The following is a 54,291-nucleotide window of genomic DNA, read 5'->3' as shown; positions in this document are numbered from 1 at the left end:
TCGCTGATCCACGATCCCCGCCGCGCCGTCAGCCCCGCCGCCCGCCGCGCCGCGACCGAAGCCTTCCGCGACGCCACCGGCATCGCGGCGGATCGGCTGGACGCCCAGATCGCCGTCACCTCCGCCCAGCGCGCGCTGCGCATCCTCGGCGTCTTCGCCCGGCTCTGCCTGCGCGACGGCAAGACGCGCTATCCGGAGTTCATCCCCGCCACCTGGCAGGTCCTGCAAGACGACCTGCGCCACCCCGTCCTCGCCCCCCTGCGCGAGATCTGCGCCGCGCTCCCCGCGCCCGACGCGGCCCGGCTCGACGCGATCCGCGCGCGGGCGGGCCGGCTCGCCGGGCGGAGCGACGCGGCATGATCGCGGCCATGGTCTTCGCCGCGGGGCTGGGCACGCGGATGCGCCCGCTGACCGACGCGATGCCCAAGGCGATGGTCCGCGTCGCGGGCCGGCCGCTGATCGACCACGCCTTGGAGCAGGTCGCAGGCGCCGCACCGCTGGCCGTCAACGCCCATCACCACGCGGGCCAGCTGCAGGCCCATCTCGCGGGCCGGGACCTGACGGTGCTGGTCGAGGATCCGCTGCTGGAGACCGGCGGCGGGCTGCGCAACGCGATGGGCGTGCTGGGTGACGGCCCGGTCCTGACGATGAACGCCGACGCCGCCTGGACCGGGCCGCGCGCGATCGAGACGCTGGCCGCCGCCTGGGATCCGACGCGCATGGACGGGCTCCTGCTGCTGGTCGACCCGGCGCGGACCGCCGGGCCCTGCGGCGCCGATTTCGGCATCGCCGCGGATGGCGCGCTGACGAGGGCGGCCCGGCCCCTGGGCTATACCGGCGCCGGCATCGTCAAGACCGAGGCGCTGGCGCGGGTTCCCGACCGGGTCTTCTCGCTCTGGGAGCTCTGGCGCCCGATGCTCGCGGCCGGCCGGCTCCACGGCACGCGGCATCCCGGCGGCTGGGCCGATGTCGGCACGCCCGAGGGCATCGCCCGGGCCGAGGCGATGCTGGCGGCGGCGGCGTGATCCGCGGCGTCTTCCACGAGCCGCCCGGCGTCGATTTCAGCCGTGCCGTCGTCGCGGGCCTGACCGCGCGGCTCGCGGACGCGCCGCCCGAGGCGCTGGCCCGGGTCACGCTGCTGGTGAACACCCATCGCATGGCCCGCCGGGTCGAGGCCGCCTTCGCCCAGCGCGGCGCGACGCTGCTGCCGCGGATCGGGCTCGTCTCGGACCTCGCCGCGCTCCTGCCGCCCGGCGCGGCGCCCCGGGCGACGATCGCCCCCCTGGCCCTGCGCCTGCGGCTGACGCGCCTGGTCGAGCGGCTGCTGGCCGCGCGCCCCGACCTCGCGCCGCCCGCCGCCGCCTTCGACCTCGCCGGCACGCTCGCCACGCTGCTGGCCGAGATGCAGGAGGAGGGCACGGGGCTCGAGGCGCTGGAGGCGATCGAGACGGGCGAGCTCTCCGATCACTGGCGCCGCAATCTCGACTTCCTGCGCATCGTGCTGCCCTGGCTCGACGGCACGGGCGAGGTCACGCCCGCCGCCGCCCAGCGCGCCGCGCTCGACATCCTGCTCGGGCGCTGGCGCGCCGCACCCCCGGCGATCCCGTCATCGTCGCGGGCTCCACCGCCTCGCGGGCCCCGACCCGCGCGCTGATCACCGCGGTGACGGCGCTGCCGCAAGGCGCGGTAATCCTGCCGGGCCTCGACCGCGACATGCCCGAGCCCGCCTGGACCGGCCTGCTGGGCGACGGCCACGGCCCGGCCGGCGCGCAGGACCATCCGCAATACCGCCACGCCGCGCTGCTGGCGGATCTGGGCCTCGCCCGCGATGACGTGCCGCGCTGGGACGGGACCGCCCCCGCCGCGCCGGCGCGCAACCGGCTGCTGTCGCTGGCGCTGCGCCCGGCCCCCGCGACCGATGCTTGGCGCGAGGAGGGGCCGCACCTCGCCGACGTGGCGGCGGCCTGCGCGGGCATCACCCTGCTCGAGGCGCCCACCCCGGGGGCCGAGGCCACGACCGTCGCGCTGGGCCTGCGCGCCGCGCTGGCCGAGGGGCGCCGCGCGGCGCTGATCACCCCCGACCGCCAGCTGTCGCGGCAGGTGGCGGCGCAGCTCGACCGCTGGGGGATCGAGCCCGACGACTCCGCCGGCATCCCGCTCGGCCAGTCGCTGCCGGGGCGGCTTCTGCTGATGGTGGCCGATCTGCGGGCGCCGGTTCTCGACAGCGAGGCGCTGGTCGCGTTGCTGAAACACCCGCTGACCGCCAGCGGCTGGGACCGGCCCGCGCATCTGGCCCGGGTGCGCGCGCTTGAGCTGGACCTTTTGCGCCGCGCGCCGATCGCCTTCCCCGACCGCCGCGCGGTGGCCGATTGGGCCGGGGCGGAGGCCGATGAATGGACGGCGTGGCTTTGCGATCTACTCGACCGGCTGGCCCCGTCCGCCGGGGCGGCGACGCTGGCGGAGCACGCGGCCGACCATCTCGAGATCGCGGAACACGCGGCGCGCGGCCCGGCGGCGGACGGGGCGGAGGACGCGGTGGAGAACGGTGCGGGCGATCTGTGGAAAGGCGTCGCGGGCGCCTGCGCGCGCGGCGTGCTCCGCGACCTCTGTGCCTGCGCCGGCGAGCGCGGCGGCGCGCCGCTTCCGCCCGCCGACCACGCGCGCATCCTGCACGGGCTGATCGCGGCCGAGGAGGTACGCGAGGCCGTCGGCCCGCATCCCGACGTGATGATCTGGGGCGCGCTGGAAGCCCGGGTCCGCACCGCCGACCGGGTGATCCTGGGCGGGCTGGTCGACGGCATTTGGCCCGACCATCCCGGCGCCGATCCCTGGCTCAACCGCGCCATGCGCGCGCAGGCCGGGCTGCGCCTGCCGGATCGCACCGTGGGCCTGTCGGCGCATGACTTCCAGCAGGCCGCGGCCGGGGCCGAGATCTGGCTGAGCCGGGCGCTGCGCGACGACGAGGCCGAGACCGTGCCCTCGCGCTGGCTCAACCGCCTGACCGGGCTCTTGGACGGGCTGGGCGGCGAGGCGGCGGCGGCGCTGGAGGCGATGCGGGCGCGGGGCGACGGCTGGCTGGCGCAGGCCGCGCGCCTGTCCGAACCCGACGCCCGCCACCCCGCCACGCTGGCCCCGCGCCCCGCCCCGAAACCGCCCACAGCCCATCGCCCGACCCGCCTGTCGGTCACCGCAGTCGAGACGCTGATCCGCGATCCCTACGCCATCTATGCCCGCGCCATCCTGGGCCTGCGCGCGCTCGACCCGTTGCGGCAGGGGCCCGACGCGCGGCTGCGCGGCTCGGCCATCCACGACGCGATGGAGCGCTTCGCCCGGGAAGTGCCGGGCGAGATCGACGCCGCCGCCGCCGATCGCCTGCGCGCCGCGTTGGAGCAGACGCTGGCGTCGCAGGCCCCCTGGCCGGGCTTCCGCCGGCTCTGGCTTGGCAAGTTCGACCGCATGCTGCCCGATTTCCTGCGCGCCGAGGCCGCGCGCCGCGCGGCGGGGCGGCCGATCGCGATCGAGCGGGGCGCCGAGTTGGCCTTCGACGACCCGCCCTTCACCCTGACCGCCCGCGCCGATCGCATGGATCATCGCGGCGACGCGGTGGCGATCTACGACTACAAGACCGGCAAGCCGCCCACGGCGAAGCAGCAGGAGGCCTTCGCCAAGCAGCTTCTGCTGGAGGCGCTGATGGTGACCCGCGGCGCCTTCGGGGACCTGCCTCCCCGCGTCGCGGAGGTGGCCTATCTGGGCGTCGGCGCCAGCTACAAGGAGGAGACGGTCGCGGTCGATGCCGCGATCCTGGCCGAGACCGACCGCGAATTCCGCGACCTGGTAGGCGCCTACGCCGAGGGGCGGCCCTATATCGCCCGCCTCGCCCCCGACGTGCTGACCTTCGCCTCCGATTACGATCAGCTGTCGCGCTTCGGCGAATGGGACGACACGCAGGACGCGACCACGATCCCGGTGGGCCGCGCATGATGGACGACCTGCCCCCGCCCGACGACGCCACCCGCGCCCAGATCCGAGCCGCCGACCCCTCGGGCTCGGTCTGGCTGTCGGCAAATGCGGGATCGGGCAAAACGCGGGTCCTGACCGACCGCGTGGCCTGGCTCCTGCTGGAGGGCACGCCACCCGAGCGCATCCTCTGCCTGACCTTCACCAAGGCCGCGGCGGGCGAGATGCAGAACCGCCTGTTCAAGCGGCTGGGCGAATGGACCATGCTCGGGGACGACGCGCTGCGCATCCGGCTGCAGCAGCTCGGCGTGGAGCGCGGACGGGTCGACACGGACGCGCTGCGCCGCGCGCGCACGCTGTTTGCCCGCGCGATCGAGGCGCCGGGCGGGCTGAAGATCCAGACGATCCACGCCTTCTGCGCGGGGCTCCTACGACGCTTCCCGCTGGAGGCCGGCGTCACCCCCGCCTTCACCGAGATGGACGAGATCACCGCCGCGCGGCTTCACGCCGACATCCTCGACGGCATGGCCGCCGACCCGACGACTCGGCCCCTGGTCGACGCGGTGGCCGCGAAGCTGAGCGACGGCGATCCCGGCGCCTTCCTCGCCGCGGTGCTGAAGCATCGCGACGGGCTGGGCGGCTGGGACGAGGCCGGGCTGCGGGCAGCGTTGGGGATCGCGGACGCGTCGGCCGCCGAGGTTCGGGGCGCGGCGGTGACGCCCGCCGACCTCGACCTGCTGGAGGTCGTCCGCGACGCCGCGGGGCGGGCGGACGGCAAGACCATGTCGGACCTGTCGACCCGGCTGGCGGAGGCCTATCTCGCGGATCCGCCGGATCGCTTCGACCTGCTCTGCACTGCCTTCCTGAAGAAGGACGGCGACCCGCGGGCCAACCTCGTGACGAAACCCGTCGCGGCCGAGATCGGCGAGGCCGCGCTGGACGATCTGCGCGACCTGGCCTGCCGGCTCACCGACGCGCAGGCCCGCCTCGCCGCGCTGGAAGGCTTCGGCCATACCCGCGCGCTGCACGCGTTCGGCCCGGTCTTCGCCGAACGGGTCGAGGCGGCGAAGCGCGCGCGCGGCTGGCTCGATTTCGACGACCAGATCCGCCGCGCCCGGGCGCTCCTGTCGACGCGGGACATGGCGCAATGGGTGCTCTTCAAGCTCGATGGCGGGATCGACCACATCCTGGTGGACGAGGCGCAGGATACCTCGCCCGCGCAATGGGACGTGATCGCCGCGCTGAGCCAGGAATTCGGCGCCGGCATCGGCGCGCGGCCCGAGCTGGTCCGCACGCTCTTTGTGGTGGGCGACCGCAAGCAGTCGATCTACCGCTTCCAAGGCGCCGATCCGGGGGCCTTCGACCGGATGCGCGCGGTGTTCGGCGACCGGCTGACCGACCCGCCGCTGACCGATCATGCGCTGCTTCATTCCTTCCGCTCCGCGCCGGTGATCCTCGACCTCGTGGACGCGGTGTTCGAGACCGGCGGCGGGGTGGGCGACGCCCCGCAACACATCGCCTTCAACAGGGATCTGCCCGGCCGCGTCGATCTCTGGCCGCCGATCCCGAAAGCCGAGCCCGACCTTTCCGACCGCCGCTGGTACGATCCCGTCGACCGGCCCGCGCCGAACGATGCCGATGTGCGGCTGGCCCGCCGCGTGGCGGAGGCGATCCGCGCCATGGTCGACGCGCGCGCGCCGATCGTCCACCGAGGCGTCCGTCGCGCCGTCGACCAGGGCGACATACTGGTTCTGTTCCAGCGCCGCGACAGGCTGTTCTTCCACGTCATCCGCGCCTGCAAGGCGGCGGGGCTGAACCTCGCCGGGGCGGATCGGCTGGTGCTGACCCGGGACATGGCCGTCCGCGACCTGCTGGCGCTGCTGCGCTGGCTCGATGCGCCGGGGGACGACCTGTCGCTCGCCACCGTCCTGCGCTCGCCGCTGGGCGGGATGGACGAGGCCGGGCTCTACGATCTTGCGCATGGCCGCGCCGGGCGGCTCTGGGACCGGCTGCGCGACGAAGGACCGCGCGCGACGGTCGCGATGCTGCGCGACCTGCTCGCGCGCGCCGACCGGCTGCGCCCCTTCGAGCTTCTGCAGCGCATGCTGATCCGCCATGACGGCCGCCGTCTTCTGCTGGCGCGGCTGGGCGCTGGGTCCGGCGAGGCCATCGACGCGTTGCTCGCGCAGGCGCTGGCCTACGAGGCGGCGCAGGTGCCCAGCCTGGCGGGCTTCCTCGGCTGGCTCGACAGCGCCGCGCCGGAGGTCAAGCGCCGCCCCGGCGCAGGCGCGATCCGGGTGATGACGGTGCATGGCGCCAAGGGGCTGGAAGCGCCGGTCGTGATCCTGCCCGAGACGATGAAGCGCGACCTCAAGACTCCCCAGGGCGTGCAGCGCCTGCCCGGCGACGGGCCCGCGATCTGGATGCCGCCCAAGGCGCAATGGTCGCCGGCCGCCCGCGACCTGGCCGAGGCGACGCAGGCCGCCGATGCCGCCGAGCGCGAGCGGCTGCTCTATGTCGCGCTGACCCGGGCCGAAAGCTGGCTGATCGCCGGGGCGGCGGGCGAGGTGGGCGACGCGCCCGGCGACAGCTGGTGGCGCCGGATCGAGGCGGGGCTGCGCGCGCGCGGCGCCGGTCCCCTGCCCACGCCGGAGGGCGACGGGCTGCGGCTCGAGGCGGGCGACTGGACGCCGCTGCCGGCGGCCGACGCCCCGGACCCCACCGCGCCCCGCGACGCGCCGCTGCCCTTCCTCGAGACGCCGCCCCAGCCGCCCGCGCGGCCCGCCGGGCGGCTCACCCCGTCCGACCTGCCGGGGGCCAAGACGCTGCCGGGCGAGAGCGCGGGCCGCCCCGATGCGCTCGACCGCGGCACGGCGATCCACGCGCTGCTCGAACACCTGCCCGCCCTGCCCCCGGCCGACCGCGCCGCCGCCGCCGAGGCGATCCTCGCCGATCTGCCCGGACGCGCGGCGATCCTGGCCGAGGCGGAGGCCGTTCTCGACGCCCCGGACCTCGCGCATCTCTTCGCCCCCGGCACCCTGGCCGAGCTGGCTTTCGCCCTGCCCGCCGAGGGCACGCGCCCGCCGGTCTTCGGCACGATGGACCGCGTCATCCTCGCACCCGACCGGGTGACGATCGTCGACTACAAGACCAATGCCGTGCTGCCCGACGCCCCCGGCGACGTGCCCGCGGGCCTCCTGCGGCAGATGGCGGCCTACGAGCTCGCCGCCCGCGCGATCTGGCCCGGGCGCGCGGTCGAGCTGGCGATCCTCTGGACGCGGGCGCCGCGGCTGATGGCGCTGCCCGGGGCGCTCCTGCGCGACGCCTGGGCCGAGATGCCCGCCATTGACCCCGCGGCGGACGGTGCATAGCTTCAGCCTCCGCACGCGCGACACGCCACCAACCAGGAGAGCCCATATGGCCACCGTAGCCGCCACCGACGCCACCTTCGACGAGGTGGTCAAGCAGTCCGACATTCCCGTCGTCGTCGATTTCTGGGCCGAGTGGTGCGGCCCCTGCAAACAGATCGGCCCGGCGCTGGAGGAGCTTTCGGCGGAATACGAGGGCCGCGTGAAGATCGTGAAGGTGAACGTGGACGAAAACCCCTCCGCCCCCGCGCAGATGGGCGTTCGCGGCATCCCGGCGCTCTTCATGTTCAAGGGCGGCGAGGCGGTGGACCAGAAAATCGGCGCCGCGCCGAAGGCCGCGCTGAAGGACTGGATCGAAAGCGCCGTCTGAGCGCCGCCTAGACCCGGACGGGCCGACCGGAACGCCGTTCTGCCCCATATTTCACGAGATGCCCCGCGGCCCCCGGCCCGCGGGGTTTTTCTTTGCCGCCACCTCTGGTCGGATGCGGGGGCAACCGGGACGGGAGAGACGCGCATGACCGAGCCATCCACCTTCGCGACCGCGGCCTATGGCGGCGCGGGCTGGTCGCCGCGCCGGCGCGACCACGCGGGCGACATGGGGCCCCTCTGGTCCGGCGGGATCGACAGCGAATGGAAGACGCTGCGCACGGTCCTGCTGCGCCGCCCCGGGCCCGAGATCGCGGCCGAGGACGTGGACGCCGCGCAGCAGCTCGCGCCCCTCGACCTCGGCCGCGCGCAGGCCGAGCACGACCGCATGGCCGAAGCCTATCGCGACGCGGGCGTCGCGGTGCTGAAGGTGCCCGAGGTGCCCCGCCCCGCGCCCAATCGGATGTTCTGCGCCGATCTCTTCGCGATGACGCCGCAGGGCGCGATCCTCGCGCGTCCCGCCTCGACGGTGCGCGCGGGCGAGGAGGTCGCGGTGGCCCATGCGCTGGCGGCGGCAGGGGTGCCGATCCTGCGCACGCTGACCGGCACCGCCACCTTCGAGGGCGCGGACCTGATCTGGATCGACGCCGCGACCTGCCTGATCGGGCGCGGGCTGCGCACGAACGACGCCGCCATCGCGCAGATCACCGGCCTGCTGGCCGAGATCGGGTTGGAGGCCGTCGCGGTCGACATGCCCTTCGGCACGATGCACCTGATGGGCATGCTGAGCGTGGTCGATGCGGATCTCGCCATCGCCTGGCCGCGCCGCACGCCGCACCGCGCGGTCGCGCTGATGCGGGCGCGGGGGATCGACGTGGCCTTCCTGCCCGATGCCGACGAGGCGCAGGCGAACCGGGGCCTGAACGTCGTGGCGCTGGGCCCGCGCAGGGTGCTGATGCCCGACGGCAACGCCGCGATGCGCGGCTTCTACGAGGGGCTGGGCATCGAGGTGGTCGCGACGCCGATGTTCGAGCTGCGCAAGGCCGCCGGCGCGGTCGGCTGCCTCACCGGCATCGTCGCGCGCGACATGGGGTGACGGCTGATCCGGCCCGAAGGGCGGAGCCTCGGGAGAGCGGACTTGCCGGAACCGGGTCTACCTCCCTTGGGGGACGGCCCGCCGAAATGCCGAAAGGCGCACGGCCGACCGGGCGTGAGCGCGGACGCGAAGATGAGCGTGCCTTGACGGGCGCTCGCCCCGATTTCGCGGTCTGGTGAGCCGCGATCCCCGTTTTTACTAACAGACGGAGGCACGCGCCTGCCCGGGTGGGCGTGGAACATGCCCGCCATGGGGCGGGCAGGCGTGTGCCGGGCCGCTGCGCGACCCGGCGGCATGGCGCACCAGCCCCCCAAACGCAGAACCCCCGGGCGATCGCTCGCCCGGGGGTGTGTCGCGTGACCTGTGAGGGAGGGTCAGCCGCGCGAGAACTCGGGATAGGCCTCCATGCCCAGCTCGGTGGTGTCGAGACCGGTGATCTCGGCCTCCTCGCTGACCCGGATGCCGCCCGCGGCCTTCAGCACGATCCAGACGACCAGGCTGACGACGAAGGTGAAGCCACCGATGGCCGCGAAGCCGATGATCTGGGTGATGAAGTTCGCGCCCTCCGTGTAGAACGGAACCGCGAAGGTGCCCCAGAAGCCCGCCAGCAGGTGGACCGGGATGGCGCCCACGACATCGTCGATCTTCAGCTTGTCGAGCATCGGGACCGCGAAGACCACGATCACGCCGCCCACGGAACCGATCCAGAGCGCGCCGAACAGCGTCGGGTCGAGCGGCCCGGCGGTGATCGAGACGAGGCCCGCCAGCGCACCGTTCAGCACCATCGTCAAATCGACCTTCTTGTAGACGATCTGGGTCAGGATCAGGCAGGTCACCGCGCCCGCGGCCGCCGCCATGTTGGTGTTGGCGAAAATCCGGCTGATGTCGGTGATGTCACCGATCGTGCCCATCGCCAGCTGCGAGCCGCCGTTGAAGCCGAACCAGCCCAGCCACAGGATAAACGTGCCAAGCGTGGCGAGCGCGAGGTTCGAGCCCGGCATCGCGACGACCTTGCCGTCCTTGGCGTATTTGCCCAGGCGCGGCCCGAGGATGATCGCCCCGGCCAGCGCCGCGAAGCCGCCCGCCGCGTGGACCAGCGTCGAGCCCGCGAAGTCGGAGAAGCCCGCCTCGGACAGCCAGCCGCCGCCCCACTGCCAGGAGGCCTCGATCGGGTAGATGATGCCCGTCAGGACCGCGACGAAGATCAGGAAGGGCCAGAGCTTGATGCGCTCGGCCAGGGTGCCCGATACGATCGAGGCGGTGGTGGCGCAGAACATCAGCTGGAAGAAGAAGTCCGACCCCACCGAGGCATAGCCCGTGTCCACGCCGTCGGCTCCGACGCCCACCGGCTCGAGCGAGGCGGGGGAGAAGAGGTTTCCGACATAGCCGGTGATGGTCCAGCCGTCGCCCGGGTACATCAGCCCGTAGCCGACCAGCCAGTACATGATCGCCGCGATCGAGAAGAGCGCGATGTTCTTGGTGAGCTGCATCGTCACGTTCTTGGAGCGGACGAGACCGGCCTCCAGCATGGCGAAGCCCGCGGCCATCCAGAAGACCAGGAAGCCGCCCACGAGGAACAGCAGCGAGGTCAGGATGTAGGGCGAGGGCCCCGGTGCGACATTCGGGTCGGCGTCCTGCGCCAGGCCCATCACGGGCAACGCGGCGAGCGCGGCCCCGAGCATGATTGAATTGCGAAGTTTCATGGCGTTGTCTTCCCCTGTTCGCTGTCGTCAGATCGCGTCTTCGTTCAGCTCGCCGGTGCGGACCCGCACGGCCTGAGCGACGTCGAGCACGAAGATCTTGCCGTCACCGATCTTGTCGGTCTTGGCGGTGGTCTGGATGGTCTCGACGACCTGATCGGCCATGCTCGACGGCACGACGATCTCCAGCTTCACCTTCGGCACGAAGTTCACGGCGTATTCGGCGCCGCGATAGATCTCGGTATGGCCCGACTGGCTTCCGAAGCCCTTGATCTCGGTGACCATCATGCCGCGCACGCCGAGGGTGGTCAGCGCCTCGCGCACCTCCTCGAGCTTGAACGGCTTGATCGCTGCGATGATGAGTTTCACGTGCGTCCCCTTCGCTGCGGCCCGGCGCGGGCCCGAATGGAGGGCAATTCACGGAGGGGGCGGGCCGGGCGCAACGAAACGCGCCGCCCGGATCGCGGCGGCGGCGGGCGGCTTCCGCTTTTTCCGCACAATTTGCAGGCACTGCCTGTTTTTTGTGCGAAAGCTTCACGCATCACATGCGAAGGATTCGACCCGACGGGTGCAAATCCGACTCGCCAGTCGCTATCTTGCGGCCTATCGCGCCCCTGCCCCCGGCAGGATGGCGAACGAGGCGGAAACACCCAGAACGGGACGGGCAGCACATGGCGAGATCCGGCAAGACGCGACTGGTCGCCGACCGCAGGAAGGCGGCGCCGGCGAAATCCGCCGCGGCCAAGCCCGCGCGGCGCAAGCGCAAGCCGCCGGCCCGGCGCGGGCTGGTCTATTGGCTGCTCTGGCCCGTGCGGCTCGTGCTGCGGCTGGGCTGGGCGGTGGGCTGGCGCAGCGCCGTCGTGGTGCTGGCGCTGCTGGCGCTGGCCACGATGTTCAATTACGCGCGCATCCCCGACATGGCGACGCTGGCCGACGGGCGCGCCCGCGGCTCGGTCACTCTGCAGGATCGCTCGGGCGAGACCTTCGCCTGGCGCGGCGACAATTTCGGCGGACTGATTACCACCGACAGCATCTCGCCCTATCTGCGCGACGCGGTCGTCGCCTCCGAGGACAAGCGCTTCTACGGCCATCTCGGCGTCAGCCCGCGCGGCATCGCGGGCGCGATGCGCACCAATATCGCCGCCGGGCGCTCGCCGCTTTCGGGGGCCGGCGGCTCGACCATCACGCAGCAGGTGGCCAAGCTTCTGTGCCTCGGCAACGATTACGACCCGAGCTCGGGCATGACCGAGGCGGAGTTCGAGGCCGACTGCCGCGCGGGCTCCGTCTGGCGCAAGCTCAAGGAGATCCCCTACGCCCTCGCGCTGGAGGCGAAGTTCACCAAGGACGAGATCCTGTCGATCTATCTCAACCGCGCCTATCTCGGCGCGGGCGCGCGCGGCTTCGCCGCCGCCAGCCAGCGCTATTTCGGCAAATCCGTCGCCCGGCTGGAGCCGGCGGAGGCCGCGATGCTCTCGGGCCTACTGCCCGCGCCCAGCTACTACGCGCCCACCAACGACCTGCAGCGCGCCCGCGACCGCGCCGCCACCGTGCTGCGCCTGATGCACGAGCAGGGGCTGCTGACCACCGCCGAATACACCCGGGCGCTGGAGAATCCCGCCGACCTGTCGCCCGCCGCGCGCCAGGACACGGGCGGCTATTTCGCCGATTGGGTGATGTCGGACGCGCCCGATTTCCTGACCTCCGAGACGACCGAGGACGTGATCGTGCGCACCACGCTCGACAAGGACATCCAGCGCGCCGCCGAGGAGGCGCTGGAATACGTCTTCGACGAGAAGGTGCGCGAGGGCTCCGAGGCGCAGGCCGCCATCGTGGTGATGAGCGCCGACGGCGCCGTGCGCGCCATGGTCGGCGGGCGCAACACCCGCGGCGGGGGCCAGTTCAACCGCGCCGTGCAGGCGGTTCGCCAGACCGGTTCGAGCTTCAAGCCCTTCGTCTACGCCGCCGCGCTGGATCTCGGCTGGAGCTGGGATTCGGTCATCTTCGACGGCCCGCTCGCGATCGACGTCCCGGGCTCGGGCACCTATTCGCCCGACAACTATTCCAACCGCTTTTACGGCGAGGTGACGCTGACCCAGGCGCTGGCGCAGTCGATGAACACCGCCGCCGTGCGCCTGTCGGAGAATGTGGGCCGCGATGTGGTGCGCAACGTGGCCGCCGATTTCGGGATCGAGAGCGACCTGGCGCAGGGCCCGGCCCTGGCGCTGGGCGTGTCGGAAAGCACCCTGCTCGAGATGACGGGCGCCTTCGCGGGCATCCTGAACGGCGGCACCAGCGTGACGCCCTACGGGCTGAACTCGCTGTCGCTGCGCGACGAGACCGGCGCGCTGCTCGACCACGAGGGAGGCCTCGGCGAGCGCGTCATCCAGGAGGCGGCGGCGCGCCAGCTCGTCTACATGATGAGCCGCGTCGTCGAGGAGGGCACGGGCCAGCGCGCAAAGCTGCCCGACGGGCGGCCCGCGGCGGGCAAGACCGGCACGACGCAGGCGGCGCGCGACGCCTGGTTCATCGGCTTCACCGGCGATTACGTCGCGGGGGTCTGGATGGGCTATGACGACAACACGCCGCTGACCGGGGTGACCGGCGGCGGGCTGCCGGCCGAGATCTGGCGCGAGACGATGCTGCGGGTCCACCAGGGCCTGCCGATCAAGCCGCTGCCGATGATCGACCCGGGCCCGCAGACGCGCCGCGCCCCGCAGGTCGCGCAGCCGCAGCAACAGCGCCGCACCCCGCGCCGCCAACCCGACATCGCCGAGCGGATCCTGATGGACGTGCTGGGCGGGATCTTCGGGCGGAACTGACGGGCGGGCGGGCCGGGCGCGCGGCGGCGCGCCGCCGACCTGCCCGACACGCGAGCCCAGGGCCGCGGCCCGCCGCCGCGCCACCTTTCCTTCCCCGCCGGCCCGTGCCAGCGTCCTGCCGACAGCAGCCGGAGAACCCCCATGTCCATCGCCCAGCGCCTCGCCGATCTCGGCGTCACCCTGCCCGACGCCCCCGCCCCGGCGGCCAATTACGTGCCCGCCGTGCGCGCGGGCGGCCTGCTCTTCGTCTCGGGCCAGATCAGCGCGGGGCCGGACGGCATGATCAAGGGCCGGCTCGGCGACGGCATGTCGCTGGAAGACGGCGCGGCGGCGGCGCGGCAATGCGCGATCAACCTTCTGGCGCAGGTCCGCACCGCCTGCGACGGCGATATCGACCGCCTGCGCCGCGTCGTGAAGCTGACCGGCTTCGTCAATTGCACGCCCGATTTCGGCGACCAGCCCACCGTCATCAACGGCGCGTCGGATTTCTTGGTCAAGGCGCTGGGCGAGGCGGGACGGCATTCGCGTTCGGCCGTGGGCGCGACGCTGCCCTTCGGCGTCGCGGTGGAGATCGAGGGGATCTTCGAGATCGCATGAGCCTGCCCCCGGGGTTCCTCGCGGGGCCGATCGCGCACCGGGCCCTGCATGACCGCGCCGCCGGCCGGCCCGAGAACTCGCGCGCCGCGATCCGCGCGGCGCTGGCGCGCGGCCTCGCGATCGAGATCGACGTACAGATCTCGGCCGACGGGGTGGCGATGGTATTCCACGACGACCGTCTCGACCGGCTGACGGCGGTGCAGGGGCCGGTCGACGCGCGGGACGCCGCCGCACTGGGCCGCATCCGTCTGACCGGCGGGGACGAGGGCATCCCGACGCTGCGCGAGGTGCTGGCGCTCGTCGCGGGCCGGGTGCCGCTGCTGATCGAGGTGAAGGATCGCGACGGCGCGATGGGCCCCGGCATCGGCCCGCTGGAGGACGCGGTGATCGCCGATCTCGCGGGCTATGACGGCCCGGTGGCGGTGATGTCCTTCAACCCCCATTCGGTCGATCACATTCGCCGCCACGCGCCGCATCTTCCGCGCGGTCTGGTGACCTCGGCCTATCACGCGCAGCACTGGCCCGGCCTGTCCGACGCCACCCGCGCGCGGCTGCGCGCGATGCCCGATCTCGACCGGATCGGCGCGCAGTTCATCAGCCACGAGGCCGCCGACCTTGCCAGCCCGCACGTGGCCCGCGCCAAGGCCGCGGGGCTGCCGGTGCTGTGCTGGACGGTGCGCTCCGCCGCACAGGCGGCGGAGGCGCGGCGCATCGCCGACCAGGTGACCTTTGAGGGCTACTTGCCGTGACGCGCGCACGCGCCACCTAAAGCCCGCATGACCGACACCGAAATCGAACTGAGCGTGATCCCCGACCTCGGGGCCATCGACGCGGCCGAATGGGATGCCTGCGCCTGCCCGGAGGCCGCCGATCGCGGGCCGCCCGCCGATCCGTTCACCACGCATCGCTTCCTGCGGGCGCTGGAGCTGTCGCATTCCGTGGGTCCGCGCACCGGCTGGCAGCCCCAGCACCTGATCGCGCGCGCCGGCGGCGCGGTGATCGCCGTCGCGCCGATGTACGCCAAGGGCCACAGCCAGGGCGAGTACATCTTCGACCACAACTGGGCCCATGCCTGGGAGCGCGCGGGCGGCAGCTATTACCCCAAGCTGCAGATCGCCGTGCCATTCACCCCCGCCACGGGCCGCCGTTTCCTGGTGAAGCCGGGCCACGAGAGCACCGGCCTCCAGGCGCTTGTGCAGGGCGCGGAGACGGTCTGCGAACAGCACGACCTGTCGAGCCTGCACGTCACCTTCTGTACGAAGGCCGAGCGCGAAGCGGGCGAGGCGCTGGGGCTGATGGGGCGGTCGAGCCAGCAATATCACTGGTTCAACGACGGCTACGCCGATTTCGACGGCTTTCTCGCCGCGCTGAGCTCGCGCAAGCGCAAGACGATCCGCAAGGAGCGCGCCGTCGCGCAGGGCTTCGGCGGCGCGATCAACGCCTATACCGGCGACGCGCTGCGGCCCGAGCATTGGGACGCCTTCTGGCGCTTCTACCAGGACACCGGGCGGCGCAAATGGGGCAGCCCCTATCTCAGCCGCGCCTTCTTCGACGAGGTGCAGGCGACGATGCGCGACGACGTGCTGCTGGTTCTGGCCGAGCGGGACGGCGTGCCGGTCGCGGGCGCGCTGAACTTCATCGGGCGCGACGTGCTCTACGGCCGCTACTGGGGCTGTACCGAGCATCACCCGGCGCTGCATTTCGAGCTCTGCTACTATCAGGCCATCGACTTCGCGATCGAACACGGGCTGGGCCGGGTCGAGGCGGGCGCGCAGGGCGATCACAAGCTCGCGCGCGGCTACCTGCCGGTGACCTGCCATTCGCTGCACCACATCCCCAACGAAGGCTTCCGCCGCGCCATCGCGCAATTCCTCGAAGCCGAGGCGCGCGCCGTCGCCGAGGATATCGAGGTGCTCACATCATACGGCCCGTTTCGCCGGGTCATGCAGGAGGAACAGGAATGAGCCACGAGATCCCCGAGGGCTGGACCGAGAAAGACGGCGGGATCGAGCGCCGCTTCACCTTCAAGGATTTCAGCGCGGCCTGGGGCTTCATGTCCCGCGTGGCGCTGGCCGCCGAGGCGGCCGACCACCATCCGGAATGGTCGAATGTCTGGAACAGGGTGGACATTCGCCTGACGACCCACGATGCCGGCGGACTGACGGACAAGGACATCGCCCTTGCCCGCCATATCGACACGCTGAGCTGAGACGACACCCATGGACACACTGAACGCCCTCCTCTCGCGGGAGATCTATGCCGGACGCTCGCTGGGCGATTTCCTGAGCCTGGAATTCCTGGCCTCGATCGTGGGCGACATCCTCGCCGCGATCCTGATCATCATCCTGGCCTTCGTGATCTCGGGCTGGGTGTCGCGCCGCGTGAAGGCGATCTCCGAGCGTCACCCGCGCCTCGACGCGACGCTGTTCGACTTCCTTGGCAACATCGTCCGCTACGTCATCCTCGCCATCGCGGGGGTGGTGATCCTGAACACCTTCGGGATCCAGACGACCTCCATCGTGGCGGTGATCGGTGCCGCGGGCCTGGCCGTAGGCCTGGCGCTGCAGGGCACGCTGTCGAACGTGGCGGCGGGCGTGATGCTGATCTTCTTCCGGCCGATCAAGCTGGGCGATTTCGTCGTCATCAACGGCGAGATGGGCACGGTAAAGTCGATCAACCTCAACTATACCGAGCTCGCCAGCATCGGGAACGTGCAGATCATCATCCCCAATTCCGAGGTCTGGGGGAACACGATCACCAATTACTCGGTCTACGACACGCGGCAGGCGGAATGGACGATCGGCGTGGGCTACGGCGCCGACCTGCACCTGGTCGAGCGGATCATCCGCGACACGATCTCCTCGGACCCGCGCTTCCTGCCCGAGCCCGACATGACGGTCCTCGTCGACGGGCTGGGCGCGTCGAGCGTCGATTTCCTGGTGCGCGCCTGGGTGAAGCGGTCGGATTTCTTCGCCTTCTCGAAGGACATGAACCGCGACATCAAGATCGCGCTCGACGCCGCGGGGGTCGAGATCCCCTTCCCGCAACGCACCGTGCACCTGCTGCGCGAGGATGCGGCGACGCCCGAGGGCGAGACCGCCTGAGGCAGGCGGCGCCCGGCGGGCCCGCCCCCTACTCCGCTGCGCGGGTCACCATGCCGTAGAGGTCGCGCGGGTCGTCCGGGTCGGCCAACATGTCGAGATCGACGTAATGCCCCGTCCGCTTCATCTCGGCGAAGACGTGGCGCAGGGCGCTGAAATCCTCGGTCGCGAAGCCCACCGAATCGAACAGCGTGATCTGCCCCGGCCCGGTCCGGCCCGGCACCTGCCCGTCGATCACCCGCCACAGCTCGGTCACCGGGTGATCGGCGTCCAACTGCTGGATCTCGCCCTCGATCCGGGTCTGCGGCGGGTACTCCACGAAAATGTCCGAGCGCAGCAGGATGTCGCGATGCAGTTCGGTCTTGCCGGGGCAATCGCCGCCGATCGCGTTGATGTGGATGCCGCTGCCGACCATGTTGTCGGTCAGGATCGTCGCCTGCTTCTTGTCGGCGGTGCAGGTGGTGACGATCTGCGCGCCCGCGATGGCCTCTTCGGCCGAGCTGCAGGCGGTCACCGTCAGGCCCGTGCCCGACAGGTTGCGCACCGCCTTCTCGGTCGCGGCCGGGTCGATATCCCACAGCCTCACCTCCTCGATCCCGAGGCAGTGGTGGAAGCCAAGCGCCTGGAACTCGCATTGCGCGCCGTTGCCGATCATCGCCATCACCCGCGCGTCCCGGGGCGCGAGATGGCGCGCCGCGACGACCGAGGCGGCCGCCGTGCGCAGCGCGGTCAGCACCGTCATCTCGGTCAGCATCACCGGGTAGCCGTTATCGACGCGCGCCAGCACGCCGAAGGCCGTCACCGTCTGGAAGCCGCGCGCCATGTTGGCCGGGTGGCCGTTGACGTATTTGAAGCCGTAGTACTCGCCATCCGAGGTGGGCATCAGCTCGATCACGCCCTCGGGCGAATGGCTGGGCACGCGCGCGACCTTGTCGAAGCTTTCCCAGCGCTTGAAATCGTCTTCGATCCGGTCGGCGATGGCGGCGATGGTCTCGGGCACGCCGGCATCGTTCACGATCCGCATCATGTCGGCGACCGAGACGAAGGGCACCATGGCCAGCCGGGAGGGTTGGGTCTGGGTCATGTGCGGCTCCGCGTGGGGCGGTCGAGGACGGATTTCCCGAAGGCCGAGGCGACGAGGTCGACCAGCAGCTTCGCGGTCCGCCCGCGATCGTCGAGGAAGGGGTTCAGCTCGGCCAGGTCGAGCGAGGTAACGAGATCGGCATCGTTGAGCATCTCCATCACCAGATGCGCCTCGCGGAAGGTCGCGCCGCCGGGCACGGTCGTGCCGACCGCGGGGGCGATGCCGGGATCCAGGAAATCGACGTCGAAGCTGACATGCAGGTCGGCGCCCGCGTCGCGCACCCTGTCGAGGAAGGCGCGCAGCGGCGCGGCGATGCCATGCTCGTCGATCGCGCGCATGTCGTGCACCTCGACGCCCGCGCGGGTCAGCGCGCGCTTCTCGAAGGGGTCGACCGAGCGCAGCCCGATCATGCAGATACTCTCCGGCGCGACGGTGGCGCGCGGGGCCGGGAAATGCGGCCTGAAATCCGCCTGCCCGGTGAAATAGGCGACCGGCGTGCCATGCAGGTTGCCCGACTCGGTGCTCTCCAGCGTGTGGATGTCGGAATGCGCGTCGAGCCACAGCACGTGAAGCGGCCGGCCCCGGGCCTGCGCGCGCGCGGCCATCGCGGGCACGGTGCCCGCGGCCATCAGGTGGTCGCCGCCCAGGAAGATCGGCACGTCGGCCTCGGTCTCGACCGCTTGCAGCACCTCGACCCAGCCCGCGCTGCGTTCCAGGTCGTGGATCGCGGGGTTGGGATGCGCGGGCACGGCGGCTTCGGGCGCGTCGAGATTGCCGCGGTCGCTCACGGCATGGCCCAGCTCGGTCAGGGTACGCGCCAGCCCGGCGGTGCGCAGCGCGTCGGGCCCCATCAGGCAGCCGCCGCGCCCGGCGCCGATCTGCACCGGGGCGCCGATCAGTTCGATCCGCTTGCTCATGTCGATCTCCATCTCGCTCGGCCGGAGTGAACCCCATTGGCCCGGCCCCCGGAAGCACGATAAGTGATCGAACCGGGCGGTGGATCGCCCGATCCGATCATGAGGCCTGCGCAGAATGGACGATCTGGACCGCCGCCTGCTCGCCGCGCTCGCCGCCGATGGCCGCGCCTCGGTCTCGGCGCTGGCCGCCGCGCTGGGCGTCACCCGCGCCACCGTGCGCGCGCGCATCGCGCGGCTGACCGAGGCGGGCGAGATCCTCGGCTACCGCGCGGTACTGAAGGGCGACTTGGCCCAGCGCCCCGTCCGCGGCATCATCCTGATCGAGATCGAAGGCCGCGGCGCCGCCCGCGTCAGCCGCACCATCGCCGCCATGCCCGAGGTCGAGGCCGTCCACAGCACCCATGGCCGCTGGGACCTCGTGGCGGAACTAGGCGCCGACACGCTGGAGGCGCTCGACGCCACGCTCAACCGCATCCGCGCCATCGACGGCGTCAGCCGGTCCGAGACCAACCTCTACCTGTCGACCCGGCGCGGGTGAGCGGGACGCTTCCCCGACTGGAAACGGGCCGGGGGACAGCGCCCCCTGCCCCGCTCAGACCTCGCGCAGCAGCGCCTCGCCGCCCGAGGCGTCGCAGGTGCCCGGGCCCTCCTCCTCGTGGATGACCTGCACGACGCCGTCATCGACCAGCATCGCGTAGCGCTTGGACCGGCCGTGAAAGCCCACCGGCGGCGCGTCGAAGGCCATGCCCACGGCGCGGGTGAAGGCCCCGTCCGCATCGCCCAGCATGTGGATGCCGGCCTCTTTGGCGCCCGTCGCCTCGGCCCAGGCGCCCATCACGAACGGGTCGTTGACCGCGATGCAGATGATCGGGTCCACGCCCTTCTCGGCGAACTGGTCCTTGGTGCGGATGAAGCTCGGGACATGGGCCGCGGTGCAGGTGCGGGTGAAGGCGCCCGGCAGCGCGAAGACCACCGCCTTGCGGCCCTTCGTCAGCGCGCCCAGCGAGACGCTTTCCGGCCCGCCATCGGGGCCCAGTCGCAGAAGCTCGGCGTCGGGCAGGCGGTCGCCCTTGGAGATGGCCATGGATGCGGTCCTCGCGTTTGATGTTTGCCTGCCCCTGACATAGCTGTCGCGGCGACGGGCGACCAGTGAGGGGGCGGCCCGAAAGGAGGGGTCCCGTGACAGAGCGGCCGGATCACATCGCCATCGTCGGCGCGGGCCAGGCCGGCGCCACGCTGGCCGAGACGCTGCGCAAGCGCGGCCATGCAGGCCGCATCACGCTCTGGGGCGAGGAGCCCGAGATCCCGTATCAGCGCCCGCCGCTGTCCAAGGCCTACCTGCTGGGCGAGATGGACCGCGCGCGCCTGTTCCTGCGCCCCCGCAGCTACTGGGAGGAGCAGGGCATCGAGCTGCGCACCGGCACCCGCGTCACCGCCATCGACCCCGCCGCGCACAGCCTGACCCATGACGGCGGCACCGAGAGCTGGGGCGCGCTGGCGCTGACCACGGGCTCGCGCAACCGCCGCCTGCCGACCGCCATGGGCGGCGACCTGCAGGGCGTCTATGGCGTCCGCACCCTGGCCGATATCGACGCGATGGAACCCGCCTTCCGCGCCGGCGCGCATCTGCTGGTGGTGGGGGGCGGCTATATCGGGCTCGAGGCCGCCGCGGTGGCCCGCAAGCGCGGCATGCGCGTCACCCTGCTCGAGGCCGCGCAGCGCCTGCTTGCCCGCGTCGCCTGCTGGGACACCGCGCTCTGGTTCGCGGCCAAGCACCGCGCCGAGGGCGTCGAGATCATGGAGGAGGCGACGCTCGAGCGGCTGGAGGGCGCGGATGGCCGGGTCACCGGCGCCGTGCTCTCCGATGGCAGCCGCATCGCCGTCGATGCCGTGGTCGCGGGGATCGGCGTCGCGCCCAATACCGACCTCGCCGCGGAGGCGGGCCTCCGGATCGAGGACGGCATCGCGGTGGACGAATTCGGCCGCACCTCCGCGCCCGACATCTGGGCGGCGGGCGATTGCTGTTCCTTCCCCTGGCGCGGCGGGCGGATCCGGTTGGAATCGGTGCCCCACGCGATCGAACAGGCCGAGGCGGTCGCCGCCAACATCCTCGGCGCCGCCACGCCCTACGAGGCGAAGCCGTGGTTCTGGTCGGACCAATACGACGTGAAGCTGCAGATCGCCGGGCTGAACGCGGGCTTCGACCACGTGGTGGTGCGCGACGGCGACCATACCTCGCATTGGTACTATCGCGGCGACGAGCTCCTGGCCGTGGACGCGATCAACGATCCGCGCGCCTACATGGTCGGCAAGCGCCTGATCGAGGCGGGGCGCTCGCCCGATCCGCGCGCGGTGGCCGACCCGGCGACGCCGCTCAAATCGCTCCTGTGAGCCGCGTATGAGGATCGTCGGCGGGCGCTGGCGCGGGCGCCGTCTGGCGGGCCTGGGCGCCGGCGACGCGGCCGCGCATCTGAGGCCCACCACCGACCGCGTGCGCGAGTCGATCTTCAACCTGCTGATCAATTCCCATGGGCTGGAGCTCGAGGGGCTGCGCGTGCTCGACGTCTTCGCCGGCACCGGCGCGCTGGGGCTCGAGGCGCTGAGCCGCGGCGCCGCCACGGCGAGCTTCATCGAACAGGGCCGCAAGGCGCAGGCCCTGCTGCGCGCCAATATCGCCGCGCTTGACGCCCCGGCCCGCATCGTCGCGCGCGACGCCCGCCGCCCGGGCCCCGGCACGCCGCATGACCTCGTCTTTCTCGACCCGCCCTATGGCAAGGCGCTGGGCGAGGCCGCGATGGCGGCGCTGCGCGAGGCGGGCTGGATCGCGCCCGGCGCGACCATCGTCTGGGAGGAGCGCGCGCCGCCCGATCTGGGCGATCTGGAACCGCTCGACCAGCGGCGCTACGGCGACACCACGGTCACCCTCGCCCGCATGCCCGGGGCCTGAGCCGGCCCGTCTTCCTCCGGTCGGAAATACCTCGCGGGGGGTCCGGGGGGCGCGACGCCCCCCGGCCGCACCTCACTTCGCCCCGGCCGCCGCCATCGCGGCCCGTGCATCCTCGACCAGCGCGGCGCCGTCGAAGCCCTTGGCGTCCATCTCGGCGATCCAGGCGGTCGTCACGCCCACGCCCAGCGCCTCCAGCTCGGCCGTGACCTCGGGAGAGAGCGCGGCAATCTGGTTGCCCGACGCTTCCATCGCCGCGCGGCCCTCGGCATCGCCGATATCATGCGCCCGGCCCGCCCAGGCGGCGGCCATGGCGCCGGAATTGGCGTCGATCACCGCGCGCAGCTCCGGGTCGAGCCCGGCATAGACCTCGGGGTTCATCGCCCAGAGGAAATAGAGGTTGTAGAGCGAGCGCTCGCCCGCCACGTCGGTGTGGCTGTCGGTCAGCTCGTCGAGCTTGAGCGACGGCGCCTGTTCCCAGGTGATGACGCCGCCATCCAGCACGCCCTTGGCCAGCGCCTCGGGGAAGGCCGGCACCGGCATCCCCACCGGGTTCGCGCCCATCGCCTCCAGAAGCTTCGTCGCCATCCGCGACGGCCCGCGCAGGTTCAGCCCGTCGAAATCCGCGAGCGCCGCGGGGGCCGCGCCCTTCTTGTGGACGAGGCCGGGCCCGTGCATGTGCGCCGCGATCACGTGGACATCGGCGAAATCGTCCATCAGGTGCTTCGCGGTGTAGTCCCAGGCCGCGACCGAGGCCGCCTCGGCCGATTTCGGCGTCATGAAGGGCAGCTCCAGCGCCTCCGCCTCGGGGAAGCGGCCGGGCTGGTAGCCGGGGATCACCCAGCCGCCATCGACCGCCCCGTCGGCGATCAGGTCATACATGTTCGCCGCCGAGCCGCCGAGCTGCATGAACGGGTAGATCTCGACCGCGATACGACCCTCGGACTGCGCCTCGATGGCATCGGCCCAGGGCTGCATGAAATGCGTCGGGTTGGCCGAGGCCGGGTTGACGAAATGCTGGAACCGCAGCGTCACCTCGGGCTCCGCGAAGGCGGGCGTGGCAAGCGTCGCGGCGACGAGGCCGGCACGAAGGATGGTCATCTCTGGACCCCCCATATTTTGCGTCAGGGAGACGTACCTAATACAACCTGAAGCCGAATTCCAGAGGTTTGTTGCGAATCACTCGCAATTCTTCGTCAGCTCGACATGCCCCGCGCGAACGCGATCACGTCCTGCTCGCGCGCCAGTCGATGCAGGCCGATCGCCGCGAGTTGCGCCTCGATTTCGGCCACATCCGTTTCGCCTTGCGGGAAAACGCCGGGATGCACCTCCAGCACGATCAGGTCGCAGCGCGCCAGCGTCTCGGCCTCGCGGGCGATCATCTCGCGCTCCAGCCCCTCGATGTCGCAGACCAGCGCGAAGCGGCCGGGCAGCCGGGCGGCCAGCGTGGCGAGCGTGACGGCGGGGCTGGAGAAGCCGTCCTCGTCGGCGCGCGCGACATGGCCGACATGCTGGTTGTGGCCGCGCGCGAAACGGACATGGCTGGCCCCGGAATAGTCAACGGCCGCCACGACCAGGTCCGTCCGGTCGGGGCGCGGACCGGTCGCGTTTTCCAGCGCCAGCGGGGCGATATCGGGATTGGCCTCGACCAGGATATGGCGGGCATCGGGCCCGATCCGATCGCGGATCGTGGCCGAGACGACGCCGATGCAGCCGCCCAGTTCGATCACGTCCGTGCCGGGGGCCAGATGCGCGCCGATCAGCCGCGCCTCGGGCGCCTCGTAGGGGCGGCCCCGGGCCAGAAGGTATCGCAGCGCGAGATCGGCGCGCGTGTCGGCGCGGATCGCGATGCCGTGGGGGCGATAGGTGCCGCGGTTCCCCGTCAGGCGCGCATGCGCCCAGACATAGCCGGCCCGACGCAAGCGGGCCTCGATCCGGCGTGCGGTCTCGATCATCTTTCTGTCCTTGCGGTTTCGTCCTGCCGCAATCGCGATGCGGGACAATCGTGGCGATACTATGGAGGCCACGCTCCCGGCCCTTGCCAGCCCGCCATCCCTGTGTGATTCGGGTCGAAAGACCCCGAGAGAGAAGCGATGACCGCACCCAAGGACCTGATGCGCTCCGTCTTCGGCTTCGACGCCTTCCGCCCGGGCCAGGCCGAGATCGTCGACGCCGTCTGCGCAGGGCGCGACGTGCTGGCGATCATGCCCACGGGCGGCGGCAAATCGCTGTGCTTCCAGCTGCCCGCGCTCTGCCGCGAGGGGCTGACCGTGGTGATCTCGCCGCTGATCGCACTGATGCGCGACCAGGTGCGCGCGCTGACGGCGGCAGGGGTGGCCGCTGGCGCGCTGACCTCCGGCAACACCGAGGAGGAGACCGAGGCCGTCTGGCAGGCCATCGACGACGGCTCGCTCAAGCTGCTCTACATCGCGCCCGAGCGGCTGGCCTCCACGGGCACCGAGCGGATGCTCAAGCGCGCGAACTGCTCGCTCATCGCCGTGGACGAGGCGCATTGCGTCAGCCAGTGGGGCCACGATTTCCGGCCCGACTACCTGCGGATCGGCGCGCTTCGGAAGGTGCTGGGCGTGCCGCTCGCGGCCTTCACCGCGACCGCCGATGCCGAGACCCGGGCCGAGATCGCGGCCCGCCTGTTCGACGGCGCGCCCGAGATCTTCCTGCACGGCTTCGACCGCCCCAATCTCGCGCTGGCCTTCCAGCCCAAGAACCAGCCCCGCCGCCAGATCCTCAGCTTCGCCGCCGCCCGCAAGGGCCAGTCCGGCATCGTCTATTGCGGCACCCGCGCCAAGACCGAGACGCTGGCCCGCGCGCTTGGCGAGGAGGGGCATACCGCCTGCGCCTATCACGGCGGGATGGAGGCCGAGACGCGCCGCGAGGTGGAGGGGCGCTTCAGCCGCGAGGACGGGCTGATCGTCGTCGCCACGGTCGCCTTCGGGATGGGCGTCGACAAGCCCGACATCCGCTGGGTCGCCCATGCCGACCTGCCCAAGTCGATCGAATCCTACTACCAGGAGATCGGCCGCGCCGGGCGCGACGGCGCCCCCGCCGATACGCTGACACTGTTCGGCGCCGACGACATCCGCTTCCGCCGCCAGCAGATCGACGAGGGGCTGGCGCCGCCGGAGATGAAGGGCGCCGATCACGGCCGGCTGAACGCGCTTCTGGGGCTGGCCGAGGCGCAGCTCTGCCGCCGGGTGACCCTGCTGGCCTATTTCGGAGAGACCACCCAGCCCTGCGGAAATTGCGACCTCTGCGCCGCCCCGCCCGAGCTGTTCGACGCGACGACCGAGGTCCGCAAGGCGCTCTCGGCCATGCTGCGCACCGAGGAACGCTTCGGCACCGGCCATCTGATCGACGTGCTGATGGGGGCCGAGACCGACAAGACCCGCCGCTTCGGCCATGACGCGCTGCCGACCTTCGGCGTGGGCAAGGAGCTGCCGCGCCCGCAATGGCAGGCGGTGTTCCGGCAGATGATGGGGCTCGACCTGGTGCGCCCGGATGCCGAACGCCACGGCGCGCTGCGCATGACCGAGGCCGCGCGCCCGATCCTGCGCGGCGAGGCCTCGGTCACCCTGCGCCGCGACACGATCCAGCGGGCCGAACGCCGCCCCGCGGTCAAGCAGCTGGTGAGCGAGGAGGACGCGCCGCTGCTCTCGGCGCTCAAGGCCAAGCGCCGCGCGCTGGCCGAGCGCCAGGGCGTGCCCGCCTATGTCGTCTTCAACGACCGCACCCTGATCGAGATGGCCGAGACCCGGCCCGACAGCCTCGACGCGATGGCCCGGGTCTCGGGCGTCGGCGCCACCAAGCTGGAGCGTTACGGCGCCGAGTTCCTGGAAGTCATCACCGGCGACGCCCCGGCCCCCGCCCATCCCGCCCGCCGCAAGCTCGCCGGACGCGGGGAGGGCGCGATCTTCGACCGGCTCTTGTCGGTGCAGGCCGAGCTCGCCCGCGGCGAGGACGGCACCGACAAGCCGATGTCCTGCTCGTCCTCGCAACTGGCGAAGGTCGCCAAGTGCCCCGCCGATCCCGACGCCGTGGCGCGGGTCCTGGGCGAGCGCCACGCCGAACGCTTCGGCGACGCCTTCCTCGACGTGCTGCGCGAGGCGTGACGCCGCACTTGCACGGTGCCGCCCGCCCGCTAGCTTGCGCCTCATGCTGACCGTGATTTCCCCCGCCAAGAAGCTCCACGACGCGCCCAAGGGCCGCGCGGAGAGCGCGCCCGCCTTCGCCGACGACACCGCCGAACTGCTCGACGCGATGGGCGCGCTGGGCGTGCAGGACCTGATGACGCTGATGTCGATCAGCGAGAAGCTCGCCCGCCTGAACCACGACCGCTTCCGCGACTGGGACGCCGCGCCCGAGACGGCGGCGATCCACACCTTCGCGGGCGACACCTATACCGGGCTCGACGCCGCGACGCTGGACGCCGACGCGATCCGCCAGGGGCAGGACCGGCTGCGCATCCTGTCGGGTCTCTACGGGCTCTTGCGCCCGCTCGACGCGATGCGGCCCTACCGGCTCGAGATGGGATCGAAACTGAAGACCGCGCGCGGCGACGATCTGTACGACTTCTGGGACCGCAAGCTCGCCGATGCGCTGAACGCGGCGGCCGAGGCGGCGGGCGCGGCCTATCTTCTCAACTGCGCCAGCCGCGAGTATTTCTCCGCCGTCGATCCCGTCGCGCTGGAGCTGCCGGTGATCACGCCGACCTTCCTCGAGGACAAGCCCGGCGGGCCGAAGCAGGTCAGCTTCTTCGCCAAGCAGGCCCGCGGCGCGATGGCCCGCTGGGTGATCGAGAACCGCATCGAGGAGCCCGAGGACCTGCGCGGCTTCGACACAGGCGGCTACGAATGGCAGCGCGAGATGTCGGCGGCCGAGAACCCGGTCTTCCTGCGCGCAGACACGGCGCAGAAGGCGGCCTGAGGCGGGGTCCGGGCTAGGCACGGACCAAGGGCCGCAAGGCGCGCTGTGCCAGCGCCGCGGACCGGCGCTGGCATTTCCCTTTGGTCAGCCCGCGAAATAATCCCGCAGCACCCGCCCGTAGATCGCCTTCAATTGCCCGATCTGCTCGACGCGGACCCGCTCGTCCACGGCATGCATCCGGTGGCCCACCAGCCCGAACTCCACCACCGGGCAGTGATCCTTCACGAAGCGCGCATCCGAGGTGCCGCCCGTGGTGGAGAGCTCGGGGACGCGGTTCGTCTCGACCTGCACCGCGTTCGCGACCAGAACCGACAGCCGTCCCGGCGGCGTGAGGAAGCTCTCGCCCGAGATCTTGATCCGGATCTCGATCTCGATGCCCGTCTCGGCCGCCATCCGCGCCGCCTCGCCGCGCAGCCAGTCCGACAGCCCGGCGCCGCTATGCGCGTCGTTGAAGCGGATATTGACGCAGGCGCGCCCCTCGGCGGGGATCACGTTGTTGGCGGGGTTGCCCACATCCATCGTGACGACGGCCAGCGTCGACGGATCGAAATGCGCGGTCCCCCGGTCCAGCTCATGCGCCGACAGCTCCGCCATCAGCCGCGCCATCGCGGGCAGCGGGTTCAGCGCGAGATGCGGATAGGCGGCATGGCCCTGCCGGCCGCGGAAGGTGAACCAAGCCGTCATCGAGCCGCGCCGCCCGATCTTGATCATCTGGCCCATATGCTCCGGGCAGGTCGGCTCGCCCACGAGGCAGAGCTCCATCCGCTCGCCCTCGGCCGCCATCCAGTCGAGGAGCGCCGCGGTTCCGTCGGTCGCCTCGCCCTCCTCGTCGCCGGTGATCGCCAGCACGACGGCGCCGTCGGGCGGCGTGTCCCGCACGAAGTCGATGGCGGCGGCGGCGAAGGCCGCGACGCCCGATTTCATGTCCGTGGCGCCCCGCCCGTAGAGCCAGCCATCCGCGATCTTGGCGCCGAACGGGTCATGCGTCCAAGCGCTCGCGTCGCCCACCGGCACCACGTCGGTGTGGCCGTTGAAGCCGAAGGTGCGGGGATGGCCCTTCGCGCCCCAGCGCGCGAAGAGGTTCGCGGTGCCGTTGCGGTCGACCCGGCTGCAGGCGAAGCCCGCCCCGGACAGCAGGCGCTCCAGCAGGACCAGCGCGCCGCCCTCCTCGGGCGTGACCGAGGGGCAGCGGACCAGTTCGGCGGTCAGCGCGACGGGATCGACGCTCATCCGTCCGCCTCGTCGCCCTCGCGGAACACGGTGGTCTGCGCCACGACGACCGAGTTCTCGTCGCGCGCCCGCGCCATCAGCGCGCGCTCGTCGGCCTCGATGTCGTGGCCCTCGGCCTCGCGCTCCTCGAGCGAGCCGTAGCCCGTCACCTCCAGCACGTTCATGTCGGCTGTCTTGAGCACGGCGACCGTCTCGCGCACGGCCTCGTCCTCGTCCACGCCGGAGGCGTAGCACATCAGCGCCGCGCCCGAGGCGCCCTCGGGCAGGCCGTCGCCGGCCTTCCGGCCGACCTCGACCAGCAGGGTGTAGACGTGATGGGGGCGCTTGGGTTTTTCGCTCATGCCCCGCGTCTGCGGGGGCAGCGCGGGCCTGTCAAGCGAGGCCCGGATGCCGGCGCGCCGCCCCGGGGGGCGGCGCGAAGGCTTGGCGGACTTATCCTCAGCGCCGCACGGCGCGCACGACCCCGATCAGGATGCAAGCGCCGATGATGCCGACGATCAGCTGCGCGACGACGGTGGGCGAGGCCATGATCCCGAGGATGCCCAGCAGGAAATTGGCGACGATCGCGCCGACGATGCCGAGGATGATGTTGAGGAAAAGACCGGTATCGGCCTTCATGATCATGCTGGCGATCCAGCCCGCCAGGCCGCCCACGATGATCGAGGCGAGTATTCCGAGGCCGTTCATGTCAGAAATCCCTTCATGGTTGTGACGGGTGCAAAACGCACGCCCTGCAGGCGGGTTCCACGCCGCCCCGGGCGCTGGCGGCCGATTTGACCCCGGGCCGCGGCGACCCCATCTGAACCCCGTCCCCGGATCGGAGCGGCGCAGATGTCTGACAACCAGCGCACCTCGCTCAAGCTGTCCAAGGCGCGGCGCGACAACATGGCGGAATTCGACGCCCTGCCCCGCGCGCTGCGCGAATGGCTGGCCGAGGCGCGCCTGCCCTGGTCGCCTGCCTCGGCCCGGCGCGCCTGGCGCCGCGCGATGTGGAAGGGCCTCGGCCGGACCTCGAAGGCCGTGGCCTATATGAACGCGCTGGAGGACGCCCGGCTGGCCCAGGACGCCCTGACCCTGCAGCGCGAGGCCGAGATGAAGGCGGGCGCGGCGGCGAAGGAACGATAGGGTGGGGGGCGTCGTCTAGGCAACGGGCGTCCCGAAAGCCATGCGCCCGATGCGCGGGGCCGTCAGGCCCCGCAGGGCGCCCAAGTTCTCGGGGCGACGTCGGGCGCAACCCCTCGCCTCGCCCGGCCCCTCAGTCCCGCAACAGCTCGTTGATCGACGTCTTCGACCGCGTCCGCGCGTCCACCTTCTTCACGATCACCGCGCAGTAGAGATGCACGCCGCCCTTCGACGGCATCGAGCCCGCGACGACCACCGAGCCCGCGGGCACCTCGCCATAGGTCACCTCGCCGGTCTCGCGGTCGAGGATCTTGGTCGACTTGCCGATGAACACGCCCATGCCCAGCACCGAGCCCTCGCGCACGATGCAGCCCTCGACCACCTCCGACCGCGCCCCGATGAAGCAGTCATCCTCGATGATCGTGGGCCCCGCCTGCATCGGCTCCAGCACGCCGCCGATGCCCACGCCGCCCGACAGGTGCACGTTCTTGCCGATCTGCGCGCAGCTGCCCACCGTGGCCCAGGTGTCGACCATCGTGCCGCTGTCGACATAGGCGCCCAGGTTCACGAAGCTCGGCATCAGCACCACGCCCGGCGCGATATAGGCCGAGCGGCGCACGATGCAGTTCGGGACCGCGCGAAAGCCCGCAGTCTCCCAGGCGGCGGCGTTCCAGCCCTGGAACTTGCTGTCGACCTTGTCCCACCAGGTGCCGCCCTGCGGCCCGCCCGATTGCGGCGCCATGTCCTTGAGGCGGAAGCCGAGCAGCACGGCCTTCTTGGCCCATTGGTTGACGTGCCAGTCGGCGCCGCGCTTCTCGGCCACGCGCAGCTCGCCCTTGTCCAGCGCGTCGAGCGTCGCCTCGATGGCCTCGCGCGTCTCGCCGGTGGTCTGCGGCGTGATGCGGTCGCGGGCCTCCCAGGCGGCTTCGATGACGGGTTCCAGCTGCTCGGTCGACATGGGCGGCGATCCTCCGGGGGCGCGTTGGGGTTCGCGCGTCCTTAGCCGCCCGCCCCCGCCCCGGCAATCCCGCCGGGTCTCGCGCGCCGCCTCAGCCCAGCGGGTCGGGCGCCGGGTTGGCGCCGCAGACCAGCACGGCGACCCGCTCGCCCGGCGCGGGCCGGTAGGCGCCCGACAGAAGGCCCGCCAGCGCGCAGGCGCCCGCCGGCTCGACCAGCTGCCGCGCCTCCTGCCAGAGCACGCGCTGCGCCTCCAGGATCGCCGCGTCCTCGACCACGACCGCCTCCATGCCCCGCGCCAGCTCGAAGGCGATCGACCCGATCCGCTTGGCGCCCAGCGCGTTCGCCCCCACGCCTGACACCGGCACGTCGACCGGCTCGCCGGCTTCCAGCGCCGCATGCAGCGCGCGGGACAGGCGCGGCTCGACCGCGACGACCTTGCGGCGGCCCGCCCAATGCGCCAGCGCGCCCGCGATCAGCCCGCCGCCGCCCACGGCGACCAGCACCGTGTCGGCCTCCAGCCCCTGCGCGTCCCATTCGGCGAAGCAGGTGCCCTGCCCGGCCACGGTGGGCACCGCATCATAGGCATGGACCTGCATCGCGCCGGTCTCCGCCTCGTGCGCCCGCGCGGCCTCCAGCGCGTCGGCGTAAAGGCCCGGCACCACGTGGCAGGTCGCGCCCGAGCGTTCGATGACGGCGATCTTTGCCGGGCCCGCCACTTCGGGGACAAAGATATGCGCCGGATGGCCCAGCGCGGCGGCGGCGAAGCCCACGGCCGCGCCGTGATTGCCGCCCGACGCCGCGACCACGCCCGCCGCCGGTACATCCACCGAGAGCAGCGTGTTGAAGGCGCCGCGCGCCTTGAAGCTGCCGGTCAGCTGCATCTGCTCCAGCTTCACCTCGATGTCGTGCCCGCCAAGCGTCAGCCGCGCCACCGGCGTGACCCGCGCATGGCCCCGGATGCGGCTGCGTGCTGCGGCGATCTCGCCCTGCCAATCCATGATGCGTCCCCCCTCGCGGGCTGTTACACCGCCCCGACCCGCCGTGCCAAGGACAGCCCATGACCGAACAGGACCGCCGCCACCCGATGCGCCGCTCGCGCGAGGACGTCTCCACCGCCGAGGGCGTGCCGCAGACGCCGCAGACGCGCTCGCCCGCCTACCGGCTGGCCTATGCCGACGAGGATTTCCTCTGCCGCGAGGAGCTGCGCCCGGTCCGTCTGCAGCTGGAGCTTCTGAAGACCACGCTGCTTCTCGACGAGGCGGAGGTCGAGAGCACCATCGTGCTCTTCGGCGGCGCGCGCATCCCGCGGCCCGAACGCGCGGGCGACGCCCGCACGGCGACGCTGGCGGGCCTGTCGAAGCAATATGACGAGGCGCGGCGCTTCGCGCAGATGGTCACCGAGCGCAGCCTCGCGGACTCGGGCGGGCGCGAGAACGTCATCGTCACCGGCGGCGGGCCCGGCGTGATGGAAGCCGGCAATCGCGGCGCGGCCGATGCCGGGGGCCGGTCGATCGGCCTCAACATCGTGCTGCCGCACGAGCAGGCGCCGAATTCCTTCGTCACGCCGGAGCTCAGCTTCAACTTCCACTATTTCGCGATCCGGAAGATGCATTTCCTGACCCGCGCGGCGGCGATCTGCGTCTTCCCCGGCGGCTTCGGCACGCTCGACGAGCTCTTCGAGACGCTCACCCTGATCCAGACCGGCCGGATGGAGCGTGTGCCGTTTCTGCTCTTCGGCGAGGAATTCTGGCGCCGCATCGTCGATTGGGAGGCGCTGCAGGACGCGGGCACCATCGGCGACGACGATCTCGACCTGTTCCGCTTCGTCGAGACGGCCGAGGACGCGATGGCCTGCATGGATGACTGGCACCTGCCCCGCACCCGCCGCGACTTCATCCCGAACCGCGTCGAGGGCTGAGGCAACCGGGCCCCTCTTCCTCTGGCCGGACATACCTCGGGGGTCGTTCATCGTGGCGCCATCGGTTCGAGCCCGATGGACGACGGGCGGCGCCCCCGGCCCGCCCTAGCCGACGCGCCCCGCGACGGCCGCCTCGGCGCAGGCGGCGAGGCTCGCGAGCCCCACCTCCCGTCCCGACAGCGCGGGCCCGTAATGCGCATATTTGCCCGAGTCGGTCAGCACCCGGCGCGCCGTGGGCGGAAAGACCGGCTCCGAGATCGAGCACCAGCAGAGATCGGGCAGCACCGTGACCCCCGCCGCCTGCAAGGCCGCGAGCGTGCCGTCGCCCGACAGCTCCGCCAGCGTGGCGCGGCCCAGCGTCAGGATCACCCGGGTCCCCTCGGCCCGCCGCCGCCCCACCATCAGCGCGGCGAAGCCCCGGGCCTCCGCGGCCGAGGCATGCGGCGAGCCCAGCGCCACCAGGTCCACGGGCCCCGGCGCCAGCGCCAGCTCGGCGCGCGCGGCGGCGAAATCCGCGGGGCCGATCAACACGCGGTCGGCGCCCGCGCGCGGTGCGAGCCCGGCTTCGGGCGTGATGCCCGCGATATGCAGCATCGGCGCCGCCGAGGTCGTCCCGAACGCCGCGCAAAGCGCCTTCAGGTCGTCGGGCGACGGCGCCGTCCCCGCCAGGCCTTCGAGGCGCGGGATCCGGTCCGGCGCCGCGCGGCCCGCGAGCCAGCCCAGAAGCGGCCAGACCGCGCCGTCGGCGGGCTCGGGCAGCGTGACCTCCAGGATCCGCGCCGGCGCGCGCGCGGCCTGCAAGTAGACCCCCGCCTCGGGCGCGCGCCCCGTCACGGCGATGCACAAATCCATGAAATCGGCATGCTTGATCGTGCGCGCGCCCAGCACCGAATTGGCGTAGATCACCGCGTTCGATTCCGCCCAGGCGATCACTTCGCCGGGCGCGGGCGGGGTTTCCAGCAAGTAGGGCGCGCAGGTGAAGCTCGGCGCCGCGCCCATCCGGACATAGGCGTCGGCCAGCCGCTGCGCCGGGCCGCCGAACGCCTCGGGCACGCCCTGCTCGCGCCAGTTCGCGTGGTCGACCGAGATTGCGTTGGTCGTGGTCGGGATGCGGACCCGCGCGCCCAGATCGGCCATCCGCTCGGCGAAGGTCAGCATCGCGGGCGCGGCGTAGATGCAGCCGTCGATATGGCCGCGCGTCACCCCAATCAGCCGCCGCGCGCCCTGCGCCACCGCCATGGTGGCGACGATCCGCATCGCCAGCGCCGCGGACTCGCCCTCGGCGCCCTCCAACATCGCGCGGTCCGCGTCCGAGAGCTGCAGGCCCGCCGGATCGGCCCGGAGGAGCGGCAGGCGCGACCCGTCCGCCGTCAGCGTATCGTCCGCGATCCGAACATGGCCGGCGGCGGCCACGCGGTCCCAATCCGCCGCGCCCAGCCGCACCACCGGCAGCGCCCGCTCGAACAAAAGCCCCGCCACCAGCGCGCCCAGCGTCAGAACGTCCTCGCCCTCGCGGAAGATCAGCGCCGCCGGGGCCCGGCCGGTGAGCGCCAGGTCCAACAGCACGCCCGACCCGGTGCAGGACCCGCGCGAGGTCGGCATCAGCACCACGCGCCCCGCCAGCTCCGCCCCCGCCTGCGGGTGGTGCGCGTCGACGATGCGCCCCGTCGCCGGGTCGACCCCGCCCCAGAAGCTCAGCCCCTCGGTGCAGGCGAGAACCGGGCCCTCGGCCGTGGCCGGGACGATCAGATCGGCCATGCGTGCCCCTTCATTCCAGCAGGTAGTCGACGAATTCGGTGCGCTGCAGCGCCCGCAGGTTGTCGTCGGAGATCATCGTCGCGCGCAAGCGCCCCGCCGCGTCGCGCCAGACGGCGAGCCCTTCGAGATTGTCATGCGCGCGAAGCGCGGTCTCCAGCTCCAGCCGCTCGTCGCCGCCCGACAGATCGAAGCTGCGCAGCCGCGAGCGGAAGCCCACCAGCGCAAAATCCCGCTCCAGCAGGTACAGCCGCCCGTCCGGGCCCACATCGGCCCCCGCCACCAGGAACCGCCCATCGCGGCGCAGCGCGAAGGCCTCGTCCCAGGCGCCATCCCGGAAGCGCCAGACCGGGAAGGGCCGCGCCAGGCTCCCCGACCGCTCGGGGATCGCGTAGAGCGTTCCCGCGGCATCGGCGGCCAGCGCCTCCAGCCCGGAATTGGACCCGAGATCCTCGAACGCCTCGGCCTGCGGCATCCGCTCGGCCGCTTCGGCGAGGTCGGGATGGCGCATCACCCGGTGCAGCCCCTCGAAGGCCACGAACCAGGTGTCGCCCACGCGCGCGATCGCCTCGGCATCGCTTTCGTCCCGGCGCAGCGCGTCCCCGTCCGACCGCAGGAGCCCGCCGCGCTCCGCGACCGCGACGCCCGACACCGCGCCCTGCCCGTCGCGCGCCAGCGCGCCGCGCACCCAGCCGCCGCGATCGGACAGCGCGACGAAGCCCGCCCCGTCGGGGGCGAGCCACAGCGCCGAGAAGCCGCCCGCCCCGTGCCAGTCGGGCCGCCAGGTGTGGCTGCCCAGATACTCGGCCGCGGAGAGGGGAAGGCTTCCTAGCGCGAGGACGCAGAGAGCACGGAGGAGCATTGCTGCGGCAGGTCCGCGAGCGTCAGTTCGCGCCGCGGCCGGGGCGGGGGCGCGTTCGGGTCGGGCGGCGGCGGGTTGAGGATATTGGCCACCCATTGCCGCGCATCCGCGCAGCCGTCGCCGGGCGGCGGCGGGTCCTGGTCCACGCAGCCGCGGGCCCCGCGCGGACAGGCGATGCGCACATGCATGTGGTAGTGATGCCCGTACCAGGGCCGCACCTTGCGCAGCCAGGACCGGTCGCCGGTCTCGTCCTCGCACATCTGCACCTTGGCGCCGGGGAAGATGAAGATCCGGGCCGTGCGCGGGTCCTGCGCGGCGCGCTTCACCAGCTCGTGCTGGCCGCGGCTCCAGTTGGAATTGACATAGGCGCCCTCCGCCCGGCGCATCGAAACGGCCGAGATCTCCTCGCGCTGGCGGCGGCTCAGCGTCATGTCGGTCGCCGGGTAGAGCCAGATATCGGCGTCGAGCCCGATCTGGTGGCTGCGGTGGCCGGTCAGCATCGGACCGCCGCGCGGCTGGCTCAGATCGCCCACATAGATGCCGCCCCAGCCGATCCGGTCCATGTGCCGGCCGATATCCTGCACCAGGTCGACCAGCTCCGGATGGCCCCAGTTGCGGTTGCGCGACAGCCGCATCGCCTGCCAGCTCGGGCCGGTCTCGGGCAGCTGCACCAGCCCCGCGGCGCAGCCCTTGGCATAGCTGCCGAAGGGCTCGGCCCGCTGGGCCGAGGGCCGCGACATGGCGCCGAATTGCTCCTTGGCGAGCTGGGCCTGCGCGGCCCCGGCGAAAAACAGCGATATCAGGCAGATGAGGGCTGTGCGGACCATGCGGCGTGTTCCCCTTCCGGTTTGACCCAAGCTAGCAGGATCAATCCGGCGATGAACAGGCCCGCGATGGGCAGAATCCCCAATTGCTGACTTCCGCTCACCAGCGTCACCCAGCCGATCAGCATCGGCGCGAGGAAGGCCGTGGCCTTGCCCGCCAGCGCATAGAGCCCGAAGCCCTCGGTGATGCGCGCGGGGTTGGCCTGGCGCACCAGCATCGTCCGGCTCGACGCCTGGAGCGCGCCGCCCGCCGCGCCGATCACCGCGCCGATCACGTAGAAGGCGATGGTCGGCAGGGCCGAACCCTCGGGCACCGGCAGGCCCAGCACCGAGCGCGGCGAAACCGTGACCACGAGGCAGGTCACCACCAGCAGCGTGATCACGCAGAAGATGATCACCGGCTTCGGCCCCCGCGCCCGGTCGGCGCGCCCGCCGGCCCAGGCGAAGATCGCTCCCGTCACGGCGGCCAGGATCCCGAAGACGCCCACGTCGATCACCGACCAGCCGAGCACGCCCACGGTGTAGATGCCGCCGAAGGTGTAAAGCCCGTTCAGCGCGTCGCGATAGAGCATCGAGGCGCCCAGATAGGCGCTGAAGCCCGGCGTGCGCGGCAGCTTCTTCAGCGTATCGGCCAGCGTCCGCAGCGCCCGCGACAGCGGCAGCGCCTGCCGCGCCGTCCGCACCGGCCGCACCCAGAGGAAGAAGGGCACCATGAAGACCGCGTACCAGAGCGCCGCGAAGGGCCCGACGAAGCGCGTGCCTTCGCGCGTCTCCGGGTCCAGCCCCAGCAGCGGCGCGATGCCCAGCAGCGTCACCCCCGCCGCGTTCTCGGCGAAGAAGAGCAGCATCACCACCAGCGCCAGCACGCCGCCCACATAGCCCAGCGCCCAGCCCGAGCCCGAGATGCGCCCGATCTCGTCGCGCGGGCCCAGCGTCGGCAGCATAGCGTTGGTAAAGATCGTGGCGGATTCCATGCCTACCAGCCCGATGCAGAAGGCCGCGAGGATCAGGAGCACCCCCTCCGCCCCCGGCACCGCGAACCACAGCGCCGCCGCGCCGATCACGTAGAGAAGCGAGAAAAACCAGATCCAGGCGAGGTGCCGCCCCGACGCATCGGCCAGCGCACCCAGAACCGGCGCCGCGACGGCGATGGCGAGCCCCGCCAACCCGATCGCGAAGCCCCACATCGACTGCGCGGCCACCGGGTCGCCGACCACGGTCGCGAAATAGGGGCCGAAGATGAAGGTCAGCAGCAGCGTGTTGTAGGGCTGGCTGGCGAAGTCGAACATCATCCAGCCGCGCACGCGCTTCTTCAGCGCCACGCTGGTATCGACGCCCACGGGCGAGGCCACGCCGCTCGCGGCGGTTCCGTCGGTCATTCCTTGCTCTCCCCAAGCCTGCCGGACCTTAGGCAGGGCTTGCGGGGGCGCGCAACGCCCGCGTGACAGGGCGCGGATCGGGACGGCGCCCGCCTCGGTGCCCGGATCGGCGACGGTTCAGGCGGCGTGGGGCGGGCGATGAGCCTCGGGCAGGGCCTCGGGCGGCCAGGGACGCGTGCCCTCGGCGGCGATCCAGGCCGCGACCCAGGCGGGCAGGCGCGGCGGGTCGCCCTGCCAGCCTAGCTCGGCCAGCACCTCGCCCGGCGGCACCGCCTTGCGGTCGGCAACCACCGCCGTGCGCAGCAGCGCCTCGGAGGTGCAGGTGCCGCCCACCCACATCGACTGCACGATATAGACGAAGCGGTCGTCCCAGCCGGCGCAGCGGGTCCGCATCTCGATGCGCTGGAAGGCGGTGACGCGCTTGCGGTAGCGCACGCTCGCCCCCGCGACGGCCAGGCCCCAGCCGCGCCGCTTCAGCGCCGCCATCAGCCCCATCCGCACCCCGGCCCCGAAGCGCCCGAGGTCATAGAGCGTCAGGATCCGCCCGTTGTTGAGCTCAAGGAACCCGTCCAGGTCCCAGGGCCAGCAGCGGTGGTGCGAGACATGCGTGTCCAGCGGCGCCATCTTGGGCGCGCGGCGGGCGGCGAGGGTCTGCCAGATCAGGCGGGCGAACGGGTACATGGGGGGCGAGGTGGGTCGCGGTGACGCGCGCGTCAAGCGAAACGACGCGTCAGGTTGCGGGGGCGGGCCGCACTGCCTAGATCACGGGCACCGCAACGAGAGGCCCGCGCATGACGTCCCTGCTCCAGATCCTGATGATGCTGCTCTCGGTCGCGCAGACCATCATCATCATCCACATCATCATGTCGTGGCTGATCAATTTCGGCGTTCTGAACCTGCAGCAGCCGCTGGTCGCGCAGATCTGGGATGGGCTGAACCGCCTGCTCGAGCCGCTCTACGGCCCGATCCGGCGCGCATTGCCCAGCATGGGTGGGCTCGACCTCGCGCCGCTGATCGTGATCCTGGGGATCTTCGCGCTCCGCACCGTGCTCATCAACAACGCGACCGCCTTCTACTGACCCCTCAGGAGGTCTCGATAGCGGCCGGCCGGCAGGCGTCGCAGGCGACATGCCCGCCGCGCTGCGCCGCGGCCTGAAGCACGAATCCCAGGAGCATCGCCAGCAGCAGCACGGCGAGCTTGAGGTTCGAGATCTCGGCTTTGGTCATGGCGGCCCCTCCTGAACCGGTCGGTTCATTCTGACCCGGCCCGCACCCGCTTGCAAATCACGGGCCCGTGACGGCAACGTCGCCCGCATGGAGAAGATCAGCACGCACGAGGCCGAGGAAGACGCGCGCAACGCGGCGATCCTCATCTGGGTGAACGGCACGCTCAAGCCCCGGCCCGAGGCCGTGGTCAGCGTCTATGACAGCGGGTTCATGCTGGGCGACGGCGTCTGGGAGGGGCTGCGCCTCTACGATGGGCGCTGGACCTTCCCGGACGAGCATATCGCCCGGCTTTTCGAGGCGGCCAAGGCCATCGACCTCGATATCGGGATGACCCCCGACCAGGTGATGGCCGCACTGGAGGAGACCCGCGCCGCCAACGGGATGGTGACCGACGCCCATGCCCGCCTGATGGTCACCCGCGGCGTCAAGCGCCTGCCCTTCCAGCACCCGCGCCTGTCGACCCAGGGCCCGACCATGGTGATCATCATGGAGCATTCGCGCCCGAAGATCCCGCGCCCCGTCAAGCTCGCCACCGTGCCGCATCTGCGCGGGCTGCCGATGACGCAGGACCCCAAGCTCAACTCGCATTCCAAGCTCAACTGCATCCTCGCCTGCATCGCCGCCGAGAAGGCCGGCGCGGACGAGGCGCTGATGCTGGATATCCACGGCTTCGTGAACACCACCAATGCCTGCAACTTCTTCATCGTCCGCCGCGGCGCGGTTTGGACCTCGACCGGCGATTACTGCATGAACGGCATCACCCGGCAGAAGGTCATCGACCTCTGTCACGCCAACGGCATCCCCTGCCACGAGCGCAATTTCTCGCTCGTGGACACCTACGGCGCCGACGAGGCCTTCCTCACCGGCACCTTCGGCGCGCAGACCCCCGTCGGCGAAATCGACGGCCGCATCATCGGCCTCGGCGAACTGGGCCCCGTCACCGAGCGGATCCGGGGCCTCTACCGGGAGCTGGTGGGGGCCTGAGGCCCCCGCACCGCCCCCTATTCGAAGACGACGCTGACGACCGGGTCGCCGGGCAGGCCGACATAGCGCGCCTCGGCCCGGCCGTTCGCCTTGGCCGGCGGCATGAGGGGCCCGATCGAGCCCACGCTGATCAGATCGCCCGGCTTGAACACGATCTCCTTCGACATCAGCCACAAAGCGGCGTTCACGGGATTGCCGAGCACGGCAGATCCCTGCGCCGAGGACAGCACCTCCCCGTCGGAGGCGGTCACCGTCACCGTCATCGTCTCCAGCGCCGCCAGCATCTCCGCGGCGTCGTCCACGGGAATGGCCGCGCCCAGGACGCCCAGCTTGGCGGCGACGCCATTGGCCGTCAGGGTGATCGCGTTCACCGGCTCGTCGGTCGCATAGGACACGTCGGCCAGTTCGAGGAAGGGATGCACGGCCGAGATATGCGCGATCGCCTCCTCCGCCGAGGATGCCTGGTTGATCGCGTCGCTGCCGACCACCAGGATCAGATCCGCCTCGAAGACGGGACGGGCGCCGAATTGCGCGGCGACGGCGGCGCCGTTCTCCAGCAACATGTCCCGGTAGAGAACGCCGTGGACGGGCTCTGACGCGCCGAACCGCTCCTGCGCGGGCGCGCTGGTCAGGCCGGCCTTGTAGCCGATCACCGGGCCCATCTCCTGCGTCAGCATCGCCACGACCTTGGCCTGCGTGCAAAGCGCGTCCTCCATCGTGCCGCCCGCCGCGAGCGCGCGGGTCGGCTGGGCCGCGAGGAACCCGTCCACGTAGGCCGCCACCTCCGCGTCGGTGGCGCATTCGGACATGGCCGCTGTCGCGAGCAGCGGGAGCGCGACGGCGCTCAGGATCGTGGCTTTCAATCGGGACATCCTGTCCTCCTCCTGTCGTCGAAACGAGAAATCGTAAGACCAGCCTAATCGCGCTCCGCGGCCCGGGCATTGACCTGCAACAGGCCGGATCGGGGGGCGTGACGGGCGGTGGAGGGGCAAGGGCGGTGTGGGGTCGCGCCGTCGGTCACGCGCGCAAAGGCGCGCCCTCTCGCCCTAGGCCCGGCCGCGCGCCCCTTGAATGGGGTCGTCTCGCCTCAGATCGGGTCCGGCAGCGGCGGGATCTGGCGCAGATACAGGATCACCGCCTTGAGGTCGTCTTCGGTCATCCGGCTGTAATAGCCGAACCCCATCGGCGGCATCATCGGCGTCCCGTCCGGGCGGGTCGCGGTGGTGATCATCTGGATCAGCTCCGCGTCGCTCCATTTCGCGATCCCGTCCTCGGGATGCGGCGTGAGGTTCGCGGAAACCGAGGTCCCCCAGGGGCCGTGGAACGTGAACCCCCCGGCCCCGAGCTGGTTCATCCAGTCCGGGCCCATCGGCCCCATCGGGCTGTGGCACTCGATGCAATGCGCCACCGGCCCCGCGAGATATTCGCCATAGGCCACCGTCACGCCTTCCTCGGGATGGGGGACCCCTTCGACGGGCGGGCCGTAGGCCGGCGGGAGCGGAATGTTGTACACGCTCTCGCCCGGATCGTTCTCCACGGCGGGCACGCTGCGCAGATACATCACGATCGACATCACATCGTCGTCCGACAGCCGGCTGTAGAGCACGATCGGCATCGGCGGTCCGATCACCCGCGTCCCGCCCGGCGTGATCCCCTCGCGGATCGCCCGGGCGAGTTCGATATCCGTCCAGTCCTTCACCCGGCCACCGGGCGTGATGTTGGCCGAAATGGCGGTGAAGCCGGGTGTCTCCTCCACCAGGCGGCCCGCCAGGTTCATCTCCATGATCGGTCCCTGCGGTCCCATCGGCGTGTGGCAATTGCCGCAGGCGGCCGGACCCTCGACGAGGTATTTGCCGCGTTCGAGCGATGGTTCGGCCAGCGCTCCGGTTCCGGACAGGATCGCGACGATCGTGAGAACGCGGATCTTCATGGGCTTGCCCTCCCCTGGTGGCACCACAATGCGCCCATTGCCGAGTCGAACCAAGCTCTCATCCCCGGGCCCGCGGAATGCGCCGATGCCGCGCGCCGCACCGGACCGCCCGCCCGGCTTGACCCCCGCCCGGACACGTCCGACACAGATCACCCGTAGATCACCCGCGCATCACCCATGGAATTCGCATGAGAATTATCGCCTGGTCCGGCCCCCGGAACCTCTCCACCGCGATGATGTACGCCTTCGGAAATCGCCCGGACTTCGAGGTGATGGACGAGCCGTTCTACGCCGCCTACCTGGCCGCCACCGGCCTCGACCACCCGATGCGCGACGCGATCCTCGCGAGCCAGCCCAGCGACCCGGCCACCGTCGCGGCCACCTGCGCGGCGGAGCCGAAAATCCACTCCTATCAGAAGCATATGGCCCATCACATGGTGGCCGGCATGCCGCTCTCCTGGGCCGAGAGCGCGGTGCATCTGCACCTCATCCGCCACCCCGCCCGCGTCATCGCGAGCTACGGCGCAAAGCGCGACACGATCACCGAGGCCGACATCGCCTTCGCCGCGCAGGCCACGCTCTACGACCGCTTCGGCGGGATCGTCATCGACACCGCCGACCTGCGCGACAACCCACGGGAAATGCTGCAGAAATTCTGCGTCGAGATCGGCCTGTCCTGGTCGGACGCGATGCTGTCCTGGCCCGCGGGCGGGCATCCCTCGGACGGCGTCTGGGCTTCGCATTGGTACGGCGCGGTGCATCGCTCGACCGGGTTCGCGGGGCCCGAGGGCCCGCTGCCCCGGCCCGACCGGCCCGACCTGCTGCGCGCGGCTTTGCCCTTCTACGACGCCCTGCGCGATCGCCGCCTGATCGCCGCGCGGTAGAGCGGCCGCAGCACCTCGCGCCGCAGCTTCGCGCCTAGCCCGCCCTTCAACTGGATCACGCTGCCGCCCAGCGCGGCCGAGGCTTCCGACGCGCCCGAGGGCCAGAGGACCAGAGGCTTCACGCCGGTGACCCAGTGCATCTGCAGGAAGGTGTCGATCGGCCGGTCGAAGCGGTCCGTCGCCTCCAGAAGCCGCGCCGCGGCGGCGCGGGAGAACAGGTTGAAGGTCGTGCGCAGCGGCACGACCTCCGGATCTATGAGCGCGACCGAGCCGTCCTGCGCCACCGCGCGCCCGGGCCCCGGCGCGCGGGTCTGGAACTGCACGAAGCCCGTCGTGGCATGCGCCTCGGCTAGCGCGATGGCGCGGGCCAGCGGGGCCGGATCGATCCCGGCGTCGTCCTCGATCACCAACGCGGCCTCCCAGCCCTCCGCCACGATCTCGCGCCCAGGCCGCGCGATGCGAAAGAAAGCAAGCGATCTCGCCCGGGTTCAGCGCGAAGGGATAGCGCGGGCGATGGAGGCCCGGGCGGTATCGCTCGCGCAAGGCCGCCGGCGCCAGCGCGCGCCCGTCCACCGCGTCCAGGACCTGCGCCGGGACGGGGCAGTCGCGGATCAGCATCTCGACCTGCGCGCGGCGCTGCGCGGCGCGGGCCAGGTGGACGATCAGGGCGGCCTCGACCTTCATGCGCCGGCCCAGAGCGTCTCGTAGACCGCGCCGATCCCGTCCACCTCGCGGGCGATGGCGAACCGCGCCTCGGCCCGGACGCGCGCGATGGCGGGCGCGCCGGCCGCGTCCAGAAGCGCGGGCAGGCGTTCGGCGGCGGCCTCGGCGGCACGGTCGTCATTGGGGACGATCACGCCCGCACCGCCTTCGGCGAAGTCGCGGAAATGGCCGGTATCGGTGGCGAGGAAGGGCACGCCGGAAGCCATCGCCTCGAGCGGGGTCATCCCGTAGCCCTCGTAGCGCGGCAGCGCGATCAGCGCCGACAGGCCCCGCATCAGCGCCGGCATCCCGTCGGCCCCGACCTCGCCCGGAAACAGGAGCCGATCCGCCAGCCCCGCCGCCGCCACGCGGGCCTTCAGCGCATCGAGGAAGGCGGCATCCCCGCGCCCCGCCCGGCCGATGACCAGCGCGGTCAGGCCCGGGCGCGCGGGCAGCAGGCGCAGCATGGCATCGACGAAGCGGTCGGTGCCCTTCTCGGGCCGGACGCGGCCGATGCAGGCGACGCCGTGACTGCCGGGAAAGCCGGTCGCGGCCCAGGCGGCGGCGCGGTCCGGCGCGGGGTGCCAGCGCGCGCAATCGACCCCATGCGGCACCACCGCGCGGACATGCGGGACGAAGGTCGCGGCGGCCTGCGTGGTGGCGATCACCGCGTCCATCCGCCCGATAAGCCAGCGCGGATAGGCCGAATGCCGGCGCTGCGCGGCCGAGGTGAAGACCAGCCGGATCGGCAGGCGCAGCACGTCCCGCGCCCAGAGGCCCGCGCGCATCTCGGGGTTGCGGCGCAGGTGCCAGATGGCGAAGGGCCGCCCGCCCGGATCGCGGCTGAGCGCGCGGGCGCGGCCGAGGCCGACCGGCGTGGGACAGCCGGGCAGCGGATGCCCCGCCAGCGCCATGTCGTAGCGCCCGGCCTGCACGGCCACGACCCCCGCGGCGGTGGCCGAGACGCCGGTGAAGCGCGGGTTGAGATTGGTCACGATCAGCTCGGCCATGTCCCCGCTATGGTCACCGCGGCCGGGCTTTGGCAAGAACCCGGGATGATCACCGCGCGCCTTCTCGGGGGCCTGGGCAACCAGATGTTCCAATATGCCGCCGGCCGGGCCTTGGCGCTGCGGCTGGGCGTGGACCTTGCGCTGGATGCGCGCGAGACGGACGCCAAGGGGGCGCATTGGACGAACGGCCTGGGCGCGCTTCGGGTGCAGACCGTGCCGCCCGCCGACCTGCCGCCCGACCGGCATGCAGCGCCGATCCGATACGCGCTCTGGCGAGCTTCGACGCGGCGGCTGATCCGGCAGCGCGGACCCGGGTTCGACCCGCGCGTGACGGCTGCGCCGGACGGCGCCTACCTGCACGGCTATTTCCAGTCGGAGCTCTATTTCGCCGACCAGGCGGAAGCGATCCGGGCCGAGCTCGCCCCCGCCGCCCCGCTGCCCCCCGCCGCGCAGGCGGTCGCGGCGCGCATCGCGGCAGCGCCGCGGGCCGTGTCGCTGCATGTGCGGCGGGGGGACTACCTCGCCTCGGGCGCCTATGGCAGTTGCGACGCCGCCTATTACGCCCGCGCGCTCGCAGCGCTGGGCGACGATATGGGCCCCGTCTTCGCCTTCAGCGACGATCCGGCCTGGGTGCGCGAAAACCTCGACCTGGGCGTGGCGATGGAGGTCGTCGACCTGCCCGGCGCGGGCCCGGAGGTGGACATGGCGCTGATGTCGGCCTGCGCGCATCACGTCATCGCCAACTCGACCTTCTCGTGGTGGGGGGCGTGGCTGAACGGCAAGCCTGGCAAGCGGGTGGTCGCGCCTAGGACCTGGTTCCGCGACCCCGCGCAGGACAACCCCGACCTGATCCCCGAGGGGTGGGTGCGGGTCTGACGGCTGGACGGGCTTCGCGCGGAGCGGCCGCATAGCGGCCCGCCGTCGCGCTACGCCTCGCCCAGCACGCCTCTCAGAACCTCCGCCAGCCGCGCGAACTGGTCGTCGAGCGGATAGTGATGGTTGCCGATGAACAGGCCGTTGCGGTCGATCAGGTCGGCATTGGCCAGCGTGCCGTGGATGGAATAATCGAAATGCTTCTCGACCACCTCGTTGCGGGCGAAATTGCCCGCGACGATGGGCCGGCATTCGATCCCCGCGCCGGTCAGCGCGTCGACCAGCGTCTTGCGCGCGAGGCCCGCTTGCGGGTCCAGCACCATCGAGAAGCCGAACCAGCTGCTCTCGCCGGTCTCGGCCTGCGTGGCGATCTGCGGGAAGTCGGACATCACCGCCTTGAAGCGGGCGGCATTGGCGCGGCGCTCGCGCACGATCATCGGCAGCTTCTCCAGCTGTGCCTGCCCGATCGCGCCCGACATCTCGAGCGGGCGCAAGTTGTAGCCCGGCAGCACGAAGCGGAAGCTCTCGGTGAAGGGATCGTCGCCCTTGGTGCCGGTGACGTGGTTCGGATCGGGCAGGTTGCGGGTCCAGCCATGGGCGCGGACCGAGAGCATGATGTGGTAGAGCTTCTCGTCATCGGTCGCGACCAGCCCGCCCTCCATGGTCGAGATGTGGTGCGAGAAGAAGCTCGAATAGCTGCCCGCCAGCCCGAAGGTGCCGCATTGGCGGCCATTGAACCGCGCGCCCAGGGACTCGCAATTATCCTCCAGCAGGATGATGTCGCGGGTGCCGATGATCGCCCCGATGCGGTCGAAATCGTTTGGGTTGCCGAGCAGGTTCACGGCGAGGATCGCGCGGGTCCGGTCGGTGACGGCGGCCTCCAGCGCGTCCAGGTCGTAGTTCAGCGTGGCCGCGTCGATATCGACGAATTTCAGGTGACAGCCGTATTGCTGGAACGGGTAATAGCTGGTCGACCAGGAGACGGCGGGCACGATCACCTCGTCGCCCGGCATCAGCGGGCGGTCGTGGTAGCGCAAGGCGGCGACGAAGAGCAGGTTGGCCGAGCTGCCCGAATTCACCATCACCGCGAAACGCGATCCCATCGCCGCGGCGAACTGCTCCTCGAAGGCGCGGACCTCCTTGCCCATCGAGAAGAAGCCGGAATCCACGACGCGCTGGATGGCGTCGTATTCGGCCTGGTCCCAGGTGGTGGTGGCCAGCGGCAGGGCGGTGTCAGGCATGGGCGTCCTCCGTTTGCGCCCGATAGGCGCGGATGGTGCGGTCGAGGCCCTCGCGCAGGCCGATCCGGGGGGTCCAGCCAAGGGCGCGCAGGCGCGAGCTGTCCATCAGCTTGCGCGCCATGCCGTCGGGCTTGGTGGTGTCCTTCACGATCTCGCCCTCGAAGCCGGTCAGATCGGCGATCATCTCGGCCAGTTCGAGGATCGAGACCTCCTCGCCGGTGCCGACATTGATATGCTCGGGCGCGTCGTAACGCTTCAGCAGGAAGATCAGCGCATCGGCGCAATCGTCGGCATGCATGAATTCGCGCCGGGCCGACCCGGTGCCCCAGATCGTGACGGTCGGCGCGCCGGTCCGGACGGCCGCGACGAATTTCACGATCAGCGCCGGGATCACGTGGCCGGCCACCAGGTCGAAATTGTCTCCGGGTCCGAAGAGGTTGGTCGGCATGGCCGAGATATAGTGCCGCCCGTGCTGACGCCAGAGATACTGGCAGGCGCGGATGCCCGCGATCTTGGCCAGCGCGTAGCCCTCGTTCGTGGGCTCCAGCGGGCCCTGCATCAGATGCTCCTCGCGCATCGGCTGCGGGCTGTCCTTGGGATAGATGCAGGAGGAGCCGAGAAAGAGCAGCCGTTCGCAGCCATTGGCATGCGCCGCCTCGATCACGTTGGTCTGGATGGCGAGGTTCTGGTTCAGGAATTCCGCCGGGAAGGCGGTGTTCGCGCCGATCCCGCCGACGCGCGCGGCCGCCAAGATCACCGCGTCGGGGCGATTGGCGGCGAACCAGTCCTCGACCGGCTGCTGGCGCGTCAGGTCCAGCTCGGCCCGCCGCGTGGTCAACACCTCGCAATCCTCCGAGGCCAGCCGCCGCACCAGCGCGCCGCCGACCATGCCGGACGCGCCCGCCACGTAGACGCGGCGGCCCCGCAGCGGAAAGACCACCGGCGCGTCAGCCATGATGCGCCGCCTCGCGCCGCGCCTCGGCGAGGTCCGCGGCGGCCATTTCGGCCACCAGCGTCTCGAAGCTGGTCCGGGGCTTCCAACCCAGCTTCTGATGCGCGCGGCCGGCATCGCCCAGCAGCGTCTCGACCTCGGCGGGCCGGAAATAGCGCGGATCGACCGACACGATGACGCGGCCCTGCCCGTCGCGGCCGACCTCCTCCAGACCCTCGCCCTCGAAGGTGATCTCGATCCCCAGTTCGGCGCAGGCGGCGCGGACGAAATCGCGGACCGAATACTGCACGCCGGTGGCGATCACGAAATCCTCGGGCTCGTCCTGCTGCAGCATCAGCCACATCATCTCCACGTAGTCTCGGGCATGGCCCCAGTCGCGCTTGGCGTCGAGATTGCCCAGCCGCAGAACGTCGCCCGTGCCCAGCTTGATACGGGCCAGCGCGCGGGTGATCTTGCGGGTCACGAAGGTCTCGCCCCGGAGCGGGCTCTCGTGGTTGAAGAGGATGCCGTTGCAGGCGAAGAGCCCATAGGCCTCGCGGTAGTTCACCGTGATCCAGTAGGCATAAAGCTTGGCCACCGCATAGGGCGAGCGCGGGTAGAACGGGGTCGTCTCGCGCTGCGGCGTCTCCTGCACGAGGCCGTAGAGCTCGGAGGTGGAGGCCTGGTAGAACCGCGTCTTCATCCCGAGGAAGCGAATGGCCTCCAGCAGGCGCAGCGGGCCCAGCGCGTCGGAATTGGCGGTGTATTCCGGCTCCTCGAAGCTGACGGCGACATGGGACTGGGCGGCGAGGTTGTAGACCTCGTCGGGTTGCACCTGCTGCAGGATCCGCGTCAGCGAGGACGAGTCCGTCATGTCGCCATGATGCAGAACGAACCGGCCCTCCTGTCCCGGCGGGCCGTCGAAGAGGTGGTCGATCCGCGCGGTGTTGAACAGCGAGGTCCGGCGCTTGATGCCATGCACCTCGTAGCCCTTGCCCAGCAGGAATTCCGAAAGATAAGCCCCGTCCTGCCCGGTGATCCCGGTGATGAGCGCGCGTTTCATGGGTGGTCCTCCGCCAAACTCGCTCCCGTCTAGAGGGCAGGCCGTCGCTTTGCCAGCCGTTCAGCCGCCGCGGCCTTCCTGCCGGGCGAAGCGGCGCTTGCGTCGTTCCGCCTTGAGACGCTCGTTCACCTCGACCAACCCGTGCATCCGGAGTTCGATCTTCGGGTCGAGCTTAAGCAGGAAGGATCGCAAGGCCCATTGCGGGATCGATCCGCGCGTTCCGGGCTCCGGCCAGAGCGAGCGCTCGGAACGAATGAGCATGCGTTGCCCGGGATCCGCGACCGGTGCCTCAAAGGCGGCTCGGGCGGCCCGTGCCATCAACGGCGCAAGACTGTAGCGGTAGAGGATTCGCTGGCGCGCCTCGGCCAGATCGTCGAGCGCGGCTTGCCAGCGCCCGCTCTCCATATCGGCGACCATGTCGCGCGCGGCGCCTTCCGGATCGTCGAGATCGAGCATCCGGATGCTTCCCTCCGGAATGTAGCGTTCGGGGTTGCTGCAGCCCGCATAGAAGGGGAAGGTCCAGGTGAGGAGCGGGTCGGACAGCTTTTCCGTCCAAGTGTCGGCCCCGCCGCCGTTCTCAAGCGCAAGGTGATACTTGTAAGGCAGAAGCGCCTCGGCCTTGTCGCCGATCGAGCGGACACCGCGTCCGAAGATCTCCAGCCGGTCGGGGATCAGTTGCTTCAACGCCTCAAGGAACTTCAGGCGGCGGCGGTGATAGTCCGTCGAGGTTTTGTCGGAGGTTACGACGCTGATCTTGTCGATCTTTCCAGCGGGCGGGCTATCCATCGCGGCCCAGTGATCGAAGCCGAGACTGTCCTCATGGCTCGCGCCGTCGCCGAACGGGACGCCCACGAACCACATCGAACCGTAGTTCTCCTGCCACTTCGTCGTCGTGAGCGGTTTTTCGGTTGGCGACACGACGAGGCCGAACTGGTTCAGGAACCCGGCCGAGTAAGGGTGGATCACGTCGGGTTCCCCCGCGATGAAGACGGTCCGTTCGCGGGGAAGCGATGTCGGGATGGAATAGCTGGCGCGGATGTGGACGATCAGCACATCGGTGTCCGACGGGACGTCCAGCCCGATGGTGAATTGGACGTCGTCCCAGACCATGCGCTTGCCTGGGAACTGCTTCGCGAGCATCGGTCCGTATGTCGCGAAGACATGCGCCTTGATCATCGGTTTGTCGCTCATGCCGCGTCGTCCTGCCCGAATTGCAGCCGGTGCAGCCGCGCGTAATGGCCGCCTGCGGCCAACAGTTCGGCATGGCTGCCCTGCTCGACGACGCGGCCCTGGTCCAGCACGACGATCTGGTCGGCGCCGCGGATCGTGGACAGACGGTGGGCGATGACCAGCGTCGTGCGGTCGCGCGACAGGCGCGACAGGGCCTCCTGGACCAGCCGCTCGGAGCGGGTGTCGAGCGCGCTGGTCGCCTCGTCGAGAAGCAGGATCGGCGTGTCGCGCAGCAGGGCGCGGGCGATGGCCACGCGCTGGCGCTGCCCGCCCGACAGGTTCGAGCCGCGCGGCCCGGCCTCGGTCTCCAGCCCGTCGGGCAAGTCGAGCAGGAAATCGGTGACATGCGCCGCATCCAGCGCGGCGCGCAGCCGTTCCTCGGGGACGTCGCCGCGCCCGACCAGGAGGTTTTCGCGCAGCGTCTCGTCGAAGAGCAGCGTGTCCTGGCTGACGACCGAGAACAGCCCCCGCAGGTCGCCGACCGACCAGTCGCGGATGTCGCGGCCGCCGATCGTCACCCGGCCCGAAGACGGGTCGACCAGCCGGGTCAGCACGTTGAAGAGCGTCGATTTGCCCGCACCCGACTGTCCCACCAGCGCGGTGGTCGTGCCCTGCGGCACGCGGAAGCTGACGCCGCGCAGCACCGGGTTGTCGCCGTAGGACAGCCGGACGTCCTCGAAGGCCACATCCATGCGCTCGGGGCGGGCGATGGCGGGCGCGACCGGCTCCAGGATCGTGGGCACCGTGTCGCGCAGCGCGTAGATCCGCTCCAGCGAGGCCAGCATCGTCTGCCAGAGCGCCGACATCCCCGCGAGGCGGCGCAGCGGCTGGAAGGCTAGTGACATCGCGGTGAAGAAGGACATGAACTCGCCGATGCTCTTCTCGCCCGCGATGATCTGCGGCCCGCCATAGAGCAGCACCGCGAGAAAGCCGAAGCCCACCGCGAAATCCACCAGCGCGGGCACCGTCGCCTGCCCGGCCTGCGCGCGGATCGTGGCGCGGACCATCTCCTCGGTGGCGGCGCGGAAACGGTCCTGCTGGTAGCGTTCCATCGCGTTGAGCTTGATCGGGGTGATGCCGTGGAAGATCTCGTCGAGCCGCGTCGTGCGCCGCCCGGCGATGTCGCGCAACGCGACCGACTTGCGGCGGATGTAGCGCTGCACCACCAGGCTGGGCGCGACCAGGAGCGGCGCGCCGATCACCGCGACCAGCGTCCAGACCGGATCGACCGCCAGCGCCACCACCATCAGCGAGACCAGGCCGATCGCGTCGCGCCCGACCGAGGTGATGATCGCCGTCCACATGGTTTGGATCGCCTGCACGTCGCCCTGCACCCGCTCGATCAGCGTGCCCGGCGCGTTCGAGCTGAAATAGGCGCTGTCGAGCCGCAGCACGTGGCCCAGAAGGTCCTGCTGCAGCCGCGACGAGGCGGTGAAGGCCACGCGCGCCATGATGATGCGCTGCGCCACGCCGGCGAGCCCGCGCAGCACGAAGAGCCCGAAGATCGCCGCGCCGACCAGCGCCACCATCTCCGAGCGGCCGGCGACGAAGACGAGGTCGAACATCGGCTCCAGCATCCAGGCCAGCAGGCCCACCGTGCTGCCCTCGATCGCCATCAGGAGCGCCGCGCCCAGGATCCACCAGAGGTGGCGGCGCAGGTAGCCCGACCAGAGGCGGGCGAAGGGATGGCGGGTGCGGGTCACGGGCGGGCCTTCGGGTTTCGGGGGCGATAGCGCAGGCCGCCCCCCTGCGGCAAGCTGGCGCCATGGGCTAAGAAGGCGACAGTTTCTTCACGCTGGGCCCCGGCGGGCGGGCCGGGGTGCTGGCGATCTCGGCCCTGCTCTGGGCGCTGGCGCTCTGGCTGGTGGCGCGCGCGCCGCGCGGCTGGGCGCGGCTCTGGGCGGCGCTGGGGGCGTTCTGGGCCTTCGTCTGGCTGTCGCCGCAGGTCTATTACCTGTTCTACATCGCGCATTTCGACGGGCTGCCCTGGCAGGTGGTCACCGGCCCGCCGCCGGCCCCGGGCCGCCTGCTGCGCCTGCTCGCCTTCGCGCAGGAGGCTTCGCTGTCGCGCCACGGTCAGGGCGTCTTGGGCTGGTCGCTGCTGGCGCTGGCGGCGCTGTCCTGGCGCTCGCCGTCGCGAGGCGCGAGCCCGTAGGGCGCGGCCAGTCGCCAGACATGGTCGGGGATCATGTGCTTCATCCGCCCGGGCGCCGCGCGGCGCAGGTGCAGGATGCATTCGACGGCCTTCATCTCCAGCCGGGCGCGGGCGAATTCCATGCCGCGCGGACCCAGCCGCGGCTGCAGCCAGGCCACGATGGGCCGCAGCCAGCCCGGCATTCGGCGCAGCGGCAGCCCGCCTGCCGCCCGCGCCGTGTTCGCGGCGAAGCCCGCCACCGCGCCCCGCCGCTTGCCGCGCGAACTCAGCGGCCCCAGCCGCACCGCGTCGCCCAGCCCCGCCAGCATCTCGGCCCCCCGCGCGTTGCGCACGATCACCCATTGATCGCCGTCGCCGCCCATGTAGCCGACCGTGATGTCGGCCAGCCGGTTGGTGTAATCGGTGCAGGTCCGGCAGGTCAGCGGGAAGAAATCGTCCGGCAGGTCCGACAGCGGCAGCTTCAGGAACGGGATCATCCGCACCGCCCCGTCGTCGAAACGCATCTCGACCCGGTAATCGGCGCGGAACTCCAGGTAGGTCACCGCGCCCGGGCGGTCGGTCAGCCGGGCGAGGAAGTCGTGGAAATTGGGCAGCGTCGTGTTGTCCGAACAGGGCGTTCCGATCACGTAGAGCCGCTCCAGCCCCAGCTCGGCCTCGATGGCGCGCAGCGCGTGGACCTGGCAAGGCACGCCGATCAACGCGATGCGGCGATGGCCCTGCGCCGCCGCGGGTTCCAGCAGCGCGAGGAGCGGCGAGAACCCCATCCGCATGCCCCGGACGCGCGCCATGTCGGCGGGATCGGTGACGATGACGGGCACGCCCTCGAACGGGTCGTCCGGCGCGGGCGCGAGCGTCAGGACCGCGGTGACCGTGCCCGTCTCCAGAAGCGATTGCGCCAGCGCGGTGGTGATCCCGGTCCATTGCGCGCCCGGCCGCGGCGGCTCCATCGCGGCCCGGTGCATGGCCAAGTGCGGGCCGACATGCGGATCGCCCCCCGTCCGGCCATGCGCCGCGCGTTCGCGGGCCGGGAAATCGGGCACGGTGAACTGGCAGGCCGTCCCGCAGCGCGGCGCGAGCGCCATCCGGCTCAGCCCGCAATCGGTGCACATCGCACCGCGGGGCGCGGGCGGGGCCAGCGCGGGCGCGTCCAGCGGCGCGGGATCGGGCGTGTCACGCATGGCGGCCACCCTGCGCCGCCCGCCGGGCCACGTCCAGCCTTGCCGCCGGCCGCGCCGCATGTCACCGAGCGCGCCGGAGGAGAGACCCATGAAGCTCGGCATCGCCGTCCTGACGCTGGCCTATGTGCTCAGCCAGTTCTACCGCGCTTTCCTCGCGGTGCTGTCGCCCGAGCTCACGGCCGAGCTGGGCGTGTCCGCGTCGCAGCTGTCGCGCGCCTCGGGCATCTGGTTTCTGGCCTTCGCGGCGATGCAGATCCCGGTGGGCTGGGCGCTGGACCGGGTCGGCCCCCGGCGCACGGCGGCCGGGCTTTTAACGCTGGCGGGCGGCGGCGGGGCGGCGCTCTTCGCGACCGCGCAGGCGGGCTGGCAGATCGACCTCGCCATGGGCCTGATCGGCGTCGGCTGCGCCCCGGTGCTGATGGCCAGCTACTACATCTTCGCGCGCACCTTCCGCCCGGCGGTCTTCGCCACGTTGGCGGCCACGCTGGTGGGCGTGGGCAGCCTCGGCAACATCGCGGCCTCGGTGCCGCTCTCCTGGGCGGCCGAGGCGATGGGCTGGCGCGGCGCGCTCTGGGCGCTGGCGGCGATCACCGCGGCGGTGGGAGCGGTGACGTGGTTCGCCGTGCGCGACCCGGAGGCGGCGGACGGGGCCGAGGACGGATCGTTGCTCGATGTGCTGAAGATCCCCGCCTTCTGGGCGATCCTGCCGATGATGCTGGTCAATTACGCCCCCGCCGCGGGGCTGCGCGGGCTCTGGGCCGGGCCCTACGTCGCCGAATTCTACGGGCCGCAATTCGTGGGCACCGTGACCCTGATCATGGGCCTCGCGATGATCGCGGGAAATTTCGTCTACGGCCCGCTCGACCGGCTGACCGGCACGCGTAAGGGCGTGGTGCTCGGCGGCAACCTGATGGGCGCGGCGGTGCTGGCCTGCCTCTGGTGGGTGCCGGTGCCGGGCCTCTGGACCGCGGCCGCCGCGCTGGCGCTGGTGGGCGCGCTCGGCTCCTCCTACGCGGTGGGGGTGGCGCATGGCCGCGCCTTCGTGCCGGCGCATCTGACCGGCCGGGGGGTGACGCTGCTCAACCTCTTCTCGATCGGCGGCGTGGGCGCGATGCAATTCGCCACCGGCCCGGTCTTCGAGGCGGCGGGCGGCGGCGTCGAGGGATACCGCATGCTGTTCGGCCTCTTCGCGCTGGCGCTGGCCGCGGGCTGCGCCATCTACGCCTTCGCGCCCGACAAGACCGACTAGAGGCCGATCGCGGGGCCGCGGTCCGGCGTTCCGCCCGGCCCGCCGCGCGGTTTATGGTCGTGATATCCGAAAGACCGCGAGGCTGTGCGCGAACGGCCAGCAGATCGCCGGGCCGGGGGGCGGCCCTGCGATGCGCGGCATCGGCTGTGCCGATGCTGTTTCGCGCCGGGCAAACTGCCCCGCTGCAACCGAATCGCCCCCTCCCCCGTTCTTCGCCAAAGCCGGAGGATGCGACATGGCCGATGCGAAGAAGACCGATCCCGAATTGTGGGAAAGGGTGAAGGACGAGATCAAGGAAAGCGACAAGGGCGGCGACCCGGGCCAGTGGTCGGCGCGCAAGGCGCAGATGGCCGTGCAGGAATACAAGAAGCGCGGTGGCGGCTATGAAGATGACGGCCCCGATCAGGACGAGACCAGCCTGCACGAATGGACCGAGCAGGACTGGGGCACCAAGTCCGGCGGCGAGTCGGCCGAGACTGGCGAGCGCTACCTGCCCAAGAAGGTCCGCATGCTGCTGACCGAGGACGAATACGCCCGCTCGACCCAGAAGAAGAAACACGGCGAGCAGCAATTCGTCGACCAGCCCGACGACGTGAAGGAGAAGGTCGCCCACATCAAGAAGGACGGCCCCACCAAGGACATGCTGATGGAGCGGGCGCAGGACCTCGATATCGAGGGGCGCAGCGACATGACC

Annotated in this window: 55 protein-coding genes and 1 pseudogene (2 of these 56 only partly in view); 27 read left to right on the top strand and 29 right to left on the bottom strand. The window is 71.5% G+C overall.

Annotation, left to right across the window (positions count from 1 at the left end; all coding sequences use genetic code 11):
* From P8627_RS10410 to P8627_RS10380, 7 genes are all read left to right on the top strand, one after another.
* Positions 1–360: the 3' end of an aminoglycoside phosphotransferase family protein gene (locus tag P8627_RS10410; RefSeq protein WP_279964034.1), read on the top strand. The gene continues 651 nt to the left of window position 1, outside the view; 360 of the gene's 1,011 nt are visible here — the last part of the coding sequence; the start codon falls outside the window, past its left edge; the stop codon is at positions 358–360.
* Positions 357–1,025: a nucleotidyltransferase family protein gene (locus P8627_RS10405; protein WP_279964033.1), complete on the top strand. Its 669-nt coding sequence runs from the start codon at positions 357–359 to the stop codon at positions 1,023–1,025. The genes P8627_RS10410 and P8627_RS10405 overlap by 4 nt, the downstream gene beginning before the upstream one ends.
* Positions 1,022–1,654: a hypothetical protein gene (locus tag P8627_RS10400; RefSeq protein WP_279967540.1), complete on the top strand. Its 633-nt coding sequence runs from the start codon at positions 1,022–1,024 to the stop codon at positions 1,652–1,654. Before P8627_RS10405 ends, P8627_RS10400 begins: the two co-directional genes overlap by 4 nt.
* Complete coding sequence (gene addB, locus P8627_RS10395) at positions 1,579–3,981, top strand: double-strand break repair protein AddB (RefSeq protein WP_279967449.1); 2,403 nt, start codon at positions 1,579–1,581, stop codon at positions 3,979–3,981. The genes P8627_RS10400 and addB overlap by 76 nt, the downstream gene beginning before the upstream one ends.
* Entirely contained in the window at positions 3,978–7,328 is a 3,351-nt protein-coding gene (gene addA / locus P8627_RS10390; RefSeq protein WP_279964032.1) for a double-strand break repair helicase AddA, read from the top strand. The genes addB and addA overlap by 4 nt, the downstream gene beginning before the upstream one ends.
* A gap of 46 nt (positions 7,329–7,374) precedes the next feature.
* Positions 7,375–7,695 carry a thioredoxin gene (trxA, locus tag P8627_RS10385; protein WP_279964031.1) on the top strand — a complete coding sequence of 107 codons (321 nt, stop codon included), beginning with the start codon at positions 7,375–7,377 and terminating at the stop codon, positions 7,693–7,695.
* Between the two features lie 144 nt (positions 7,696–7,839).
* Positions 7,840–8,787, top strand: a complete 948-nt coding sequence (locus P8627_RS10380) for a dimethylarginine dimethylaminohydrolase family protein (protein WP_279964030.1) — start codon at positions 7,840–7,842, stop codon at positions 8,785–8,787.
* A 374-nt stretch (positions 8,788–9,161) separates the two neighbouring features.
* Here the strand turns inward: P8627_RS10380 and P8627_RS10375 are convergent, their stop codons facing one another.
* Positions 9,162–10,490, bottom strand: coding sequence for an ammonium transporter (locus P8627_RS10375; RefSeq protein WP_279964029.1), 1,329 nt, complete (start codon positions 10,488–10,490; stop codon positions 9,162–9,164).
* Between the two features lie 27 nt (positions 10,491–10,517).
* On the bottom strand, positions 10,518–10,856 hold the full coding sequence (locus P8627_RS10370) for a P-II family nitrogen regulator (protein ID WP_279964028.1): 339 nt from the start codon (positions 10,854–10,856) through the stop codon (positions 10,518–10,520).
* A gap of 302 nt (positions 10,857–11,158) precedes the next feature.
* On the opposite strand from P8627_RS10370, the gene P8627_RS10365 reads away from it, so the two are divergent.
* From P8627_RS10365 to P8627_RS10340, 6 genes are all read left to right on the top strand, one after another.
* The gene (locus P8627_RS10365) at positions 11,159–13,306 is read left to right on the top strand and encodes a transglycosylase domain-containing protein (RefSeq protein WP_279964027.1); all 2,148 of its coding nucleotides are present in this window, start codon (positions 11,159–11,161) and stop codon (positions 13,304–13,306) included.
* A gap of 141 nt (positions 13,307–13,447) precedes the next feature.
* Entirely contained in the window at positions 13,448–13,903 is a 456-nt protein-coding gene (locus P8627_RS10360; RefSeq protein WP_279964026.1) for a RidA family protein, read from the top strand.
* Positions 13,900–14,652: a glycerophosphodiester phosphodiesterase family protein gene (locus P8627_RS10355; protein ID WP_279964025.1), complete on the top strand. Its 753-nt coding sequence runs from the start codon at positions 13,900–13,902 to the stop codon at positions 14,650–14,652. The genes P8627_RS10360 and P8627_RS10355 overlap by 4 nt, the downstream gene beginning before the upstream one ends.
* Positions 14,653–14,679: 27 nt before the next feature.
* Positions 14,680–15,867, top strand: a complete 1,188-nt coding sequence (locus tag P8627_RS10350) for a GNAT family N-acetyltransferase (RefSeq protein ID WP_279964024.1) — start codon at positions 14,680–14,682, stop codon at positions 15,865–15,867.
* Positions 15,864–16,112, top strand: a complete 249-nt coding sequence (locus P8627_RS10345; RefSeq protein ID WP_279964023.1) for a 4a-hydroxytetrahydrobiopterin dehydratase — start codon at positions 15,864–15,866, stop codon at positions 16,110–16,112. Before P8627_RS10350 ends, P8627_RS10345 begins: the two co-directional genes overlap by 4 nt.
* Positions 16,113–16,122: 10 nt before the next feature.
* Positions 16,123–17,007, top strand: a complete 885-nt coding sequence (locus P8627_RS10340) for a mechanosensitive ion channel family protein (RefSeq protein ID WP_279964022.1) — start codon at positions 16,123–16,125, stop codon at positions 17,005–17,007.
* A gap of 28 nt (positions 17,008–17,035) precedes the next feature.
* Here the strand turns inward: P8627_RS10340 and P8627_RS10335 are convergent, their stop codons facing one another.
* Together P8627_RS10335 and rocF are read right to left on the bottom strand one after the other, a co-directional pair.
* Positions 17,036–18,088, bottom strand: coding sequence for an ornithine cyclodeaminase (locus P8627_RS10335; RefSeq protein WP_279964021.1), 1,053 nt, complete (start codon positions 18,086–18,088; stop codon positions 17,036–17,038).
* Positions 18,085–19,005, bottom strand: coding sequence for an arginase (rocF, locus tag P8627_RS10330; RefSeq protein WP_279964020.1), 921 nt, complete (start codon positions 19,003–19,005; stop codon positions 18,085–18,087). The genes P8627_RS10335 and rocF overlap by 4 nt, the downstream gene beginning before the upstream one ends.
* A gap of 115 nt (positions 19,006–19,120) precedes the next feature.
* On the opposite strand from rocF, the gene P8627_RS10325 reads away from it, so the two are divergent.
* A complete protein-coding gene (locus P8627_RS10325; protein ID WP_279964019.1) occupies positions 19,121–19,543 on the top strand; it encodes an Lrp/AsnC family transcriptional regulator in 423 nt (140 codons plus the stop codon).
* 54 nt (positions 19,544–19,597) lie between these two features.
* On the opposite strand, the gene P8627_RS10320 is transcribed toward P8627_RS10325, so the two are convergent.
* On the bottom strand, positions 19,598–20,089 hold the full coding sequence (locus P8627_RS10320; RefSeq protein WP_279964018.1) for a peroxiredoxin: 492 nt from the start codon (positions 20,087–20,089) through the stop codon (positions 19,598–19,600).
* A gap of 95 nt (positions 20,090–20,184) precedes the next feature.
* Between P8627_RS10320 and P8627_RS10315 the strand changes: the two genes are divergently transcribed.
* Positions 20,185–21,396 carry an NAD(P)/FAD-dependent oxidoreductase gene (locus P8627_RS10315; protein WP_279964017.1) on the top strand — a complete coding sequence of 404 codons (1,212 nt, stop codon included), beginning with the start codon at positions 20,185–20,187 and terminating at the stop codon, positions 21,394–21,396.
* A gap of 7 nt (positions 21,397–21,403) precedes the next feature.
* Positions 21,404–21,952 (top strand): 16S rRNA (guanine(966)-N(2))-methyltransferase RsmD, encoded by a 549-nt coding sequence (gene rsmD / locus P8627_RS10310; protein WP_279964016.1) that lies wholly within the window; start codon positions 21,404–21,406, stop codon positions 21,950–21,952.
* Between the two features lie 72 nt (positions 21,953–22,024).
* Here the strand turns inward: rsmD and P8627_RS10305 are convergent, their stop codons facing one another.
* Both P8627_RS10305 and P8627_RS10300 read right to left on the bottom strand, forming a co-directional pair.
* Positions 22,025–23,050 carry a TRAP transporter substrate-binding protein gene (locus P8627_RS10305; protein ID WP_279964015.1) on the bottom strand — a complete coding sequence of 342 codons (1,026 nt, stop codon included), beginning with the start codon at positions 23,048–23,050 and terminating at the stop codon, positions 22,025–22,027.
* Positions 23,051–23,145: 95 nt separating this feature from the next.
* The gene (locus tag P8627_RS10300) at positions 23,146–23,904 is read right to left on the bottom strand and encodes a class I SAM-dependent methyltransferase (RefSeq protein ID WP_279964014.1); all 759 of its coding nucleotides are present in this window, start codon (positions 23,902–23,904) and stop codon (positions 23,146–23,148) included.
* A 138-nt stretch (positions 23,905–24,042) separates the two neighbouring features.
* Between P8627_RS10300 and recQ the strand changes: the two genes are divergently transcribed.
* Positions 24,043–26,076, top strand: a complete 2,034-nt coding sequence (gene recQ / locus P8627_RS10295) for a DNA helicase RecQ (RefSeq protein ID WP_279964013.1) — start codon at positions 24,043–24,045, stop codon at positions 26,074–26,076.
* 43 nt (positions 26,077–26,119) lie between these two features.
* Positions 26,120–26,890, top strand: coding sequence for a peroxide stress protein YaaA (gene yaaA, locus P8627_RS10290; RefSeq protein WP_279964012.1), 771 nt, complete (start codon positions 26,120–26,122; stop codon positions 26,888–26,890).
* Positions 26,891–26,974: 84 nt separating this feature from the next.
* Here yaaA and dapE read toward each other — a convergent pair whose 3' ends face one another.
* The 3 genes from dapE to P8627_RS10275 form a co-directional block, all read right to left on the bottom strand.
* Positions 26,975–28,120: a succinyl-diaminopimelate desuccinylase gene (gene dapE / locus P8627_RS10285; RefSeq protein ID WP_279964011.1), complete on the bottom strand. Its 1,146-nt coding sequence runs from the start codon at positions 28,118–28,120 to the stop codon at positions 26,975–26,977.
* Complete coding sequence (locus P8627_RS10280) at positions 28,117–28,461, bottom strand: hypothetical protein (protein ID WP_279964010.1); 345 nt, start codon at positions 28,459–28,461, stop codon at positions 28,117–28,119. The genes dapE and P8627_RS10280 overlap by 4 nt, the downstream gene beginning before the upstream one ends.
* A 97-nt stretch (positions 28,462–28,558) precedes the next feature.
* A complete protein-coding gene (locus P8627_RS10275; RefSeq protein WP_279964009.1) occupies positions 28,559–28,807 on the bottom strand; it encodes a GlsB/YeaQ/YmgE family stress response membrane protein in 249 nt (82 codons plus the stop codon).
* Between the two features lie 144 nt (positions 28,808–28,951).
* Between P8627_RS10275 and P8627_RS10270 the strand changes: the two genes are divergently transcribed.
* Positions 28,952–29,245 (top strand): DUF6525 family protein, encoded by a 294-nt coding sequence (locus P8627_RS10270; RefSeq protein ID WP_279964008.1) that lies wholly within the window; start codon positions 28,952–28,954, stop codon positions 29,243–29,245.
* Between the two features lie 130 nt (positions 29,246–29,375).
* Here the strand turns inward: P8627_RS10270 and dapD are convergent, their stop codons facing one another.
* Together dapD and P8627_RS10260 are read right to left on the bottom strand one after the other, a co-directional pair.
* Positions 29,376–30,200 carry a 2,3,4,5-tetrahydropyridine-2,6-dicarboxylate N-succinyltransferase gene (gene dapD, locus P8627_RS10265; protein WP_279964007.1) on the bottom strand — a complete coding sequence of 275 codons (825 nt, stop codon included), beginning with the start codon at positions 30,198–30,200 and terminating at the stop codon, positions 29,376–29,378.
* Positions 30,201–30,291: 91 nt separating this feature from the next.
* Positions 30,292–31,200 (bottom strand): threonine/serine dehydratase, encoded by a 909-nt coding sequence (locus tag P8627_RS10260; protein ID WP_279964006.1) that lies wholly within the window; start codon positions 31,198–31,200, stop codon positions 30,292–30,294.
* A gap of 59 nt (positions 31,201–31,259) precedes the next feature.
* On the opposite strand from P8627_RS10260, the gene P8627_RS10255 reads away from it, so the two are divergent.
* On the top strand, positions 31,260–32,120 hold the full coding sequence (locus P8627_RS10255) for an LOG family protein (protein WP_279964005.1): 861 nt from the start codon (positions 31,260–31,262) through the stop codon (positions 32,118–32,120).
* 105 nt (positions 32,121–32,225) lie between these two features.
* Here P8627_RS10255 and lhpI read toward each other — a convergent pair whose 3' ends face one another.
* The 5 genes from lhpI to P8627_RS10230 form a co-directional block, all read right to left on the bottom strand.
* Complete coding sequence (lhpI, locus tag P8627_RS10250) at positions 32,226–33,878, bottom strand: cis-3-hydroxy-L-proline dehydratase (protein WP_279964004.1); 1,653 nt, start codon at positions 33,876–33,878, stop codon at positions 32,226–32,228.
* Between the two features lie 10 nt (positions 33,879–33,888).
* Positions 33,889–34,737, bottom strand: coding sequence for an esterase-like activity of phytase family protein (locus tag P8627_RS10245; RefSeq protein ID WP_279964002.1), 849 nt, complete (start codon positions 34,735–34,737; stop codon positions 33,889–33,891).
* Positions 34,704–35,477: a penicillin-insensitive murein endopeptidase gene (mepA, locus tag P8627_RS10240; RefSeq protein ID WP_407932980.1), complete on the bottom strand. Its 774-nt coding sequence runs from the start codon at positions 35,475–35,477 to the stop codon at positions 34,704–34,706. The genes P8627_RS10245 and mepA overlap by 34 nt, the downstream gene beginning before the upstream one ends.
* Positions 35,478–35,536: 59 nt before the next feature.
* Positions 35,537–36,940 carry an MFS transporter gene (locus P8627_RS10235; RefSeq protein WP_279964000.1) on the bottom strand — a complete coding sequence of 468 codons (1,404 nt, stop codon included), beginning with the start codon at positions 36,938–36,940 and terminating at the stop codon, positions 35,537–35,539.
* 117 nt (positions 36,941–37,057) lie between these two features.
* Positions 37,058–37,621, bottom strand: a complete 564-nt coding sequence (locus tag P8627_RS10230) for an acyl-CoA thioesterase (protein ID WP_279963999.1) — start codon at positions 37,619–37,621, stop codon at positions 37,058–37,060.
* 110 nt (positions 37,622–37,731) lie between these two features.
* Between P8627_RS10230 and P8627_RS10225 the strand changes: the two genes are divergently transcribed.
* Positions 37,732–38,019, top strand: coding sequence for a YggT family protein (locus tag P8627_RS10225; protein ID WP_279963998.1), 288 nt, complete (start codon positions 37,732–37,734; stop codon positions 38,017–38,019).
* Positions 38,020–38,023: 4 nt separating this feature from the next.
* On the opposite strand, the gene P8627_RS10220 is transcribed toward P8627_RS10225, so the two are convergent.
* Positions 38,024–38,167, bottom strand: a complete 144-nt coding sequence (locus P8627_RS10220) for a hypothetical protein (protein WP_279963997.1) — start codon at positions 38,165–38,167, stop codon at positions 38,024–38,026.
* Positions 38,168–38,254: 87 nt separating this feature from the next.
* On the opposite strand from P8627_RS10220, the gene P8627_RS10215 reads away from it, so the two are divergent.
* The gene (locus P8627_RS10215; RefSeq protein WP_279963996.1) at positions 38,255–39,151 is read left to right on the top strand and encodes a D-amino acid aminotransferase; all 897 of its coding nucleotides are present in this window, start codon (positions 38,255–38,257) and stop codon (positions 39,149–39,151) included.
* A 17-nt stretch (positions 39,152–39,168) separates the two neighbouring features.
* Here the strand turns inward: P8627_RS10215 and P8627_RS10210 are convergent, their stop codons facing one another.
* Positions 39,169–40,023, bottom strand: coding sequence for a 2-keto-4-pentenoate hydratase (locus tag P8627_RS10210; RefSeq protein WP_279963995.1), 855 nt, complete (start codon positions 40,021–40,023; stop codon positions 39,169–39,171).
* Positions 40,024–40,238: 215 nt separating this feature from the next.
* Positions 40,239–41,081: a c-type cytochrome gene (locus tag P8627_RS10205; RefSeq protein ID WP_279963994.1), complete on the bottom strand. Its 843-nt coding sequence runs from the start codon at positions 41,079–41,081 to the stop codon at positions 40,239–40,241.
* Positions 41,082–41,269: 188 nt separating this feature from the next.
* On the opposite strand from P8627_RS10205, the gene P8627_RS10200 reads away from it, so the two are divergent.
* Positions 41,270–41,965, top strand: coding sequence for a sulfotransferase-like domain-containing protein (locus P8627_RS10200; RefSeq protein ID WP_279963993.1), 696 nt, complete (start codon positions 41,270–41,272; stop codon positions 41,963–41,965).
* On the opposite strand, the gene P8627_RS10195 is transcribed toward P8627_RS10200, so the two are convergent.
* From P8627_RS10195 to P8627_RS10185, 3 genes and pseudogenes are all read right to left on the bottom strand, one after another.
* The gene (locus tag P8627_RS10195; protein ID WP_279963992.1) at positions 41,923–42,372 is read right to left on the bottom strand and encodes a hypothetical protein; all 450 of its coding nucleotides are present in this window, start codon (positions 42,370–42,372) and stop codon (positions 41,923–41,925) included. The genes P8627_RS10200 and P8627_RS10195 overlap by 43 nt on opposite strands.
* Positions 42,373–42,466: 94 nt before the next feature.
* Positions 42,467–42,583 (bottom strand): annotated as a pseudogene (locus tag P8627_RS17070) (hypothetical protein); the annotation flags it as partial.
* Between the two features lie 62 nt (positions 42,584–42,645).
* On the bottom strand, positions 42,646–43,677 hold the full coding sequence (locus P8627_RS10185; protein ID WP_279963990.1) for a glycosyltransferase family 4 protein: 1,032 nt from the start codon (positions 43,675–43,677) through the stop codon (positions 42,646–42,648).
* A gap of 45 nt (positions 43,678–43,722) precedes the next feature.
* Between P8627_RS10185 and P8627_RS10180 the strand changes: the two genes are divergently transcribed.
* Entirely contained in the window at positions 43,723–44,553 is an 831-nt protein-coding gene (locus P8627_RS10180) for an alpha-1,2-fucosyltransferase (protein ID WP_279963989.1), read from the top strand.
* 50 nt (positions 44,554–44,603) lie between these two features.
* Here the strand turns inward: P8627_RS10180 and P8627_RS10175 are convergent, their stop codons facing one another.
* Genes P8627_RS10175 through P8627_RS10155 form a run of 5 tightly spaced genes read right to left on the bottom strand, consistent with a single transcriptional unit; the run spans position 44,604 to position 50,718 of the window.
* Positions 44,604–45,791 carry a DegT/DnrJ/EryC1/StrS family aminotransferase gene (locus P8627_RS10175; protein ID WP_279963988.1) on the bottom strand — a complete coding sequence of 396 codons (1,188 nt, stop codon included), beginning with the start codon at positions 45,789–45,791 and terminating at the stop codon, positions 44,604–44,606.
* Positions 45,784–46,746: a GDP-L-fucose synthase family protein gene (locus tag P8627_RS10170; protein WP_279963987.1), complete on the bottom strand. Its 963-nt coding sequence runs from the start codon at positions 46,744–46,746 to the stop codon at positions 45,784–45,786. The genes P8627_RS10175 and P8627_RS10170 overlap by 8 nt, the downstream gene beginning before the upstream one ends.
* Complete coding sequence (gene gmd, locus P8627_RS10165) at positions 46,739–47,785, bottom strand: GDP-mannose 4,6-dehydratase (protein ID WP_279963986.1); 1,047 nt, start codon at positions 47,783–47,785, stop codon at positions 46,739–46,741. Before gmd ends, P8627_RS10170 begins: the two co-directional genes overlap by 8 nt.
* Before the next feature lie 60 nt (positions 47,786–47,845).
* Positions 47,846–48,961 (bottom strand): glycosyltransferase family 10 domain-containing protein, encoded by a 1,116-nt coding sequence (locus tag P8627_RS10160; RefSeq protein ID WP_279963985.1) that lies wholly within the window; start codon positions 48,959–48,961, stop codon positions 47,846–47,848.
* Between the two features lie 11 nt (positions 48,962–48,972).
* Positions 48,973–50,718, bottom strand: a complete 1,746-nt coding sequence (locus P8627_RS10155) for an ABC transporter ATP-binding protein (RefSeq protein WP_279963984.1) — start codon at positions 50,716–50,718, stop codon at positions 48,973–48,975.
* 116 nt (positions 50,719–50,834) lie between these two features.
* Between P8627_RS10155 and P8627_RS10150 the strand changes: the two genes are divergently transcribed.
* Complete coding sequence (locus P8627_RS10150) at positions 50,835–51,170, top strand: hypothetical protein (RefSeq protein WP_279963983.1); 336 nt, start codon at positions 50,835–50,837, stop codon at positions 51,168–51,170.
* Here the strand turns inward: P8627_RS10150 and P8627_RS10145 are convergent.
* Complete coding sequence (locus P8627_RS10145) at positions 51,092–52,348, bottom strand: Coenzyme F420 hydrogenase/dehydrogenase, beta subunit C-terminal domain (protein WP_279963982.1); 1,257 nt, start codon at positions 52,346–52,348, stop codon at positions 51,092–51,094. The genes P8627_RS10150 and P8627_RS10145 overlap by 79 nt on opposite strands.
* A gap of 88 nt (positions 52,349–52,436) precedes the next feature.
* Here P8627_RS10145 and P8627_RS10140 point away from each other — a divergent pair, with 88 nt between their 5' ends.
* Together P8627_RS10140 and P8627_RS10135 are read left to right on the top strand one after the other, a co-directional pair.
* The gene (locus P8627_RS10140) at positions 52,437–53,597 is read left to right on the top strand and encodes an MFS transporter (protein ID WP_279963981.1); all 1,161 of its coding nucleotides are present in this window, start codon (positions 52,437–52,439) and stop codon (positions 53,595–53,597) included.
* Between the two features lie 235 nt (positions 53,598–53,832).
* Positions 53,833–54,291, top strand: partial view of a Rho termination factor N-terminal domain-containing protein gene (locus P8627_RS10135; RefSeq protein ID WP_279963980.1) — the 5' portion only. It continues 186 nt past the right edge of the window; 459 of the gene's 645 nt are visible here — the first part of the coding sequence; it begins with the start codon at positions 53,833–53,835; its stop codon lies off the right edge, out of view.

The sequence above is a fragment of the Jannaschia sp. GRR-S6-38 genome, assembly GCF_029853695.1.
GTDB lineage: Bacteria > Pseudomonadota > Alphaproteobacteria > Rhodobacterales > Rhodobacteraceae > Jannaschia > Jannaschia ovalis.
Note: the sequence above shows the minus strand (reverse complement) of the source record. Positions and strands in the feature narration are given on the sequence as shown.

What these genes read in the sequence shown, in the direction of transcription:
- P8627_RS10405 (WP_279964033.1), top strand. Translation starts at nt 357, where the DNA reads ATGATCGCGGCCATGGTCTTCGCCGCGGGGCTGGGCACGCGGATGCGC.
- addA (WP_279964032.1), top strand. Translation starts at nt 3,978, where the DNA reads ATGATGGACGACCTGCCCCCGCCCGACGACGCCACCCGCGCCCAGATC.
- trxA (WP_279964031.1), top strand. Translation starts at nt 7,375, where the DNA reads ATGGCCACCGTAGCCGCCACCGACGCCACCTTCGACGAGGTGGTCAAG.
- P8627_RS10380 (WP_279964030.1), top strand. Translation starts at nt 7,840, where the DNA reads ATGACCGAGCCATCCACCTTCGCGACCGCGGCCTATGGCGGCGCGGGC.
- P8627_RS10375 (WP_279964029.1), bottom strand. Translation starts at nt 10,490, where the DNA reads ATGAAACTTCGCAATTCAATCATGCTCGGGGCCGCGCTCGCCGCGTTG.
- P8627_RS10365 (WP_279964027.1), top strand. Translation starts at nt 11,159, where the DNA reads ATGGCGAGATCCGGCAAGACGCGACTGGTCGCCGACCGCAGGAAGGCG.
- P8627_RS10360 (WP_279964026.1), top strand. Translation starts at nt 13,448, where the DNA reads ATGTCCATCGCCCAGCGCCTCGCCGATCTCGGCGTCACCCTGCCCGAC.
- P8627_RS10355 (WP_279964025.1), top strand. Translation starts at nt 13,900, where the DNA reads ATGAGCCTGCCCCCGGGGTTCCTCGCGGGGCCGATCGCGCACCGGGCC.
- P8627_RS10350 (WP_279964024.1), top strand. Translation starts at nt 14,680, where the DNA reads ATGACCGACACCGAAATCGAACTGAGCGTGATCCCCGACCTCGGGGCC.
- P8627_RS10345 (WP_279964023.1), top strand. Translation starts at nt 15,864, where the DNA reads ATGAGCCACGAGATCCCCGAGGGCTGGACCGAGAAAGACGGCGGGATC.
- P8627_RS10340 (WP_279964022.1), top strand. Translation starts at nt 16,123, where the DNA reads ATGGACACACTGAACGCCCTCCTCTCGCGGGAGATCTATGCCGGACGC.
- P8627_RS10335 (WP_279964021.1), bottom strand. Translation starts at nt 18,088, where the DNA reads ATGACCCAGACCCAACCCTCCCGGCTGGCCATGGTGCCCTTCGTCTCG.
- rocF (WP_279964020.1), bottom strand. Translation starts at nt 19,005, where the DNA reads ATGAGCAAGCGGATCGAACTGATCGGCGCCCCGGTGCAGATCGGCGCC.
- P8627_RS10325 (WP_279964019.1), top strand. Translation starts at nt 19,121, where the DNA reads ATGGACGATCTGGACCGCCGCCTGCTCGCCGCGCTCGCCGCCGATGGC.
- P8627_RS10320 (WP_279964018.1), bottom strand. Translation starts at nt 20,089, where the DNA reads ATGGCCATCTCCAAGGGCGACCGCCTGCCCGACGCCGAGCTTCTGCGA.
- rsmD (WP_279964016.1), top strand. Translation starts at nt 21,404, where the DNA reads ATGAGGATCGTCGGCGGGCGCTGGCGCGGGCGCCGTCTGGCGGGCCTG.
- P8627_RS10305 (WP_279964015.1), bottom strand. Translation starts at nt 23,050, where the DNA reads ATGACCATCCTTCGTGCCGGCCTCGTCGCCGCGACGCTTGCCACGCCC.
- P8627_RS10300 (WP_279964014.1), bottom strand. Translation starts at nt 23,904, where the DNA reads ATGATCGAGACCGCACGCCGGATCGAGGCCCGCTTGCGTCGGGCCGGC.
- recQ (WP_279964013.1), top strand. Translation starts at nt 24,043, where the DNA reads ATGACCGCACCCAAGGACCTGATGCGCTCCGTCTTCGGCTTCGACGCC.
- yaaA (WP_279964012.1), top strand. Translation starts at nt 26,120, where the DNA reads ATGCTGACCGTGATTTCCCCCGCCAAGAAGCTCCACGACGCGCCCAAG.
- dapE (WP_279964011.1), bottom strand. Translation starts at nt 28,120, where the DNA reads ATGAGCGTCGATCCCGTCGCGCTGACCGCCGAACTGGTCCGCTGCCCC.
- P8627_RS10280 (WP_279964010.1), bottom strand. Translation starts at nt 28,461, where the DNA reads ATGAGCGAAAAACCCAAGCGCCCCCATCACGTCTACACCCTGCTGGTC.
- P8627_RS10275 (WP_279964009.1), bottom strand. Translation starts at nt 28,807, where the DNA reads ATGAACGGCCTCGGAATACTCGCCTCGATCATCGTGGGCGGCCTGGCG.
- P8627_RS10270 (WP_279964008.1), top strand. Translation starts at nt 28,952, where the DNA reads ATGTCTGACAACCAGCGCACCTCGCTCAAGCTGTCCAAGGCGCGGCGC.
- dapD (WP_279964007.1), bottom strand. Translation starts at nt 30,200, where the DNA reads ATGTCGACCGAGCAGCTGGAACCCGTCATCGAAGCCGCCTGGGAGGCC.
- P8627_RS10260 (WP_279964006.1), bottom strand. Translation starts at nt 31,200, where the DNA reads ATGGATTGGCAGGGCGAGATCGCCGCAGCACGCAGCCGCATCCGGGGC.
- P8627_RS10255 (WP_279964005.1), top strand. Translation starts at nt 31,260, where the DNA reads ATGACCGAACAGGACCGCCGCCACCCGATGCGCCGCTCGCGCGAGGAC.
- lhpI (WP_279964004.1), bottom strand. Translation starts at nt 33,878, where the DNA reads ATGGCCGATCTGATCGTCCCGGCCACGGCCGAGGGCCCGGTTCTCGCC.
- P8627_RS10245 (WP_279964002.1), bottom strand. Translation starts at nt 34,737, where the DNA reads ATGCTCCTCCGTGCTCTCTGCGTCCTCGCGCTAGGAAGCCTTCCCCTC.
- mepA (WP_407932980.1), bottom strand. Translation starts at nt 35,477, where the DNA reads ATGTCGCGGCCCTCGGCCCAGCGGGCCGAGCCCTTCGGCAGCTATGCC.
- P8627_RS10235 (WP_279964000.1), bottom strand. Translation starts at nt 36,940, where the DNA reads ATGACCGACGGAACCGCCGCGAGCGGCGTGGCCTCGCCCGTGGGCGTC.
- P8627_RS10230 (WP_279963999.1), bottom strand. Translation starts at nt 37,621, where the DNA reads ATGTACCCGTTCGCCCGCCTGATCTGGCAGACCCTCGCCGCCCGCCGC.
- P8627_RS10225 (WP_279963998.1), top strand. Translation starts at nt 37,732, where the DNA reads ATGACGTCCCTGCTCCAGATCCTGATGATGCTGCTCTCGGTCGCGCAG.
- P8627_RS10220 (WP_279963997.1), bottom strand. Translation starts at nt 38,167, where the DNA reads ATGACCAAAGCCGAGATCTCGAACCTCAAGCTCGCCGTGCTGCTGCTG.
- P8627_RS10215 (WP_279963996.1), top strand. Translation starts at nt 38,255, where the DNA reads ATGGAGAAGATCAGCACGCACGAGGCCGAGGAAGACGCGCGCAACGCG.
- P8627_RS10210 (WP_279963995.1), bottom strand. Translation starts at nt 40,023, where the DNA reads ATGTCCCGATTGAAAGCCACGATCCTGAGCGCCGTCGCGCTCCCGCTG.
- P8627_RS10205 (WP_279963994.1), bottom strand. Translation starts at nt 41,081, where the DNA reads ATGAAGATCCGCGTTCTCACGATCGTCGCGATCCTGTCCGGAACCGGA.
- P8627_RS10200 (WP_279963993.1), top strand. Translation starts at nt 41,270, where the DNA reads ATGAGAATTATCGCCTGGTCCGGCCCCCGGAACCTCTCCACCGCGATG.
- P8627_RS10185 (WP_279963990.1), bottom strand. Translation starts at nt 43,677, where the DNA reads ATGGCCGAGCTGATCGTGACCAATCTCAACCCGCGCTTCACCGGCGTC.
- P8627_RS10180 (WP_279963989.1), top strand. Translation starts at nt 43,723, where the DNA reads ATGATCACCGCGCGCCTTCTCGGGGGCCTGGGCAACCAGATGTTCCAA.
- P8627_RS10175 (WP_279963988.1), bottom strand. Translation starts at nt 45,791, where the DNA reads ATGCCTGACACCGCCCTGCCGCTGGCCACCACCACCTGGGACCAGGCC.
- P8627_RS10170 (WP_279963987.1), bottom strand. Translation starts at nt 46,746, where the DNA reads ATGGCTGACGCGCCGGTGGTCTTTCCGCTGCGGGGCCGCCGCGTCTAC.
- gmd (WP_279963986.1), bottom strand. Translation starts at nt 47,785, where the DNA reads ATGAAACGCGCGCTCATCACCGGGATCACCGGGCAGGACGGGGCTTAT.
- P8627_RS10160 (WP_279963985.1), bottom strand. Translation starts at nt 48,961, where the DNA reads ATGATCAAGGCGCATGTCTTCGCGACATACGGACCGATGCTCGCGAAG.
- P8627_RS10145 (WP_279963982.1), bottom strand. Translation starts at nt 52,348, where the DNA reads ATGCGTGACACGCCCGATCCCGCGCCGCTGGACGCGCCCGCGCTGGCC.
- P8627_RS10140 (WP_279963981.1), top strand. Translation starts at nt 52,437, where the DNA reads ATGAAGCTCGGCATCGCCGTCCTGACGCTGGCCTATGTGCTCAGCCAG.